General features: G+C 44.1%; 54 protein-coding genes, 2 tRNA genes and 2 other RNA genes (1 of these 58 cut by a window edge). 11 read left to right on the top strand and 47 right to left on the bottom strand.

Translation table 11 applies throughout. From position 1 onward, the window contains the following. The first annotated feature begins 150 nt into the window (after positions 1-150). Entirely contained in the window at positions 151-555 is a 405-nt protein-coding gene (locus BN3282_RS06710; protein ID WP_059067698.1) for a type II toxin-antitoxin system HicB family antitoxin, read from the top strand. A gap of 365 nt (positions 556-920) precedes the next feature. Here the strand turns inward: BN3282_RS06710 and BN3282_RS06705 are convergent. After that, positions 921-991, bottom strand: a tRNA-Gly gene (locus tag BN3282_RS06705). Between the two features lie 258 nt (positions 992-1,249). Between BN3282_RS06705 and deoC the strand changes: the two genes are divergently transcribed. Continuing rightward, entirely contained in the window at positions 1,250-1,885 is a 636-nt protein-coding gene (deoC, locus tag BN3282_RS06700; RefSeq protein ID WP_059067696.1) for a deoxyribose-phosphate aldolase, read from the top strand. Between the two features lie 108 nt (positions 1,886-1,993). On the opposite strand, the gene BN3282_RS06695 is transcribed toward deoC, so the two are convergent. From BN3282_RS06695 to ssrA, 12 genes are all read right to left on the bottom strand, one after another. Next, positions 1,994-2,665, bottom strand: coding sequence for a uracil-DNA glycosylase (locus BN3282_RS06695; protein WP_059067694.1), 672 nt, complete (start codon positions 2,663-2,665; stop codon positions 1,994-1,996). Positions 2,666-2,752: 87 nt separating this feature from the next. Next, the gene (hisF, locus tag BN3282_RS06690) at positions 2,753-3,514 is read right to left on the bottom strand and encodes an imidazole glycerol phosphate synthase subunit HisF (protein WP_059067692.1); all 762 of its coding nucleotides are present in this window, start codon (positions 3,512-3,514) and stop codon (positions 2,753-2,755) included. Between the two features lie 13 nt (positions 3,515-3,527). Beyond that, the gene (gene hisH / locus BN3282_RS06685) at positions 3,528-4,133 is read right to left on the bottom strand and encodes an imidazole glycerol phosphate synthase subunit HisH (protein ID WP_059067690.1); all 606 of its coding nucleotides are present in this window, start codon (positions 4,131-4,133) and stop codon (positions 3,528-3,530) included. 155 nt (positions 4,134-4,288) lie between these two features. Then, on the bottom strand, positions 4,289-5,803 hold the full coding sequence (locus tag BN3282_RS06680) for a sensor histidine kinase (protein ID WP_059067689.1): 1,515 nt from the start codon (positions 5,801-5,803) through the stop codon (positions 4,289-4,291). After that, positions 5,800-6,480 carry a response regulator transcription factor gene (locus tag BN3282_RS06675; RefSeq protein ID WP_059070320.1) on the bottom strand — a complete coding sequence of 227 codons (681 nt, stop codon included), beginning with the start codon at positions 6,478-6,480 and terminating at the stop codon, positions 5,800-5,802. Before BN3282_RS06675 ends, BN3282_RS06680 begins: the two co-directional genes overlap by 4 nt. A gap of 20 nt (positions 6,481-6,500) precedes the next feature. Continuing rightward, a complete protein-coding gene (locus tag BN3282_RS06670; RefSeq protein ID WP_059067687.1) occupies positions 6,501-9,875 on the bottom strand; it encodes an ABC transporter permease in 3,375 nt (1,124 codons plus the stop codon). Positions 9,876-9,884: 9 nt separating this feature from the next. Beyond that, a complete protein-coding gene (locus tag BN3282_RS06665) occupies positions 9,885-10,589 on the bottom strand; it encodes an ABC transporter ATP-binding protein (RefSeq protein ID WP_059067685.1) in 705 nt (234 codons plus the stop codon). A 231-nt stretch (positions 10,590-10,820) separates the two neighbouring features. Next, entirely contained in the window at positions 10,821-11,648 is an 828-nt protein-coding gene (locus BN3282_RS06660; RefSeq protein WP_059067683.1) for a hypothetical protein, read from the bottom strand. A gap of 111 nt (positions 11,649-11,759) precedes the next feature. Then, positions 11,760-12,431, bottom strand: a complete 672-nt coding sequence (locus BN3282_RS06655) for a YjjG family noncanonical pyrimidine nucleotidase (RefSeq protein WP_059067681.1) — start codon at positions 12,429-12,431, stop codon at positions 11,760-11,762. A 188-nt stretch (positions 12,432-12,619) separates the two neighbouring features. Next, entirely contained in the window at positions 12,620-13,069 is a 450-nt protein-coding gene (locus BN3282_RS06650) for a GNAT family N-acetyltransferase (RefSeq protein ID WP_059067679.1), read from the bottom strand. A 111-nt stretch (positions 13,070-13,180) separates the two neighbouring features. Beyond that, positions 13,181-13,253 (bottom strand) — tRNA-Ala (locus tag BN3282_RS06645). A gap of 2 nt (positions 13,254-13,255) precedes the next feature. Then, positions 13,256-13,600: a transfer-messenger RNA gene (ssrA, locus tag BN3282_RS14640) on the bottom strand. Positions 13,601-13,797: 197 nt separating this feature from the next. On the opposite strand from ssrA, the gene BN3282_RS06640 reads away from it, so the two are divergent. From BN3282_RS06640 to BN3282_RS06630, 3 genes are read left to right on the top strand one after another with little or no spacing between them, the layout of a single operon-like run. Beyond that, the gene (locus BN3282_RS06640; protein ID WP_059067677.1) at positions 13,798-14,619 is read left to right on the top strand and encodes a zinc dependent phospholipase C family protein; all 822 of its coding nucleotides are present in this window, start codon (positions 13,798-13,800) and stop codon (positions 14,617-14,619) included. Positions 14,620-14,654: 35 nt separating this feature from the next. Continuing rightward, positions 14,655-15,893, top strand: coding sequence for an MFS transporter (locus BN3282_RS06635; RefSeq protein ID WP_059067676.1), 1,239 nt, complete (start codon positions 14,655-14,657; stop codon positions 15,891-15,893). Between the two features lie 23 nt (positions 15,894-15,916). Then, entirely contained in the window at positions 15,917-16,852 is a 936-nt protein-coding gene (locus BN3282_RS06630; protein ID WP_059067673.1) for a cation efflux transmembrane domain-containing protein, read from the top strand. A 102-nt stretch (positions 16,853-16,954) separates the two neighbouring features. Here BN3282_RS06630 and BN3282_RS06625 read toward each other — a convergent pair whose 3' ends face one another. The 15 genes from BN3282_RS06625 to BN3282_RS06555 form a co-directional block, all read right to left on the bottom strand. Then, positions 16,955-17,614 carry a V-type ATP synthase subunit D gene (locus tag BN3282_RS06625; protein WP_059067671.1) on the bottom strand — a complete coding sequence of 220 codons (660 nt, stop codon included), beginning with the start codon at positions 17,612-17,614 and terminating at the stop codon, positions 16,955-16,957. Between the two features lie 246 nt (positions 17,615-17,860). Then, positions 17,861-19,231 carry a V-type ATP synthase subunit B gene (locus tag BN3282_RS06620; RefSeq protein ID WP_059067669.1) on the bottom strand — a complete coding sequence of 457 codons (1,371 nt, stop codon included), beginning with the start codon at positions 19,229-19,231 and terminating at the stop codon, positions 17,861-17,863. Next, entirely contained in the window at positions 19,232-20,998 is a 1,767-nt protein-coding gene (locus BN3282_RS06615) for a V-type ATP synthase subunit A (protein WP_059067666.1), read from the bottom strand. Positions 20,999-21,033: 35 nt separating this feature from the next. Beyond that, positions 21,034-21,354 (bottom strand): V-type ATP synthase subunit F, encoded by a 321-nt coding sequence (locus tag BN3282_RS06610; protein ID WP_059067664.1) that lies wholly within the window; start codon positions 21,352-21,354, stop codon positions 21,034-21,036. Then, positions 21,347-22,318 (bottom strand): V0D/AC39 family V-type ATPase subunit, encoded by a 972-nt coding sequence (locus tag BN3282_RS06605; RefSeq protein WP_059067662.1) that lies wholly within the window; start codon positions 22,316-22,318, stop codon positions 21,347-21,349. Before BN3282_RS06605 ends, BN3282_RS06610 begins: the two co-directional genes overlap by 8 nt. Positions 22,319-22,378: 60 nt before the next feature. Next, positions 22,379-22,972 (bottom strand): V-type ATP synthase subunit E, encoded by a 594-nt coding sequence (locus BN3282_RS06600; protein WP_059067660.1) that lies wholly within the window; start codon positions 22,970-22,972, stop codon positions 22,379-22,381. 44 nt (positions 22,973-23,016) lie between these two features. Next, a complete protein-coding gene (locus BN3282_RS06595; RefSeq protein WP_059067658.1) occupies positions 23,017-23,505 on the bottom strand; it encodes a V-type ATP synthase subunit K in 489 nt (162 codons plus the stop codon). After that, complete coding sequence (locus tag BN3282_RS06590) at positions 23,502-25,523, bottom strand: V-type ATP synthase subunit I (RefSeq protein WP_059067656.1); 2,022 nt, start codon at positions 25,521-25,523, stop codon at positions 23,502-23,504. The genes BN3282_RS06595 and BN3282_RS06590 overlap by 4 nt, the downstream gene beginning before the upstream one ends. A gap of 27 nt (positions 25,524-25,550) precedes the next feature. After that, positions 25,551-25,859, bottom strand: coding sequence for a hypothetical protein (locus BN3282_RS06585; RefSeq protein WP_059067654.1), 309 nt, complete (start codon positions 25,857-25,859; stop codon positions 25,551-25,553). 742 nt (positions 25,860-26,601) lie between these two features. Next, on the bottom strand, positions 26,602-27,564 hold the full coding sequence (locus BN3282_RS06580; protein WP_059067652.1) for an ABC transporter permease: 963 nt from the start codon (positions 27,562-27,564) through the stop codon (positions 26,602-26,604). Further along, positions 27,548-28,570, bottom strand: coding sequence for an ABC transporter permease (locus BN3282_RS06575; RefSeq protein ID WP_059067650.1), 1,023 nt, complete (start codon positions 28,568-28,570; stop codon positions 27,548-27,550). Before BN3282_RS06575 ends, BN3282_RS06580 begins: the two co-directional genes overlap by 17 nt. Continuing rightward, on the bottom strand, positions 28,567-30,054 hold the full coding sequence (locus BN3282_RS06570) for a sugar ABC transporter ATP-binding protein (RefSeq protein WP_059067648.1): 1,488 nt from the start codon (positions 30,052-30,054) through the stop codon (positions 28,567-28,569). The genes BN3282_RS06575 and BN3282_RS06570 overlap by 4 nt, the downstream gene beginning before the upstream one ends. A 95-nt stretch (positions 30,055-30,149) precedes the next feature. Further along, complete coding sequence (locus BN3282_RS06565) at positions 30,150-31,193, bottom strand: autoinducer 2 ABC transporter substrate-binding protein (protein WP_242866611.1); 1,044 nt, start codon at positions 31,191-31,193, stop codon at positions 30,150-30,152. Between the two features lie 80 nt (positions 31,194-31,273). After that, complete coding sequence (locus BN3282_RS06560) at positions 31,274-32,257, bottom strand: VOC family protein (protein WP_059067647.1); 984 nt, start codon at positions 32,255-32,257, stop codon at positions 31,274-31,276. A gap of 12 nt (positions 32,258-32,269) precedes the next feature. Next, the gene (locus BN3282_RS06555) at positions 32,270-33,427 is read right to left on the bottom strand and encodes a Gfo/Idh/MocA family protein (RefSeq protein WP_059067645.1); all 1,158 of its coding nucleotides are present in this window, start codon (positions 33,425-33,427) and stop codon (positions 32,270-32,272) included. A gap of 228 nt (positions 33,428-33,655) precedes the next feature. On the opposite strand from BN3282_RS06555, the gene BN3282_RS06550 reads away from it, so the two are divergent. Then, positions 33,656-34,633, top strand: a complete 978-nt coding sequence (locus BN3282_RS06550; RefSeq protein WP_059067643.1) for a LacI family DNA-binding transcriptional regulator — start codon at positions 33,656-33,658, stop codon at positions 34,631-34,633. Positions 34,634-34,757: 124 nt separating this feature from the next. Here the strand turns inward: BN3282_RS06550 and BN3282_RS06545 are convergent, their stop codons facing one another. The 7 genes from BN3282_RS06545 to BN3282_RS06515 form a co-directional block, all read right to left on the bottom strand. After that, positions 34,758-35,252, bottom strand: coding sequence for a tRNA (cytidine(34)-2'-O)-methyltransferase (locus BN3282_RS06545; RefSeq protein ID WP_059067641.1), 495 nt, complete (start codon positions 35,250-35,252; stop codon positions 34,758-34,760). Positions 35,253-35,267: 15 nt separating this feature from the next. Next, positions 35,268-36,437 carry an aminotransferase class I/II-fold pyridoxal phosphate-dependent enzyme gene (locus tag BN3282_RS06540; protein ID WP_059067639.1) on the bottom strand — a complete coding sequence of 390 codons (1,170 nt, stop codon included), beginning with the start codon at positions 36,435-36,437 and terminating at the stop codon, positions 35,268-35,270. After that, a complete protein-coding gene (locus tag BN3282_RS06535) occupies positions 36,437-36,934 on the bottom strand; it encodes an Lrp/AsnC family transcriptional regulator (RefSeq protein ID WP_059067637.1) in 498 nt (165 codons plus the stop codon). Before BN3282_RS06535 ends, BN3282_RS06540 begins: the two co-directional genes overlap by 1 nt. 18 nt (positions 36,935-36,952) lie before the next feature. Then, positions 36,953-37,963, bottom strand: coding sequence for an AIR synthase-related protein (locus BN3282_RS06530; protein ID WP_059067635.1), 1,011 nt, complete (start codon positions 37,961-37,963; stop codon positions 36,953-36,955). A gap of 38 nt (positions 37,964-38,001) precedes the next feature. Next, positions 38,002-39,519, bottom strand: a complete 1,518-nt coding sequence (locus tag BN3282_RS06525; protein WP_059067633.1) for a VanW family protein — start codon at positions 39,517-39,519, stop codon at positions 38,002-38,004. A gap of 164 nt (positions 39,520-39,683) precedes the next feature. Beyond that, on the bottom strand, positions 39,684-40,310 hold the full coding sequence (nth, locus tag BN3282_RS06520) for an endonuclease III (protein WP_059067630.1): 627 nt from the start codon (positions 40,308-40,310) through the stop codon (positions 39,684-39,686). Between the two features lie 15 nt (positions 40,311-40,325). Continuing rightward, positions 40,326-42,041, bottom strand: coding sequence for a B12-binding domain-containing radical SAM protein (locus BN3282_RS06515; RefSeq protein WP_059067629.1), 1,716 nt, complete (start codon positions 42,039-42,041; stop codon positions 40,326-40,328). A 46-nt stretch (positions 42,042-42,087) separates the two neighbouring features. Here BN3282_RS06515 and ffs point away from each other — a divergent pair. Then, an RNA gene (ffs, locus tag BN3282_RS14635) (signal recognition particle sRNA large type) lies at positions 42,088-42,349 on the top strand. A gap of 25 nt (positions 42,350-42,374) precedes the next feature. Here the strand turns inward: ffs and tadA are convergent. Next, positions 42,375-42,872 (bottom strand): tRNA adenosine(34) deaminase TadA, encoded by a 498-nt coding sequence (gene tadA / locus BN3282_RS06510; RefSeq protein WP_059067627.1) that lies wholly within the window; start codon positions 42,870-42,872, stop codon positions 42,375-42,377. 100 nt (positions 42,873-42,972) lie between these two features. On the opposite strand from tadA, the gene BN3282_RS06505 reads away from it, so the two are divergent. Next, positions 42,973-44,010 (top strand): DUF6128 domain-containing protein, encoded by a 1,038-nt coding sequence (locus tag BN3282_RS06505; protein WP_059067626.1) that lies wholly within the window; start codon positions 42,973-42,975, stop codon positions 44,008-44,010. Here BN3282_RS06505 and BN3282_RS06500 read toward each other — a convergent pair. Beyond that, a complete protein-coding gene (locus tag BN3282_RS06500; RefSeq protein ID WP_059067624.1) occupies positions 44,003-45,415 on the bottom strand; it encodes a deoxyguanosinetriphosphate triphosphohydrolase in 1,413 nt (470 codons plus the stop codon). The genes BN3282_RS06505 and BN3282_RS06500 overlap by 8 nt on opposite strands. A 23-nt stretch (positions 45,416-45,438) precedes the next feature. After that, the gene (locus BN3282_RS06495) at positions 45,439-46,293 is read right to left on the bottom strand and encodes a hypothetical protein (RefSeq protein WP_059067622.1); all 855 of its coding nucleotides are present in this window, start codon (positions 46,291-46,293) and stop codon (positions 45,439-45,441) included. Between the two features lie 173 nt (positions 46,294-46,466). Here BN3282_RS06495 and BN3282_RS06490 point away from each other — a divergent pair, with 173 nt between their 5' ends. Next, positions 46,467-47,402, top strand: a complete 936-nt coding sequence (locus tag BN3282_RS06490; protein WP_330382166.1) for a MoxR family ATPase — start codon at positions 46,467-46,469, stop codon at positions 47,400-47,402. 2 nt (positions 47,403-47,404) lie between these two features. Next, a complete protein-coding gene (locus BN3282_RS06485; protein ID WP_059067620.1) occupies positions 47,405-49,129 on the top strand; it encodes a vWA domain-containing protein in 1,725 nt (574 codons plus the stop codon). Positions 49,130-49,164: 35 nt separating this feature from the next. Here the strand turns inward: BN3282_RS06485 and BN3282_RS06480 are convergent, their stop codons facing one another. The 7 genes from BN3282_RS06480 to BN3282_RS06450 form a co-directional block, all read right to left on the bottom strand. Continuing rightward, entirely contained in the window at positions 49,165-49,953 is a 789-nt protein-coding gene (locus BN3282_RS06480) for a M15 family metallopeptidase (protein WP_059067618.1), read from the bottom strand. Next, a complete protein-coding gene (locus BN3282_RS06475) occupies positions 49,953-50,582 on the bottom strand; it encodes a 4'-phosphopantetheinyl transferase family protein (RefSeq protein ID WP_059067616.1) in 630 nt (209 codons plus the stop codon). The genes BN3282_RS06480 and BN3282_RS06475 overlap by 1 nt, the downstream gene beginning before the upstream one ends. A 25-nt stretch (positions 50,583-50,607) precedes the next feature. Next, the gene (locus tag BN3282_RS06470) at positions 50,608-52,230 is read right to left on the bottom strand and encodes a bifunctional diguanylate cyclase/phosphodiesterase (RefSeq protein WP_059067614.1); all 1,623 of its coding nucleotides are present in this window, start codon (positions 52,228-52,230) and stop codon (positions 50,608-50,610) included. A gap of 232 nt (positions 52,231-52,462) precedes the next feature. After that, positions 52,463-52,876, bottom strand: coding sequence for a DUF2871 domain-containing protein (locus tag BN3282_RS06465; RefSeq protein ID WP_059067612.1), 414 nt, complete (start codon positions 52,874-52,876; stop codon positions 52,463-52,465). Between the two features lie 26 nt (positions 52,877-52,902). Further along, a complete protein-coding gene (locus tag BN3282_RS06460; RefSeq protein WP_059067611.1) occupies positions 52,903-53,568 on the bottom strand; it encodes a hypothetical protein in 666 nt (221 codons plus the stop codon). 3 nt (positions 53,569-53,571) lie between these two features. Continuing rightward, positions 53,572-54,024 (bottom strand): hypothetical protein, encoded by a 453-nt coding sequence (locus BN3282_RS06455; RefSeq protein ID WP_059067609.1) that lies wholly within the window; start codon positions 54,022-54,024, stop codon positions 53,572-53,574. 68 nt (positions 54,025-54,092) lie between these two features. Further along, on the bottom strand, positions 54,093-54,650 hold the full coding sequence (locus BN3282_RS06450; protein ID WP_059067608.1) for a TetR/AcrR family transcriptional regulator: 558 nt from the start codon (positions 54,648-54,650) through the stop codon (positions 54,093-54,095). Positions 54,651-54,819: 169 nt separating this feature from the next. Here BN3282_RS06450 and BN3282_RS15645 point away from each other — a divergent pair, with 169 nt between their 5' ends. Beyond that, positions 54,820-55,464 (top strand): TMEM164 family acyltransferase, encoded by a 645-nt coding sequence (locus tag BN3282_RS15645; protein WP_059067606.1) that lies wholly within the window; start codon positions 54,820-54,822, stop codon positions 55,462-55,464. Between the two features lie 9 nt (positions 55,465-55,473). Here BN3282_RS15645 and BN3282_RS06440 read toward each other — a convergent pair whose 3' ends face one another. Beyond that, positions 55,474-56,304 (bottom strand): DUF2238 domain-containing protein, encoded by an 831-nt coding sequence (locus tag BN3282_RS06440; protein ID WP_205408556.1) that lies wholly within the window; start codon positions 56,302-56,304, stop codon positions 55,474-55,476. A 229-nt stretch (positions 56,305-56,533) separates the two neighbouring features. Further along, positions 56,534-57,671, bottom strand: partial view of an ABC transporter permease gene (locus tag BN3282_RS06435; protein ID WP_059067602.1) — the 3' portion only. The gene runs 1,316 nt beyond the window's last position; only the last 1,138 of its 2,454 coding nucleotides appear in the window; its start codon lies off the right edge, out of view — the gene reads right to left on this strand; it ends in the stop codon at positions 56,534-56,536.

Below are 57,671 nucleotides of genomic sequence, written 5' to 3'. Positions count from 1 at the left end.
ATTGGCAAATATAATTATATGTGTTATTATAATATCGTCAAGAGAGAATGATACATGAAAAGTTATTCTTCAAGGGAAGTATTAAGAAAGACAGTCGGGGCTACAGTTTAGGTAGCCCCGACTATTAAAATTATAGATTGGAGAAATACCATGAAAAAAATAGAACGTTATTTTTATCCTGCTGTTTTTACTTATGAGGAAGGAAAGGAAATTGCTGTTGTATTTCCCGATTTAGATGTCGCTACAAGCGGTGTCAATGATAATGATGCGCTTTTATCCGCTCGTGAATTGCTTGGATGTGTGATGTTTGGAATTGAGAAAGATGGTGAAGATCTTCCTACTCCTACTCGGTTATCTGACATTACAGTAGAAAAGAACGAGCGCGTTGTTTTAATTGATGTATATATGCCGTCTATACGTATGGCTAATGTCAATAAATCTGTAAATCGCACTGTTACACTTCCAGCGTGGTTAAATGCAGCTGCATTAGAACTAAATGTAAATTTTTCTCAAATTTTACAAGAAGCGTTATTACAAAAAATTCGTAAAAATTAAAAACCGCTCCTGCACCAACAGGAGCGGGCCATACATCTGAAGATGTACTAGATGTGCTATACACATTTCTCTGCAAAAATATTGTATCATCTTTAGACAGTCATCACAAACAGAACAGTCGTAATCCTTAAGGGGTTTATCCTCCTGCTACGGAAGAATACGACAATGGACACTCTGCTATGTTGATAACTGGATGATAGATTTTGCAATTCTGACTGCATATAAAACCGGAACATACGCCCCAGGAATGGATCAAGGGCTTTTTCTACCTCACTTGTTTATGTTTGCCGGAATCTAAATTTTCCTTGTATGAGTATCAAAAAAAGCCGTAAACGCTGTATTTTCAACGCTTACGGCTTCTATTAAGCAGATGACGGGAATCGAACCCGCCTCCCCAGCTTGGGAAGCTGGTATTCTACCGATGAACTACATCTGCATGGGAAATATTATAATACTTCCGTGTTAAAATTGCAAGTATTTTTCTACATCTGCGGCATAGATCTTGTATACGGCTGTCCTGTTGAGAAAAGAAAACTATTTCTTACTTCTCTGTGCTATAATAAACATACAGTGAGTATCTGTTTATGCAGATTCCGAAAAACACCATCCCCATCTGGACTTCCGTAATATATCCCTTTCAGGAGGGCTTTGTCCGGCAAGGAAAATAGTTTACTATAAAAGGTAGGAGAAAAAAATGGATATTGCAAAGAAGATCGATCATACTATGTTGAAAGCAGATGCTACCAAAGAAAGTATCATCCGCTATTGCAAAGAAGCCAAGGAGCACGGTTTTGCTTCTGTCTGCGTGAATACCTGTCACGCCGCGCTCGTAGCTTCAGAATTAAAAGGCACAAAAATCAAGACATGCTGTGTAGTCGGCTTTCCCTTGGGAGCCATGATGACTACAGCAAAGGCTTTTGAAGCCTCCGAAGCAGTCAAGGCAGGAGCCGCTGAAATCGATATGGTCATCAACATTGGAGCTATAAAAGATAAAGATTGGGATTGTGTAAGAGATGACATCAAGGCCGTCGTGGACGCTTCCAAACCAGCCATTGTCAAAGTAATCATTGAGACTTGTCTTCTCACAGAAGAAGAAAAAGTGAAAGCATGTCAGCTTTCTGAAGAAGCAGGCGCCGCCTTTGTCAAGACTTCTACCGGTTTTTCCACCGGAGGAGCTACAGTAGAAGATATAAAACTGATGAAAAAAACCGTAGGCGATCGACTGCAGATAAAAGCAAGCGGAGGTATCCGCACCCGTACATTCGCAGAAGATTTGATCGACGCCGGAGCGGATCGGATCGGAGCCGGCAACGGCATCATTCTTTTATAGACCTCACAATCTGTGTCCATAAGTGAAATTTCTGCTTCTTACATATACATTTTTACTATATTCCTTTAGGAAGAATATTTGTCTTTCGCCTCTTCCTAAAGGAGTATTTTATTCTTCAATCTGCCAGTCTACAGGCTCTATGCCGTGTTCTTCCAGGAAACGATTCGTCTGGCTAAAAGGTCGGCTTCCAAAGAAGCCGCGGTATGCCGAAAGAGGACTCGGGTGCGGTGCTTCTAGGATTAGATGTTTCGGATTATTCAACATCCGCTTCTTTCGCTGCGCCGGAGCGCCCCAAAGAATAAATACCATCGGTCTGTCCTGGCTATTCAGCGCAAGGATAGCCGCGTCTGTAAATTCTTCCCACCCTAATCCCCGATGAGAATTCGCCTGATGTGCACGTACCGTCAGTACTGTATTGAGCATAAGCACTCCCTGTTTTGCCCACTTCGTCAGACATCCATGCTGTGGGATCGTGCATCCCATATCGTCATGCAGTTCCTGATAAATATTGACCAGTGAAGGGGGAACTGCCACACCTTTTTGCACTGAAAAACACAGCCCATGTGCCTGTCCATAATTGTGATAAGGGTCTTGTCCCAAGATCACGACCTTCACATCATGCAGAGGCGTAAGGTGAAACGCATTGAATATATCTTGCGCAGGCGGAAAGATCCTTTTCGTCTTATATTCCTCATTGATTGTCTGAAACAGTTTTTTATAATAAGGCTTTCCAAACTCCCCTTTCAGAGCGTCATACCAGTCCCCAGTTAATCCTGCCATCGTATTGTTCCTCCTTACCATTCTTTCAGACAGCCGGCGCTTGTCTCCGGCTGGAGCAATGAAAACGCTTGTCCGCACAGGCATGTATCACAAACGAACAGAGACGCCTTCTTTTCTTAGGTATTCTTTTACTTCTTTTATCTCCAATTCTTTATAATGGAATAACGATGCCGCCAGAGCCGCATCTGCCATTCCTTCTGTCAACGCTTCTTTGAAATGGCACAACTCTCCCGCACCGCCGGAAGCGATCACCGGAATATCCACTTGTTCTGCAATCGCGCGGGTCAGTTCCAGGTCATACCCTGCTTTTGTCCCATCGCAGTCCATACTGGTCAAAAGGATTTCTCCAGCGCCCAGGCTTTCCACCTTTTTCGCCCATTCTACGGCATCTATGCCTACATCGACACGGCCACCGTTTTTGTATATATTCCATCCTCTTTGATCGGGTCTTTTCTTTGCGTCAATAGCGACCACAACACACTGGCTCCCAAATTTCTCTGCCGCATCATGTATCAATTCCGGCGTATTAATGGCAGAAGAATTAATAGAAATCTTATCTGCCCCTTCTCTTAATAGGGCGCGGAAATCCTCCACCGTCCGTATTCCTCCTCCTACTGTAAAAGGGATAAACACACACTGCGCTACCTTTCTCACCATGTCCACTACAGTCTCGCGGGCATCAGAAGAAGCCGTGATATCCAAAAAAACAAGTTCATCTGCTCCTGCCTTGTCATAAGCCCTAGCAATCTCCACCGGATCCCCGGCATCTTTTAAATCCACAAAATTCACGCCTTTTACAACTCTCCCCGCATGCACATCCAGACAGGGAATGATTCTTTTTGTAAACATTTTTGCCTCCTGTTTAAAGTTCCACAAAATTTTTCAGTATCTTCAGTCCCATTTCACTGCTCTTTTCCGGATGAAACTGGCATGCAAACACATTTCCCTGTTCTACAGATGCATCGATCGATACACCATACTTTGCAGATGCTTTCACGATCTTTTCATCCGCTGCTTTCAGATAATAGGAATGTACAAAATATACATACGGATCCGCCTCTATCCCTCGAAATAATCTGCCTTCGTTTTTTAAACACAAGGAATTCCAGCCCATATGCGGAATCTTCAAACCTTCTTCTTTAGGTATACGCAAAATATTTCCCTTTAAAATTCCTAATCCCGGTACTCCAGGCGCCTCCTCGCTGCTCTCAAACAAGACCTGCAGCCCCAGGCAAATACCCAAAAAGAAGATTCCCTTGTCCACCACTTCCCGAATCACTGTATCCAGTCCGGTCTGCCTTAAATTTCTCATTGCGTCCCCAAAGGCGCCTACGCCTGGAAGGATCACCTTATCCGCCTTTTGGATCACTTCTTTTTCTCTTGTGACAAGCACATCTTGTCCCAGATGCACAAGAGCCTTTTCCACACTCTTTATATTCCCCGCATCATAATCGATTATCGCAATCATGCTTTCTGTCCTCCCATCACATACTATTAGAATGATACCATACTCATTCTGATAAGAAAAGACAGCAAATCTGTTTATTTTCCATGCCGCTGTTTACTCTTATCCAACTTATCAAAACGTACACAACCAGGCACATCATTAAAAAACGGACGTCTCTATTCAGACATCCGCTTTCTGCATTCCTCCTCATCCGCCGCACATTTCGTATCTAGTTCGAACCAGAATTCTACTCCATTGTCAAAATTTCGCACTCCATAATCCTGATGGAAAGATTCCATGATTGCCTTGACGATCGACAAGCCGATTCCATTTCCTCCATATTCTCTCGTATGCGCCTTATCCACCTTATAAAACTTATCCCACAGCTTTGACAGGTCTTCTTCGGGAATCGGTTTTCCACTGTTGAACACCGTGATCCTGACCGTATCTTTTCCCGGGATCACACGGATCTCTATACGTTTTTCGTTCTCTGCATGGTGGATCGCATTGGTCAGATAGTTTCGCACTACCTGCTCTGTCTTAAACTCGTCCGCCCAGACACAGACCGGCGACTCTGCCACAAAGGACACTTGGGCTTGTGCCTGCTGTATCAAAATCTCACAGCTCGCGACAACACCCCGTATCAATCCTACAATATCAAAACGCTCAAATTCCAAATCGTCATCGCCAAACTCTAACTGGTTCAACGTCAGCAGATTTTTCACCATCTGGTTCATCTTGCCTGCCTCATCCATGATGACATCACAGTAAAATTCACGGCTTTCCGGGTCATCATTTACGCCTTCTTTCAATCCTTCCGCGTAGCCTTGTATTAAAGCGATCGGTGTTTTTAACTCATGTGAGACATTTCCCAAAAATTCTTTTCTCATATCTTCGATTTTTTCTTTTTGTTCAATATCTTTTAAGAGCTTATTATTTGCTCTTTTTAACTCTGATACCGTTTTTTCCAGCCGCTTGGACATGCTGTTAAAGCTCTCGCCCAGGATCCTGATCTCATTACTGCCTCCGCTCGTATATTTTGCATCGAAATCTAATTTTGCCATCCTCCTCGACAATTCTGCAAGCTCCAGGATCGGTTTTGTAATCTTCTTTGAGAAAAACCAGACTAAAATGCCTCCAAGCAAGATTCCCATCATACCGATATAGATCAGAAATGTATTAGCCAGATCAGCACTCTCCCGTATACTTTCCAACGGGCTTCGCATCGTAAAGAAGGAACCATCCGAAAAATATCCCCACATTTCCAGATAATCTGTCTTATTCTTTGAATCGGTGGCTTTCAGTATCTGATAGTCTTCTGTACTCTCCAACACCATCCCTTCATCCTGGTTTTTATCAAAAAAGTACCCTAACATCCTGGCAAAAAGAAGTCCTCTTTCATCCTTGATCGTAGAAAATATAATATTTCCTCCTGCCGTGTCCATGATCGATATATCAATATTCGTCTTCTCGGACTGATTCAGCACCTTATCCTGTACATTTGCCGATGTAAATTTTCCATCAGACAGAGCACCATCTATCACCTCGTATGTCTCGATCAGGTCTTTTTCCTTATGCACCACATAGTACCGTCCCAGAAAGCCAGAATTGATCACAAACATCCCTGCCAAAATACATACAATTACCCCTATAAAGATCGCCGTGATCTGACTTCTGATGGAACCTTTCATTCTTCCACCTCAAATTTATATCCCATCCCCCAGATCGTTCGGATGTAATCTCCCTTATCCTTCAGCTTACTGCGCAGTTTCTTCACATGTGTATCGATCGTTCTCGCATCTCCGAAATAATCATAATTCCAGACATTATTCAGGATCTTCTCCCGAGACAGCGCAACGCCCTGGTTCTCCACAAAATACGCAAGCAGTTCAAACTCTTTAAAACTTAAATCTATCACCTGTCCATCGATCTTCACGATATGTGCCGTCTTATCAATCACGATCCCACCTGCCTCAAGCATTTCCCCTGCTTCTGCTCCACGGGTCCTCCTCAAGATCGCCCCTACTCTTGCCACTAAGATCTTGGGACTGAAGGGTTTGGATATATATTCATCAACCCCCAGTTCAAATCCTTGTAATTCATCCCGTTCCTCTGCCCGTGCAGTCAGCATGATGATCGGCACTTTTGATTCTTCACGTATTTCCCTGCACACTTGCCATCCATCCATTTTAGGCATCATAACATCTAGAATAACAAGCGCAATATCCCGCTGGGCATAGAAGATATCCATCGCCTCCATACCATCCCCTGCTTCTAAGACAACATATCCTTCCCTTGCCAAGAAGTCTTTTACCAACTTTCTCATCCTGCTTTCATCATCCACAACCAAAATTTTTGCTTTTTCCATACTGCACCGTCTTTCTTTTATCATTCTACACTTTTTAGTGATTCTACCATATCAATCTGCCTTAGCTTAAAATACATTACGCCATTCACAAAGAATGAAAACGCCAGTGTGATCAAAAAACTATAAATAAAACTGCTGATATCAATATTTCTCCCAAACATCACAGACTCTATCTCCACTGTAACAATAATAAACTGATGTAAAATCTTCCCAAGCAGCATCCCAAATATACCGCCTATCACCGTCAGGATCATGTTTTCTCGATATACATATGCACTCACCTCATTATCATAGAAGCCCAGCACCTTCAACGTCGCCAATTCTCTCTTGCGCTCTGTGATATTGATATTATTCAGATTATACAGCACGACAAAGGACAGCATTCCTGCGGAAACCACAAGCACTATGATCACAATATCAAGACTGCTGAGCATATCATCCAGCCGGCTCTCTATGTCCGTTGTATAACTGACACTTAACGCGCCCGGATACTCCAACATTTCTTCCCCTATTTTCTGCGCCTGCTCTGTCGTACCATCCTGTGTCTGATAATATATAGCATTATAATCCGGCTCTTTTCCATATACCGTTTCATACAATGCCTCTGTCATATACAGATAATGGTTCATATAATTCTCACAAACACTTTTTACTTTAACCGGGATCTCTCCTTTTATATCATCCTGTATCCAGATTGTATCGCCAGGAACCACATCCAACGTCTTAGCCATCTTTTCTGTCAATATCACACTTTCGTCGTCCAGACTGTATCTTTCTTTTGTTACTCTGTCTTCAAAAATGACTAATTGGGAAAATGTATCTGTATCTTCCGGAACATTGAGATATACGTCCCCTTGTTTCTTGCCATTATGTACTTTTACCTGGGTCAAAAGATTCTCGACCGTCTTTTTTGTTCTGTCATCCTTCTTAAGCGCCTCGTATATATCCTGCTTTTCCTGCTCTGCCGCATCTTCATTCAAGATCACATTTCCATCATATAATTGTATCTTATCATATTGCAGTATACCAATATTAAATATCGAGTCCTGCAGTCCAAATCCAACCAATAGAAGTGCCATAGACCCACCAATACCAAATATCGTCATAAAGAATCGTTTCTTATATCGCATCAGATTGCGCACGGTCGCTTTCCATATAAAACTAAAACGTTTCCAGATAAACGGTACTCTCTCCAATACTACTCTCTTTCCTTGTTTAGGCGCAGGCGGACGCATCAATTCTGCCGCCTGCTCTCTCAATTCCCGGAAGCAGGAAAAGAAAGTCGCTCCGATCGTACAGACAAGGGCCGCCAATGAAGCCGCCGCCGCATAAGAAAAATGATAAGGGACAATGACCGTATCCATATGCGTATACATGATCCCATATGCCGTAATGATAATATACGGAAGTATCTTTTCCCCGATCAGCACACCCACTATACAGCCGCCGACCGTGGCAAAAAATGCATATCCCAGGTATTTTTCCGCGATCGCATGTCTTTCATATCCAAGCGCCTTAAGTGTACCGATAAGAGTCCTCTGTTCTTCTACCATACGGGTCATCGTCGTCAGGCTGACTAACGCGGCCACCAGGAAAAATAAAACCGGAAATACCTCGCCAATGGCTCTCATTCTGTCTGCATTGTCCCCATAACCGGTATAATCCGTAACTGCGCTGTCTCTATCATTGATATACCACTCGGCGTGTTCTATCTTCTCAACCTCATCCTCCGCATCCTGTATCTTCTCCTCACCATCTGCAAGCTTTTCTTCTGCCTCGGTCTTCCCTTCCTCGTATTCACTCCATCCGCCGGCAAGCTCTTGTTCTTTTTCTGCCAATTCTGTCTGTGCGTCCTGCAGCTGTGTCTTTGCCTGGCTGATCTGGACCCAGCCTGCATCTATCTGTGCCTGACCAGATACCAGCTGCGTTTTCGCTTCGTCCATTTGTGTCTGTCCTGCACTTAACTGCGAAAGATATTCATTCACTTGAGACAACGCCTGCTGTCGGTACTGTTCATCAAACTGTCCCGGAAAAACTACATCCAGTTCTGCTTTTGCCTGCGCTTTTATCGTATCACGGAATGTTTCACTGTTTATCTGTGCGAGAGACGCCTCCTGCACGGCAAGTTCTGCCTTCAATCCCGCTAACTGTCCGCCGGGGTCTCCACTTTCCTCCAGCCTTTTTATCGTTTCTTCAAGCTGTGCAATGGCACTTTCTATCTGTGCTGCCTGTCCGTCCAGTTTTCCTTCCGCCGTCAGGTAAGCCTGTGATAAAGCTTCCTCATATCCCTGTTGATATGCCTCCTGGTATGTCTCATCCTTTGTAATACTGCCTGCTTCTAACGCTGCCTTTTGCTGCTCCAGCTCTGTTTTCGCCGCATCCGTCTCTTCTTGTTTTGCCGTAAGGGAAGCCCAAGCACTATCCATTTCCGCCTGCTTTGCCGTCAGTTCGCTTTCTGAAATCGCAAGTTGGCTCGCAGAACTTTCTATCTCTGCCTTTGCGCTGTCTATCTGATTCTGTCCATCCTCCAACTGCTGTTTCGCTTCTGACAGCTTTTCCTCTGCCTCTGTCTGAGCTTGTGCAAATTCCGCCTTTGCATCTGCCAGCTGTGTATTTGCCTCGTCAATGATCTCCTGATAACGTGCGTCCTCCCGTTCTTCTTTGATCCCCTCTATGTGTTCTGTCACAGCCTCTACACAGTCGTCATATGCAGCGGTAAACGCCGTCAATGCCTTTGCGCCCTCTGCCGCTACATATAGTTCTGTGTATACTTCCATGTCAAAACTCTCTGCGGGCACACTGACAAAACCGTCTACATTTCCCGTACCGATCGTCGTACTGCCTCTCTGAAAGGAAATATAACATGGACTGCTGATAGCGCCAACGATCGTAAAGGTGTCCTCTTTTAGTGTATCTGTGATCTTTGTATCTGTCCCTGAACGCAGTGTGATCGTATCCCCGATCTGAAAGCCTTCTTCAACGAGAAAATCTACGTCCACAGCACACTCCTGCGCCGTCTTGGGAAGCCGTCCCTTCTCCACTGTCACCTGGTTCATCGTCGGCAGGATAGAAGAAATATGTACCACGCTCTCTGTTTCATTTCCTGTACATAAGGCATCCACAGAATAACCGCCTTCTACCTTTTCTATGCCCTCCGTCTCTCTTAACGCTTCCACATCATCCTCTGTCAGCCCTAACGTACTGACCACTTGGATATCCATCAAATTCTTCTCATCAAAATAGGTATCTCCGGATATGCGCATATCCGGTTCAGCCGCACGAATTCCGGAAAAGAAAGCAACACCGATCGCCACAATAAAGAAGATGGACAAAAATCGTCCCAAACTGCGTCTGATCTCCATATAAAAATCTTTTCTCAGTGCTTTTCTGTTCATGTAAATGACCTACCATTCGATCTCGTCTATTGATACTGGGTTTTTATTAATCTCCATTTTAGAAACTTTGCCGTTTTTTATCTTGATCAGACGATCTGCCATCGGCGCCAGCGCAGAATTATGCGTGATAACGATCACTGTCATGCCGCGCTCCCGGCACATATCCTGCAAGAGTTTTAAAATCGCTTTTCCGGTATTGTAATCCAGAGCTCCTGTAGGCTCGTCGCACAGAAGCAGTTTCGGATTCTTAGCCAACGCTCTGGCTATGGAAACCCTTTGCTGCTCTCCGCCTGAAAGCTGTGCAGGAAAATTGTCCATTCTATCTGCAAGTCCTACTTCCCTTAGCACTTCCCGCGCATCCAAAGGCTCTCTGCATATCTGCAATGCCAGTTCAACATTTTCCAGTGCCGTCAGATTTGGCACCAGATTATAAAACTGAAATACAAAGCCAATATCCTCACGGCGGTACCCCGTCAATTGCCTCGCCGAGTACTTAGTAATCTCTTCTCCGTCCACAAGCAGACTGCCCGATGTCGCTGTATCCATTCCTCCCAGGATATTGAGCACTGTCGTTTTCCCTGCGCCGCTGGGCCCCACAATAACAACAAATTCACCTTTATGAATGGTAAAATCGATTCCGTCTACGGCACGGATCTCGATTTCTCCCATTTTATAAATCTTTGTAATATCTTGAAGTTGTACGAAATTTTCCATCCCTTCATCTCCCGGACATGATATACGTTTTCTATGTTATTATACCATGCTTACATGAGAATTTAATCAAATTCAATGTAATTTCACACTTTTTTAATGTCTGCCTTGTATTACATACCTTATCGTGCGAAGCACGCCCGCCTGTAAGGCATGTGTTACGGTATGCCCTAATGGGTATACCTTATCGTGCGAAGCACACCCGCCTGTAAGGCATGTGTTAGGATATACACTTTATTCTTTTATTGTTTTTGTATCAAATTTGTAGGTTACGGATCCATTTTCCCATTTCCCCCGAATTTCATAAGTATGTTCGGCTTCTAATGTTACAGCATACTTCGAACCGGACTGTATAAGTTCTACTTCTTGTACTCCATCGGTAGTATAAAGGAAAAGCTCTGCTTTTGCAGGATTGGGAAAAAATGAGATTACTCCCTCCGTACTGCTGCCTTCCATCTCAAATACGGTATTCACAGAATCTTCCGTTTCATTTACGACATCATGTTGTACAGCACCGTTTTCTGTTTCAAAAGACCAATCATAAGATGTCTCGTAAATAGCAGCTGCTACGTCGCCAAAGGACTGAGAGCTTTCAATAGTACAAGTTGGAATCCTAGATGGATCTACTTCGATGCCCATTGTCTCTTCGATCAGCGGGTAATACTTTTCTGCCAAATCGACCGTTCCTTCTTCTAAACGAACGACATCTGAAATTCCAGAATACATTGGCGGAATACTTGCTGTCATCATAAGATTTCCGTTAAACTGAAGTTGATCTCCGTCTTTTAGATCTTCAAACTTTAGTACATTTCCTTCTTTGTCTTTCATATGATCCAATGGAAGTTCCGCAGTAAAAACAGAGTTTGTCTCCACATCTACGAAGGCATAAGCACCATCTTCTCCATACGTAATAAAAACTCCGACAGGTGCTTCTGTGATTGGTTTTTCTGAAGTTTCCGTTTCTGCTTTTGTTGCTCCGGTTTTCTGGTTATTTCCACAAGCGGTAAATGCGAATGCAGATAAAACTGCTAATGATATCGCAATCCATTTTCTTATTTTCATATTCAATTCCTCCTAATTCAAAGTAGTTTTTAATAATAAGAGTCAATGATAAAGCATTTTGTTGCAGGAAAGTGAAAATTCATCACTTTGTATTACTGGGATTTAATATATTTAAAGAAACGCTTTTATTTCCAACAAATGATCTACCGTATAATCTGCTGGATTCTCTGTACCTTTTGATTCTTTATCAAACCAACATGTTTTTATACCGTAATTGTTAGCCCCTTTTATATCTGCGGATAAGGAATCCCCTATCATGATGATCTCACTTAAGTCCGCTGCACATATTTCTTTACAGCACACAGCAAAAAATTCTTTCGTCGGCTTTGAATGTCCTATTTTTTCTGACACAAAATAACCGCTTAAGTAGTTATCCATTCCAGCTAATTTCATTCTTTGTACTTGCTGTTCAAACGGGCCGTTGCTTGCTGCATATATTTTATATTTTCCACTTAAATACTCTAATAACTCTAAAGCTCCCTCTACTTGAATAGCACTTTTAGAAAGATACGCAAGGAAATGCTTCTCAAACTCTTTACCATCAAGTGATACTCCCACCGCTAGAGAAACCTTTTCCCATCTCACACAATAAATCTCATCCGAAGTTATTTCTTTTTTCTCCATCTGCTTCCAAAGTGAGGCATTGATTTTTTTGAAATGGTCATATGTATTTTGAGGCAGTATTAATTTCATTTTCTTTGCAGCTTCATCCATTGCCCATTTTGCACATAAATCAAAATCCAAAAGTGTATCATCTATATCCATTAAAATAGTTGAAATCATTCTTTCCATCCTCCGCAATCCAAATCTTCTATTGACTCTGCGCTCTACAAAATTGGGTTTTACTTTTTTCTTAATGGCAATGCTATTAAATTGCCAAATAACGCAATACCTGTATATACTACTACATAACTCCATGCACTTAAGTTATAAAACATAAATACAGATGGGATAAACATAATCACTTTAAGTCAGTCTTTCTTTATCATGATATAATTTGTAAGAAAAACTCCTTGTCGTTCTACTTGTTGTTCTTTGATAACTCTATATCCTCTCTTTTCGAAAAAAGGTCTTGCCGTTATAGAAGAATGCACAGTAATATTTCCCCGCATCTCCTGCTCTAATCGATCACAGATCGCTGTAGCGATCCCTTTCCCCTGACAATCCGCACGAACGAATAAACGGTCAAGGTAACCTGTCCGATCTATATCGCCAAAGCCGACGATCACCCCTTCATCAACTGCCACTACACTATAATGTTCTCGAAGTGACTGGTTCCATTTTTCCAGATCCACCTTTCCGTCTGCCCATACGGCAAGCTGCTCTTTTGTATAGTCTTTTGCATTAACGGTATGGACCGTATGATAAAATAATTCTGCCAAAATCTCGCAGTCTGACTGCTCATATCTTCTGATTTCCACTTCTTTCCCCTCCGATATATGAAATGAAACTGAGATTTCTGCAAAAACATAGGAAGAAAAAAGCGATACCTGGTTGTGAAAACCAAGTATCGCTAACAAAACTTTTTATAATGGAGTATACGGGATTCGAACCCGTGGCCTCAACAATGCGAATGTTGCGCGCTCCCAACTGCGCTAATACCCCCTATATGGACCTGGCGGGAATCGAACCCGCGTCCAAAAACCTATCCCATGTACTTCTACTATCATAGTCAGTTCTTTCAGATTCCCCCCGCTGTACGGAAACTAACATCCTTACAGTTTCGGTAGCTTCATGATACGCCTGCCGGCTCAAAGCTTTGCCGGTATCGTTTCTCACATAGTCGGTGCCAGATCCTTAAAGTGTGAGTGCTCTAAGGCTGACATGCAGCAATTAGGCTGCAGCTAATTCGTAATTATCGTTAGCGTTTAATTTTAAATTTGTGATTTGACGCATCAACCTGCGGATAGCTTCTCCATCTTCAAGATCCCTGTCGAAACCAGTACAAGCCCTTGTCCAATGAAATACAGCCTCTTTTTTCAGTATGCGCAACTGAAAAATACTAAGACCATATATTATACTATAAAACGAAAAACAAAAATGTCAAGGTTTTACTTTCATTTTTCGCAAACATAATACTCTCTTTACTCTGATTATGTGATAATATATACCTATGATGTGAAAAAGAACTTACAAAAGGAGAGATTTTATGCCGACAACATACACACATTATAGATTTGGAAAAGAAGTAATCAGCGCTCTGCCCAGACCTCTGCAAGGCGCTATCGAAAATCACAGGGAGCTTTTCGATATCGGACTGCACGGACCAGATATACTATTTTACCACAAAGCGCTTATCAAGACCCCTGTGAATGCACAAGGCTATGCGATGCATGAAAAAATGGCCGATGAATTTTTCAAAAAAGGCATACAGAGAATCAACGCGTCTGCAGATCCTGCCGCTGCCAGAGCCTACATCTATGGCTTTATCTGCCATTTTGCCCTGGACAGCGAATGTCATCCTTATATCGAAAAAATGATACAGGCAAGCGGGATCAGCCATGCCGAGATCGAGATGGAGTTTGACAGACTGCTTCTGTGCGAGGACTATATTAATCCTATAAAATATCTCACCACCCGGCACATTCATCCTACAGCGCAAAATGCCGAGATCATTGCACCTTTTTTTGAAGAACTTTCTGCAGATACAGTAAAAAAGGCGCTAAAATCTATGATTTTTTATCATAAAGTACTGCTGTCTCCCAATCCAAAGAAACGGCAGCTTCTCTTTGGAGCAATGAAACTTGCCAAAATATACGACGCTATGCACGGCATGGTCATGAGTGAAACGCCCAATCCTGCCTGCGAGGACTACTGTCAGCTTCTTAGGCGTCTGTACTCCGGAGCAGTTCCTTTGGCGGCAGGACTGATCATCGACTATCAAAAAACACTGTTCCAAAATGAAGAACTTCCCAAACGTTTTCACAGGACATTCGGGGCAGGAGAAAACTGGGAAACACTTCCCCTGTAGAAATCAAAACTATTGCACATACGAGAGGAATGAGTATGAAATTTAAACTTACCAAACTAGAAAAAAACTGGGTTCTTTATGATGTGGGGAACTCTGCATTTACAATGATGGTATCCACCATCTTCCCAATTTACTTCAATACCCTTGCCGGAAACGCCGGTATTTCAGATGTCGACTATCTGGCTTACTGGGGATATGCCGTGTCGATAAGCACCCTGCTGGTCGCACTGATCGGCCTTACGTTGGGCGCTGTCGCAGATATACAAAATTATAAGAAAAAGATCTTTGGAATTGTTATGGGACTTGGAATCGCCGGGTGTATTCTTCTGGGATTCCTTTCGTCCTGGTTCTGGTTCCTCGTGATCTTCATTCTGGCAAAGACTGGCTATTCTTCAAGTCTTGTATTTTATGACGCAATGCTGCCCGATATAGCGGAACCTGATCGAATGGATCGTGTCTCCTCCCACGGTTATGCCTGGGGATATATCGGCAGCTGTATTCCTTTTGCTGTCTGTCTGCTTCTCATCCTATTCGGAGGCAACATAGGACTGAGCGCACAGCAGTCCATGATCATCGCCTTTTTGATCACAGCGCTCTGGTGGGGAGGTTCTTCCCTTCCTTTATTAAAATGCTATCGGCAGAAATACTATGTCCAGACCGGAGGTCATGTGATCAAAGACAGCTTTTTGCGCCTGGGTCATACCTTTAAGGAACTGGTAAAAGAAAAACGTGTTTTTCTTTTTCTGCTTGCATTTTTCTTTTATATCGACGGAGTTTATACGGTCATCGATATGGCGACCGCATATGGACAAGCCCTGGGACTGGACAGCAATGGTCTTCTTTTGGCGCTCCTTGTGACACAGATTGTTGCATTCCCTTCTGTCTTACTTTTTAGCAGACTCGTGAAAAAAGTCTCGCCTGCTAAGATCATCGCCGTCTGTATCAGCGCATACTTCGGCATCGCCGTGTATGCTTACTGGCTTGACACACAGTTAGATTTCTGGATCCTGGCTGTTTTAGTAGGATTGTTCCAGGGAACGATACAAGCTCTGTCCCGTTCCTATTTTGCTAAGATTATCCCTGCGGAAAAGTCCGGAGAATATTTCGGAATCTATGATATCTGCGGAAAAGGCGCCTCTATTATCGGTACTGCTTTTGTCTCCTTTTTAAGTCAGATCACAGGGAGTATCAATATCGGCGTCAGCGCATTATCTGTCATGTTTTTAATCGGCCTGCTTTTATTTTTAAAAGCCGCAAGATTAAACGAATACTAAATAAATAGAAAGGAAACTGCTTCATGAAGCATCATACACCGAAAAGTTCAGAAGAAATATTAGAAAAAAGGATCCTGCTCCTCTCTTTTTTGTCCGGAGTCGGTTTTGTTATCGTTGAGCTGATTTATGCGGTCTACAGCCATTCCCAATCCACACTGATGGATGCATTGTATGATGCTTCTGAACTTGTCTTTATTATTTTGCTTTTATTTTTGACCCCTTTATTTCATCGCCCTATTTCCGAAAAGCATCCATATGGCTTTTTTCAGCTGGAATCTTTTTTTATTTTGATCAAAAATATCATGCTGATTTCTGTAACTGTCAGTGTGCTGACAAGTGTCATTGAAAAATTATTTTCCGGCGGCAGTCATATCAACAAAGGGCAAGTCTCTTTATTCCAGCTGATTCTGGGAATGGTCAGTTTTCTGATTTTATGCATAATGAAATTCATGAGCCGCAAAGTTTCTTCCCCTACGGTAAAAGCAGAAATACTAGGTTGGAAACTTGATGTGGCTTACAGTCTTGGCATGTCTTTCGCCTTTTTTATTGCCATGGAACTGCAGCAGACGTCTTTTGCCTTTCTCTCTCCTTATTTTGACCAGCTCATTGCTATATTGATCATGCTGTTTATGATTCCTGAGACGATCAAAATGCTGATTGAAACTTTCCGGGAATTGTTTCTTTTTTCACCGGATCAGCAGACGGTCGACACGATCAAAAAAATATCCGGCAAAATTTTAGAAGACTATGCTTTTATTCCCGTTTTCTATGATATTGCCCGTACCGGCCGTCAGCTATGGATCTCCATCTATTTTCGCGTTGACGCGGATGCCGTATCCGTAAAAAATATCCAGGCAGCCAATGAGCGCTTAAGTTCCTGTCTGGCAGAGGAATTTCCCAATGCTGCCTGTGAGATCATACTGGATAATCATAAAACCCCTCTCCCAGAAACTGAGTAGTATTGTTATAAAATAAATAATTTTCATATTAAAAACCCAGTCTCAGAAAAGGCTGCGCCGCATACCGGCAAAAAGCTCCTTCTAAGGCTGGGTTCTCTCTTTTTATTCTTTCTCGTTATAATGATGTGCTTCTTCCAGCATCATATCTTTTACTTTCATCAGACGAATCTGGGTACTTCGCTCATTTTCATCCAGCTTCATGGTGATATATTTGATATTTTTCTCCGTTTCCGGGATAATGACATGTTCCAACGCGTTTACACGTCTTCTTGTCTTTTCTATCTCGGCTGCCATGAGCTGGCACGCCTTTTCACATTCTGCCAGCCGTATCATATCCGGCACAATATCTGCCAGTGATTTAACCGCTCCATCCAGATCGCTGGATGTAAATGCAAAACCGTAAGAATAAATATCATTTTCATCCGCTGTTCTTGTCTGATACTGAAACGTCGGGATATTTACACTCATAACATTCTTCTCGCCGGGCGACAGATTGATCTCCTGTTTCGGCGCCATTAAAGCTGTATGCAGTGCCGCCTCCGACATGCCTGCTTTAGCGATCACAAAATTCTTATTTGCAGACAGGATGCCTGCCTCCACCTTTTTGCGGACTTCCATGTTTTCCCGGACTAAGTCCAGATACTGGCGCATGAGTTCATCCCGCTTATCTTTTAAAAGCTTATGTCCGCGTATCGCTGTGATCCGCTTCTTCTTAAGCCTGGTCAGTTCCATACGGGTAGGATTTACCTGTGTTGCTGCCAACTTGCGCTCACCTCCTTGTATGCTTTCCTTCCGCCCTATATATCCCTCTAAACACCTGCCAGTGCAAGACAGGCTTGCACTTTCCTCTGTTTAGAGGATATGCTTACTTTTTCTGCTCAGCCGTGCAGCTCGTTTCCGCTTTCGCTTCATCTCACTGGCGGGCATCCGCCCTATATATCCCTCTAAACACCTGCCAGTGCAAGACAAGCTTGCACTTTCCTCTGTTTAGAGGATATGCACGGCTGATTATTGGGCATAATATTTATCTAGGAATTTGTCGTCGATACGCTTTAGTTCTGTTCTTGGGAGCATGCGCAGCAGTTCCCAGCCAATCTCCAGGGTTTCTTCAATGCTGCGGTCTGTCATATATCCCTGGGAGACATATTTTTCTTCAAACGCATCTGCAAACTTCGCATACATAAGGTCGATCTCAGTCAGCGCCGCCTCCCCTAAGATGACCATCAATTCTTTGGCATCTTTTCCACGCGCATATGCGGCGAAAAGCTGGTTCATCGTATTGGAATGATCGGCACGTGTCTTTCCTTCTCCGATTCCCTTATCTTTCAGACGGGACAGTGACGGCAGAACATCAATCGGCGGCGCAATCCCTTTTCTGTAAAGATCACGGCTTAAGATAATCTGTCCTTCTGTAATGTAACCTGTCAGGTCAGGAATCGGATGGGTCTTGTCATCTTCCGGCATAGTAAGGATCGGGATCATCGTGATACTTCCCGTCTTTCCTCTCTGCCGTCCGGCTCTCTCGTATATGGAAGCCAGGTCTGTATACATATATCCCGGATACCCTCGGCGTCCCGGCACTTCTTTGCGGGCCGCAGATACTTCACGCAGGGCATCTGCATAGTTTGTGATATCTGTCAGGATAACAAGTACGTGCATATCTTTTTCAAAAGCAAGATACTCTGCCGCTGTCAGCGCCATTTTCGGTGTTGCGATACGTTCGATCGCCGGATCGTTTGCCAGATTGACAAACAGCACGGTACGGTCGATCGCTCCGGTTTCTTTAAAGCTCTCGATAAAATAATTAGATTCCTCGAATGTGATACCCATTGCGGCAAATACAACGGCAAAGTTCTCATCATTTCCCAGTACCTTTGCCTGTCTTGCGATCTGCGCCGCCAGCTGTGCATGGGGCAGACCGGACGCAGAGAAAATAGGCAGTTTCTGTCCACGGACAAGTGTATTCAAGCCGTCGATCGCGGATACCCCTGTCTGGATAAATTCCTCCGGATAACTTCTGGCCGCCGGGTTCATCGGCAAGCCGTTAATATCCATACGAGCGTCCGGCAGAATCTCCGGGCCGTCATCGATCGGACGTCCCAATCCGTCAAATACCCGTCCCAGCATATCTTCTGATACGCCTAACTCCATACTGCGCCCCAAAAAACGGACTTTACTGTTTGATAAATTGATTCCCGTAGAGCTCTCAAACAGCTGTACCAGGGCGTCGCTTCCGTTGATCTCCAACACTTTACAGCGCCGTGTTTCTCCGCTGGCCAGCTCGATCTCTCCCAGTTCATCATAGGTAACATTTTCCACGCCGCGCACCAGCATAAGCGGGCCGGCTACTTCCTGTATCGTTCTATACTCTTTTGGCATTTAGCGGTCCTCCTTTACCAGTGCGTTTGCAATTTCCACACTTAATGCGTCGTCTACTTTCTTATATTCTGTATCCAGAGCATCCTCCGTCACATATTTAAAACGACCGATCTGTTCCCGCACCGGCATACGGATCAGTTTCTCAAGAGAAGCTCCTTCTGCCAATGCGTCCACCGCTCTGTCATAAAATGCGGTTACCAGATTCATCATCATATACTGTTTCTTCAGAGAAGTATAGGTATCGATCTCGTGGAAGGAATTCTGATGAAGGAAATCCTCACGGATCGATCGGGCTGCTTCCATTTTCAGTCTGTCTCCGGGAGAAAGCGCATCCATACCAACCATCTTCACGATTTCTTCCAGCTCTGCTTCTTCCTGCAGAAGGGTCATCATCTTCTGTCTGTTCTTCATCCAGCCTTCCGCTACATTTGCATTGAACCATTTCTCCATATCATCCAGATACAAAGAATAACTGTTCAGCCAGTTGATGGCTGGGAAATGTCTCTTATATGCCAGGTTGGAATCCAATCCCCAGAATACCTTTACAATACGCAGTGTCGCCTGGGAAACAGGCTCGGAAATATCTCCTCCCGGAGGGGATACGGCTCCTATTACGGAAAGCGCTCCCTCTCTGCCTTCTTTGCCAAGGGAGATCACATGTCCGGCTCTCTCATAGAACTGCGCCAAACGGCTTCCCAGATAAGCCGGATATCCTTCCTCACCGGGCATTTCTTCCAGACGTCCCGACATCTCACGAAGGGCCTCTGCCCATCTGGAAGTAGAATCTGCCATCAGCGCAACAGAATATCCCATATCACGGAAATACTCCGCGATCGTGATTCCGGTATAAATAGACGCCTCACGTGCCGCAACGGGCATATCCGATGTATTGGCGATCAGAACGGTCCTCTGCATAAGAGACTGTCCTGTTTTTGGATCCTTTAGTTCCGGGAATTCATTCAGAACATCCGTCATCTCATTTCCACGCTCTCCACAGCCGATATAAACAACTATATCTGCTTCTGCCCATTTAGCAAGCTGGTGCTGGATCACCGTTTTTCCACTTCCGAACGGCCCTGGAACTGCCGCCACACCGCCTTTCGCGATCGGGAAGAAGGTATCCACTACACGCTGCCCTGTAATAAGGGGCATTTCCGGCGGAAGTTTTTTCTTATACGGACGTCCACGGCGAACCGGCCATCTCTGCATAAGAGTCAATTCTTTATCTCCGTCTTTTGTCTCCACGACAGCAACCGTTTCTTCTACCGTAAACTCTCCTGCTTTAATTTCCTTGATGGTTCCTTCTATCCCATAAGGGACCATGATTTTTTGCTGCACAACGATCGTTTCCTGCACAGTACCGATCACATCTCCGGCTTCTACTGTATCCCCTGCCTGTACTGTAGGGACAAAATTCCATTTCAGATCCCGTTTCAGGGAAGGAACTTCCACACCTCTCTTCAAGCTGTTTCCCGAAATCTTCATAATGTCGTCCAGCGGTCGTTGGATCCCATCGTAGATACTAGTGATCAATCCCGGTCCCAGCTCTACGGACATAGGTACCTCCATAGACTCTACCGGCTCTCCCGGTCCCAGACCAGAAGTTTCCTCGTATACCTGAATGGAAGCCTCGTCGCCATGGATCTCAATGATTTCGCCGATCAGTCTCTGCTTACTGACACGAACCACGTCAAACATATTTGCGTCGCGCATCCCCTCTGCGATAACAAGGGGCCCTGCGACTTTTTTAATTGTGCCTGTACTCATTGGGCTTTTGCCTCCTTAATTCAATTCTTCCTAATTTACTCATTACCGAACAAAATATCTGAACCGACCGCCTGCTCCACGGTCTTTTTCACGCCTTCTATCCCGGCGCCTGTATTTCCCGATACCCCAGGTATCTGGATAATAGCAGGCAGGACCTGTTCCTGATATTTTTCGATTTCTTCTTTCAGTTCGGCCGCAACCGCCTCGGTAATATAGATAATGCCATATTTCCCTGCGGCAAGCTGATCTAACTTCTTCTTTGCTTCCTCCCGGGTCTTTACAGGACATATGCTAAGACCCAGCGTAGCAAAGCCATATATGCTGTCATAATCGCCGATCACTGCAATCTTATACATACATCTGCCTTATCCTTTCCCGGATTGCCTCTTCTGGGAAATCATTCTGTTTTCCCGTCAAGATGATCCGAACTGTCTTTATCTCGTTTTCTCTGGCAATTAAATAGGCTGCCAGAGGTCCCACAGAAAACGCCTCATATTTCTGCGTTTTCATTGTTTCTATCATACGGTTGTCACACCAGCGCTCAAATGCTGACGGAGATTCTTCCAAGGCCTGCGCGCCCTCTGCATATGCCGTGCCTGTAAGATACTCCCGTATTGCATCCATCCCGCTTAGCGCGGCCTTTATAAGCTGCTCTACATTGATACTGTCACACGGGGCTAGGGCACGCCGCATAAATTCTGCGCTTTTCCCTGTTTTCTGCGCCCGTACGGCAACCTTGATGTCCGCGATCGCTACGGTAGCATCCGCATACTGCCGGATGATATCATCCGAGGCATTCTTCCCCGCCTCATAGATTGCATCCAGCGCCGCCTTATCTACAATGACATCACACAGCTGTCCATCTCTTGTATGAAGCAGTGTATCATACGCTTCACGCGCTGTCTGTGCCATCTGTCCCGGCAGTTTTTCAAACTCCTTGTTCTCTATGATACGAAGCATTTCTTTGCCGGGGATCTTGCAGTCCTCATAAAAGATATTCTCGTTTCTTGCTTCTGTGCACACCTCTTTGATCGCTGCTTTTAAATTGTGATACAGCTTCGGATATGAAAACACATCAAACACACGCATATCCGGCGCCACATCGGCGATCACTTCCCATGTTTTTTCTTCTTCTCTTTTCAGCATAGAAACCATATCTGCTGCTCCGCCTGCGTCCCCCCAGCCTTTTTCGCTCAAAAACTGCAGACATTGTTCATAAGTGCCGCAAGATAACAGCTGTTCAATAGCAGCTGCGTTAAGCAGCGAGACTTCCAAAGCACGTATGCGCGCAACCGCGTAAGTATATTCCAAATCTTTCAAGACTAATCCTCCTTATCCGCTCTGCGCCGTGTATAAAAACACTGCGCTGCCGGTTACGCTTTATGCAAATAACAGACTGTGCACCTTATCAGACAATTCATCTCTTTTTGCGTCAAATAATGCCTTGATCGTGCAGTTTTCTTCAATTCCGCCATATACCAGGATAAACCCGCCGTCTATCTGTCTTGTCTCTTGGGAAACAGTAAGTGCGCCGCCTTTTTGCGCCGCGATCTGTGAAATCTTCTGTTCAAATCCTTCCGGCATTCTTTCCAGATCTTTCTTAGAAAAATACACCTCGCCTTCCTGCGCCAGCACATATTTTGCCAATAGTTTTTCTGCCATTTCAAAATACTCCTGTGCATCCAGCTCCTGTATCTTCTCATATGCCTTTTCCAGCACTTCCCTGATCACTTCTTGTTTTGCTTTTAGCATTGCCTTTTTTCTGTACATATCACAGGAAGAAGCCGAACGTTCCATTAAGATCTCTATATCTGCTTCGGACTGTTCCAGAATTTTCTCTGCAGCGGCGTCCGCTTCTGCTTTCGCTGCTTCTAACAGCTCTTCTGCTTTCGCCTTCGCCTTTTCTATTTCTGCTTCCGCTGAGTGGTCTGCCTCCTCTAGTATCTGGCGTTTCATTTTTTCCAATCCACTCATATCCATGCTCTCCTTTTATGAAAAAGTCTTTTTATATCTGCTTTTTACTGAATCTTGATTCCGCTTACCGCAAGGAATGAAATCAGAAGAGCAAGAATCGCATACGTCTCAACCATTGCAGGGAACAGCATCGCTTTACCAAACTGATCGGGTTTCTTTGCTACAATACCGATAGAAGCTGCCGCTGTTTTTCCCTGTGCGATCCCGGATAACAAACCTACGATTCCGATCGGCAGACATGCCGCCAGGATCATGAGTCCTGTTTTAACATCGATCTGTGCGATATCTCCGCCCAGGATACCGATATTGGACAATGTGATAAAGCCTACCAGAAGTCCGTAAAGTCCCTGTGTACCAGGAAGAAGCTGAATGATCAGCACCTTGGCAAATTTACTTGGGTCTTCTGTAACAACACCTGCCGCCGCCTGTCCGGCAATCCCTACTCCGATCGCAGAGCCTGCCCCTGCTAAGAGCACTGCAACTGCCGCGCCAAGCAATGCGTATACGATTCCTAATTCACTCATAATACTCATGATAAAGTTTCCTCCTTCAAATCTGTATATTTTGTATTTGTTCTAAATGGATGGAACGGTTTTCCTCCGCCCTCATAGAATTTTCCGAAGAATTCCACAAACTGCAGACGATTCGTATGCACATACGCGCCCAGCAGATTGATGGCAAGGTTCAGTAAATGTCCGATGATAAAGATCACCACAAAACCAATGATCCCGAAAATATTGTTCGGCATCATGCTGCCCATCTGGTTAATAACAGACGCAATAACACCTGTTGCCAGCCCTAACGCCAACAAACGTGAATAAGACAACGCGTCGCTTAACCAGCCGGTCACATTATACAGGTCATACGCTCCAAGCGCGATACGGATCCCCGGATTCTTACTGGAGCGCCCTGACATCAAAATGATCCCCACAGCTCCGGCGATTGCCAGTACTTTTGCAATTGTATTCACCGGTCCCGGAAATACGATCTGTGTCTGTGCGATCGAGGCAAAAATATCGCTTGGCAGAAGCATTAAAATAAGCCCTGTAAGCAACATAAACCAGAGAACAACATCACAGAAAAAGTCCATGACCTTACCGTCGCGCAGGCACATATATCCTTTGATCCCTAATCCTACGAACAGGTGGATCACACCGAATAACATGGAATACACCAAAAGTTTCATCGGATCATTTAAAGGTACAAACCACAATGCCGGGACTGTCACAGCATGCCCAAAGAATTTTTCCGATACAATATCCACAATATTTCCAAAATATCCCCCGAAAAGTATTCCCCAGACAAGGGTAGAAATACCGCAGTACATGAACAGTTTTAAAGATTTCTTCATGCTCTCCCCCATACGTGGGAACTTCTTGAGCACTATAAAACACGCGGCCGCCACAATCGCTCCATATGCCGCGTCGGAGAGCATCATTCCAAAGAAAAATACATAGAAAAACGACATGATCGTCGTCGGATCGATCTCTCCTTTATGGGGAAGTCCGTAGGATTCTACAATTCCTTCCACGCTTGCCGAAAATGGATTATTCTTTAAGAGTACCGGCATTTCCTCGTCTTCTTTTAATTCTTCTACATCCACTGCGCAGTCATATTTTGCCTGTAAGAAATCTTCCACATCTTTTACCTTCTGCCTGGGTATATAGCCGCTTATGACAAAGGTTCTTTCAGACTGCGGGAGCTGCCCTAATACTTCATACTTATCTGCACGCACTCTGTAGTAATCGGCAAGAATTTTCAACTCTTCTCTGATCGAAGCAGATTCTTTTACTTCCTTCTCGATTTCGCCAATCCTAATCTTGATAGATTTTATTTTATTTTCCAGTTCTTCCTTCTCCCGTGCCGGTATATCTGCACATATCTGGGATGGCTTTGCAAATCCTGCACTGCGCAGGGCTTCCTCTGCTTCTGCCTCCTCTTTCTTTAAACAGAGTACAGCCATATATACGGTATCCGGTTCAGAAGAGATGATCTGTACTTCCACGCCTTCCACCTCCGGCGCTTTATCCGCAAGGATAGAGAGTACATCTTCTACCCTTGTCTGCCCCGGCATGGTTCCCAGCAGCATAGCCGTTTTTTCCGTCCCTGCGAAATCCATTGGAACATCCAACGCCAGCCACGGTTTCAGACTTTCGATCTGATTCTCCAGCTTTAGGATATTCGCCGTTTGCTCTGCTTTTTCCTTATCAAGTAAATGGATTTCTTTTACTTTTTTTAACAGGTCTTCTTTTCGGTCCAGCACTTGCCTGTAAGCAGCTTTTTCCACAAGATCTTTTCCTTCCAGAGAAGACAGCATAGATTTCTTCACAGGCGCGTATGCATCCAGGATCTCCAACGCGCCGTCTGTGCTGACAGCTGCTTTTTCAAAACTCATCCTGGCATTGATCGTATCCAGTTTATGGAAATCTTGATCTTCCTCTATAAGCTGGCTTAATTCTATGACACCCATACTCTGCAATTTTTCCAGAATCGGCTTACGGTCTTTTTTCAGTGCGCAGATACTGATTCGCTGCATCTGCAATACCGCCATAATCTTATCCCTCCTTTTCTTCTATGATCAAACTAACTGTGAAATTACGAGACGCATTGCTTCTTCCTGCTTTTCAGACGCCGCCTGTTTTAATTTCAGCACTTCTTCATCAGCCTTTTGCTTTGCCAGATCTCTTGTTTCCTTTTCTTTGTCTCGTGCCTGTTCAAGCTTAGCAGAAGCCTTTATCTTCGCCTGCTTTTCCTGTTCAGCCCGCAGATTTTCAGCCTGTTTTTGTGCTTCTTCCAGTATGTCTCGGCTCTTCTGCTGCGCCTGTCTTACGATTTCGTCTGCCCGCTTTTCTGTCTCGCGGATTGCCTGAATGGTCTCTTCCACCATACTTGCTTCACCACCTTCCTGTGTTTTTATATTTCATTCGTCAAATAATCTGTAAAAATATCCTCCCTGGAGCATATACGGCCTATGAGCGCCGGCTCCATATTTTCCGCATTTTGCGGCAATGTACGATGAATCATACTCTGTACACCTACACTATTATAAGCGAATAGAATCGTTTCTCTTCCGAAACGATATAGGCATTATACAATAACTAAGCGCAATATGCAAAACTTATTTATTAATATAGCTGTTTTCTTTTATAAGTTTCTCATTATTCACTCAAATTTCTCATTATTCTAACAAGTATCTCACTTTTTTCTTTTTTCATTCTATTGTATACAATTCCATCCATTTTCTATCTTCAGTGTAATATCTTCTACTGTACCTGGTGGGACTCCGTTTTGTTTTTATTTGAAAAGCTCTAATATTCGTGATGAACTTAAAAAATGAACCTGTGAAAAAGATATATTGGAAAATAACCTAAGGGAAATGTGAAATTAAAAATTTTTTTAGATAGAGATGACGTTAAATCTAGAATGCCTGCTGCCTGGCATATAAGAAGAATCCCACTATTACAATATAGAACAGGCGGATTGACGGCGTTTTTATTTAGTAGAGAAAAAATTTCCTATTAAATAAAAACGCTCCGCAGGATACCTTCTTATGCAAAAAGAACTTAATTACTAGGACAAGCGAACTCAAGCCGAGAATTTGCAAATGGAACTCTTTGCGCTATAGCTTTCTATACAGTTTCCTCTTTCTGGTGAATCAGATATCCTAAAACCATTACAACGATCAATATCATACCCCATACAAAGGTTTTTATATAAGAATTAACTCTTAGAATATTAAAAGAACTGGACACAATCTGAAGTAACAGGGTTGCCATAACCACCCCTGACACCTTTCCTTTCCCCCCATTCGGGGAAGTCCCCCCTAGAACTGCAATTAATAGGGTGAGCAATGTATATGTATTCCCATAATCAGATTTTGCAGAATTATAATGTGATATCATGATAATTCCACAGATACTTCCTAGAATACCCGAGAGTATATATGTCTTGAAGATTACTTTGAGATTATCAATTCCGGAGTAACGTGAAGCTTTATTGTTACATCCGTAAAAACACAGTTCCTGTCCGTATATGGTCTGGGTTAAAAAATAGGACATAACTACTACCACTACAATATAGATAATTAATATAATTGGAATACCCGCTATCGTACCGTTTGTGATTAGGCTAATTTCTGTTGGAAGTCCTGTAAGCGCAGGTCCTTTTGTAATAGCAAGTCCAATGCCCGTATAAAGCTGTAATCCGCATAATGTAATAAGCATAGGAGGGATTTTCAAAATTCCGATAAAGACGCTATTTATCATACCACAGGCACCCCCGGCTGCCAGCGCAGTAATAAGACCTATAGCGATTCCAGTTGCTCCTGGCAAGCTAGTCATGCATACAGTTGCCAAAATACTGGTCAGATTGGCAATGCCCACAAGGGAAAGATCTATACCCCCAGCCATCATACAAATCATCATACCAATGGACATAATGCCGTATTCTGGGAATTGCACACACATCCCCTGTAGATTTGTAATCCCCAAGAACTGTTTCGGCGAGAGAATTCCCATTATAATGAAAATAGCAAGAGCCAGCAGAAAAAGCGACAGTGTGTTTTTATCTCTTGTTTTAATCCAAGTCTTCATGATTTTTTTGCCTCCTTACTGCCTTTGAGCCGTATTTTTCACGCAACGCTGTGATAGAGGTTCCAAGAACGATAATCAGTCCCACCATGAATGTCTGAAAGTGAGAAGGGACACCAAGCATAATCAGGTTATTCTCTACCAATGCAATTAGCCCTACACCTAATATAGTGCCAATTACCGTTCCGTATCCTCCAGTGATTTTTGTTCCTCCAATCACCACTGCGGCAATCACCATCATTTCCTCCCCCATCAAAACCTGTGGATTAGCCTGGCGCATGAGAATGACATAAATAAAACCTCCAATTCCCGCGAATAATCCAGAAAAACCATACACACAGTACTTAATCCAGCTGACATTGAAGCCAGCAATTCTCGCTGCGTTTTCATCACCTCCAACTGCATAAATACCGCGCCCTAGCACAGTATAACGCAGGATAAGGAATACGAGGATACTCAAAATGATGGGAACAAGAATAAAAATGGTCATAGAGTAACTAATTCCTTGTTTGTTTACATATGTAAATAAAAAGGTTCGCGACAGTTTATCCATTCCTGCCGGCAGAGAGGAAAGCTCTCTAGTACCGATAAACGCTAGTGTTCCGCCATTGATCACGCTACTCATACCAAGCGTGGCAATCAACGGATAGATCTTGCATTTTACAATAAGAAGCCCATTTATGATTCCGCATGCAAGTCCAATGGTGCCTGCAACTAAAAACAAAAGGAACACATTATTAATCTCCAGTGTAACAGCCAGCATTGATGTGGCATAAAGAGCCAAGGAAGCTACTGCAGGAAAAGATACGTCAATTCCTCCAGATACAATCGTCACCATTTCACATAACGCAAAAATCAATGTAACCAGCATGGCACGTGAAAGTGATATGCCTGTTGAAGCATCCAGGAAGGCGGGATTTTTTAAACTAATTAGTATACAAAGCACAAGTATGATATATGTAACAATCGCCTCATTGCGCGTTACAGTCTTTAATATTTTTTGTTTCATTTTGAGCCTCCCAACATTTTCTGCAGTTCCTGCTCGTCCAGAGAAGAGGAGCTTACTACTCCTGCGGTGTGCCCTTTACGGATTACAAGTATTTTGTTACAGTTTTGAAGTATTTCCTGTAGGTCATCTGATATTATGATAATCCCCACACCGTCATTTGCAAGGTTATGTAATATTTCATGTATATCAGATTTTGCACCAACATCGACACCTACAGTTGGTCCGTTTAAAATCAGCAAATCTGGATTTGTATTCAACCATTTGGCTATTACAATTTTCTGAGCATTGCCTCCGGAAAGAGTTCTGATTGCAGCATTTGGGGAATTGGCAACACACCCTAGCTTTTTAATCCATTCTATGGTGGCAGAAATCATTTTTCTTCGATCCATTCGATGCTTTATTTTATACTTTTTCAAAGAGGCCACCACTGTATTATCTCGAATGGAACTATCGAGAAAGAGTCCCTCTGTAAGTCTGTCCTCTGGAACATATGCAATTTTATTTCTGACTGCATCCTGAACAGAATGAATTTGTAAAGGACGTCCCTTAAGATATATTTCTCCAGAATCAATTTTCTTTAATCCGAAGAGTGCTTCACCGATTTCACTTCGTCCTGATCCTAGAAGACCAGTTATTCCCAAAATATCACCTTTATATAATTCGAAACTGATATCATCAAATACGCCAATGCTTGCCAATTTACTTACTTTAAAAATTTCTTTGCCGCCTGGCTCCGGCTTCCAAACTGTCTGTTTGAGCTCTCGCCCAGTCATACATTTTATAAACCGTTCGTTTGTAAATTCAACAATCATTCCAGTTGCAACATTTTCACCATTCCTTAATATTGTAAGACGATCGGCAATTTCATATATTTCATTGAGCTTATGATTCACAAGTATTATTGCCATATTTTTTTCGCGAAGTCTGCGCAGGATCTTATACAACATCGTAATTTCTTTCGTAGTCAATGCGGTTGTGGGTTCATCTAGGATGAGTATTTTGGCATCATTAATGATAGCGCGGCATATTGCCACCATCTGTTTATCAGCTACGGGCAGATTACCTACAACAGCATCCGGATCCATTCTGGCCCCAATCTGTTTTATTCCATCAATAGCAGTCTTTTTTGCTTCTTTCCAATTGATAATCTTTTGCTTCTCCATGAGTATCTTATTCATCGAAATGTTTTCGGCAACAGTTAGATTAGGGAAAACAGCAAAATCTTGATAAATGACCTGAATTCCTTTTTCGATGGATTTCATAGGAGTAAGCCTTTCAGTTTTCTTACCTTCTATATAAATCTCACCGGATGTCTTTTCATATGCACCGGATATAATCTTAATCAATGTTGACTTTCCACATCCGTTTTCACCGGCAAGACAATGTATCTCTCCGGGATAGATTGTAAGATTTACATTTTTCAGAGCCTTTACTCCATCGAACGATTTCTGGATATTTTTCAATTCTAGTATAGGTTCTTTCATAACATCCTCTCATTTCAGATTCAATAGTAAAAAGAAGCAGAGCAGACGGGAATATCCTTTTTCCACTCTGCCTCTTTTAGTGCCGTATGATTTGCTTAAAAGTCATAAGCAGGATCGTCAACGTTGTCTTCGGTTACTTCAATCCACGCCTGTCCCTGAAGTACATTTCCTTCCAACGTCATCTTGGTATATCCATCTACACCAAGATCAGCGCCCTCAGCGAGTTGCTCACCATTTAAAGTCATAACTGCCATTTCTATCAGTGCCTCACCTGCAAGAGCCGGATCCCAGAAAGTTGCCATATCGATCGTTCCGTTTCTTACATAGTCCCCTGCATTGGAAACAAGTCCAGTGCCTACAATTTTAACCTGCCCTGTCAGTCCTAGCTCCTCAACAGCTAAGGCAGCACCAGAAGCATCTGTCATAGAGCATCCCATAATAGCATTGATATTTGGATTTGCAGTGAGTGCTTCTACAACCTTTTCATACGCTGTGGACTGATCATCGTTAGATTCAATTAGATCACCATACATTGTAAGATTCGGATAGTTTTCAGCTGCGTATTCCTGGGCTGCCGCCGTCCATTCGATATGGGATGCGGAAGTCAGACCAGATACAATCTGAATATATTCACCTTCTCCTCCAACAGCCTCACCCAGAACTTCCATGAGTCGTTCCCCATACTCCACATTACTAAAAGCTTCCAAGTCATAGTCTATATTTTCCATTCCGGCTCCTTCATGTGTAATGACAACAATTCCAGCCTCACGTGCCTTTTTGAGTACTGGTTCGAGAGATTCCGTAGAAAGAGGAACTACGCAGATGGCATCTACTCCTTGAGAAATGAGATCCTCAATATATTGAGCCTGCAATGCACCATCTGCCTCAGACGGACCGGTGAAAAATGCGTCAACATTATTTTCTTTCGCATATTCCTGCACGCCTTCTTCCATACGCTCATACCAAGAAAGGGATGTGGTTTTCGGTACAACGGCAATGGTATAGGAACTACTGTCAGATCCTCCTGAACTTTTCTCTGATGAACTGGTATCTGCAGTCTGATTATCTATGGTGCCGCATGCAACCAATGAAAATGCCATAACAGATACAAGAAATAAAGATAATAATTTCTTTTTCATAATAACCTCCTATAAACAATTTGCAACATATCCTCTAATCTATACTGGCAGCTGTCCTGCGATTCAAAATGTAAAATAAATCAATCTTCAGGATAACAATAATCAGGCGGTCCAATTTTCCCACCGTTTCCAAATTCAATAATCATCTTCAAATCATCATATGTACTCATATAGTAATGACTATCACCATCAATCCATCCCGTTTGCATGATATGAATACCATAGGGTTTTAAGCGGCTGATTTCTTTTGCAATTTCTTCATCAGGATATACATCTTTAATATGGTGAAAGCCCTCACCTCTTGTTTCAAGAAATTTCCAGTAGATGTTCTTCCCTTTGATAGGCTGTATCACCTCAATTTCTATATTTTCAAGCCAGACCACTGCACATATAAATTCAAACCCCTCTATCTGCAGTTCGCCTTCTACATGCAGACTTTTCATATTTTCGGGTCTAAAATGCCGTACATCAAAAGAATTAACACCTAGCAGACGCCGATAACTTTTCATATACGGTTTTGCATCTCTGACAACAATTGCGAACTGCCGAATATTCATCTTGTGAGTACTAATCGGTGTACTGTACTCCGCAGGATAGTATTCCCCTCTATCCTCTTGGGACAGCGTCGTATCTGCGACTTCAAGAACTACACCAAGTTCTTTCCATGTATCAAGACTGATGACTCTTCCGCCATCCCAGATGTATTCTTGAAGCTGTCGTACTCCTTTTACCTTCATCGAAGACAGAAAAGTCTCTGTTTCAGCTGGGGTATCCGTTTTCACTCGAATGTGATGAAGCCCTTCGCCTTTTTCATTGAGGAAGCGCTTGTATATAGAATTCTCAGTACCTGGTTCAATTATTTCAATCTCAATCTCATCGATTTGAATCGATGCAATCGTCATGTCAAGTTCTTCTGATTTACCATCCGCTTCTGTGATAAGAACTGCTCCATTTTGTGAAGATATTCTTTTTATACTCCATGGGCCTATATTTTCTAAGGTGATATATTTGTCTATCGCCTTTTTAGCATCGGATACAACAAGACCAATCTGACTGATTTGCATAACCTGTACCTCCTATTCCTCTACTTTGACCCACTGGCCACTCTCTGCACTCTGGCAGATTGATTCGCACAGTATAACTTCCCTGTACCCATCAAGAAATGTAGGGAAGGACGGCTTCTCTGTATAATCACCAGCAAGAATATAATCATATACCTCTTTGAACAAATGTTTAGATGTATCAGCAAAACCTTCGTTATGTCCCCCTGGATAGGAAATCAGTTCCCGCGCCTCAGGATACACAAGAGCTGGATCTTTCATAATAATCTCATTTCCCTTTTCTCTATGTCCGACCATCATTTCATTCGGACGTTCCGAGTCCCAAATTAAGGAAGCACCCGTTCCATTAATTTCATAATATACACGGTTCTTATGGCCAGCCGCCATCTGGTTGACAGTAAAGACTCCCTGAGCGCCGTTATTGTAGTGTACAAGTACAGAAGCATAATCTTCCGTATCCACTGGCACTTCCTGATAGTCATCATTTGTCAAAATTTTACTTGACCAAGTTTCCATAGGGTTTTTCGGTTTTTTTCTCGTTTTATGGAAGGTTGCAAAGTCCGCAAATACTTCAGTAATTTTAAGACCGCTTACGTATTCCGTAAGATCCATCCAATGAGAACCTATGTCCCCAATGGCACGTGTCTTTCCACTGACCGACGATTCAAGGCGCCAACTATAATCTGTTTCAAGAAGCAGCCAGTCCTGCAGATAAGATCCTGTCACAGATAAAAGTTTTCCAACATCCCCTTGCTTCACCATCTCTCTCGCATGTCTTACCAGCGGATAATATCGGACATTAAAGTGTACAGCCGTAACAAGATTTTTTTCCCTGGCAAGTTCTGTCAGTTCTTTTGCCTCTGCAGGCGTCAGTGTGAGTGGCTTCTCACAGACACAGTGTTTATTTGCCATGAGAACCTTTTTTGCCATCTCATAATGTAAATAATTGGGACTACATATATGTACCACATCAATACTGTCATCCTCAAGCATTTTATCAATATCGTCATAATAATACGGTACACTATACTGTTCCGCCTTTTCTTTTGCCTCTTCTATCGTGTAGCCGACAAGTGAAGTTACATTAGCTTCAAAAGTCCTCCTAACATTTTCCAAATGGATTGGTCCGATAAAACCGGCACCGACAATTGCGGTATTCAGTTTCTGCTTCATTACAGCACCTCCATAAAATTTTTAATTAAGCGCTCAATTGATATCTACACTATAGGGACAGTTTTACTATTTGTCAATACGTTTTTTGTGTATTTAGTACAAATAAATATATGTAAACGCTTTCAGAATGTATATATTGCACAATAAATTAAAATGTGTCATTCTTTGGATATTTTTGATATAATAAAAAACATAAGCATATAGTTTTTGTGGTGGAGGATGGGATCTATGTCAACAATCAACGATGTTGCGAAACTCGCAGAAGTCAGTATTGCAACAGTATCAAGGGCGATTAACAATAGTGGATATGTATCTGAGGAGGCGAGGAAAAAAATCGATCAGGCAATCAATGAATTAGATTATATAGTAAATGAACGGGCAAGAAATCTTTCAAAACAACGTTCCGGGATTATTGGCGTTATCATACCAGATTTGGAAAATCCCTTCTATGGGAAATTAATCAAGAATATTGAAATCGAGCTCTATTCCTATGGGTATAAAACTATGGTATGCAATACAATTGGTACTAGCAATCGAGAAAAAGAGTACATTGATATGCTCGATCGAAATATTGTAGATGGGATTATTACCTGTGCTCTGGTTCTTGAAGATTATGTATACACAAGGATAAAGAAACCAATTGTCAGTACGGATCATGATTTTGGTCCTTCAATTCCTCTGATCCATTCAGATCATCGAAGAGGAGGGTATCTAGCAGCTAAAAAGATGTTAGAAGCAGGATGTAAAAATGTGGTAATGGTCGGGGCAAGATGGGATGTAAAAACTCCATCTAGTGAGCGATATACAGAATTCGAAAAGATTTTGAAGGAAAACAAAATCCCCATACAGACTATATATGCGGACTGGAATAGAATGAGTTACCCTTATTACACTCAACTCATGAGTGAATACTATGATGTGCTTATGAATGTAGATGGAATATTTACATCGGATATCGGAGCAATTGCACTCTATCACTTAGTTGCAGATCAGGGAAGACAAATTCCAAAAGATCTGAAAATTCTCGGATATGACGGGATGAGCATTACAAAAATATCAAAGCCTGTCATATCCTGTATCAGACAGGATGCAGAGGAATTGGCAAAACGTTGTGTAAATACAATAATGAAACTAATTTGTGGAGATGAAAACATAGAATATCATCAAATTATTGATGTTACTTTCCAACAAGGAGATACCCTCTAATTAAAATAAGCTCCTGCTCATTCATAAAACCAGAAAAATATCCAGAAGAAAGTGGATACTTTTTTGTAATAAGAATCTAAAAACAAAACGCCCCACAATTTTGCGGGGCGCTACACTATACCTATTATTCCCACTGCAGCCTATGCAGATGTCCTTCCAGTTCCATCCCCGCAAAGTCCTGCTGTCTGAGTGCCTCATACAGAAGGATCGCGACAGAATTTCCCAGATTTAAAGAGCGTATCTCCCCCACCATGGGGATCCGCACACAGTTTTCCCTATATTCTACAAGGATCTCTTCCGGGATCCCTGCGCTTTCTTTCCCGAACATAATATAACAGTCCGGTTCGTATGAAACCTCCGTATATACCTTCGGCGCTTTCGTGGTCGCCATATAAATCTTCGCGCCCGGATTCTGCTGCCTAAAATCTTCAAAATCTATATAAGTCCTAACATCCAGATCTTTCCAGTAATCCATTCCGGCACGTTTCAATGCCTTCTCATTTAATTTAAAGCCAAGCGGCTCTATCAAGTGCAGGCGCGTATTTGTCGCCACACAGGTGCGTCCGATATTTCCGGTATTTGCCGGTATCTCCGGTTCATGCAGTACAATATTGAGCATACGATATTTCCTCTCCTACTTTTCATTGCGCAGACGCTGGATAAACTGTCCCAGCCTGCCCAGCGCTTCCTTGAGATCTTCCAGTGAATATGCGTAAGAGATCCTTAAGAAGCCTTCTCCACATTCGCCAAATGCCGTGCCCGGCACAACAGCCACCTTTTCTTCCTGTAGAAGCCGGGTCGCAAATTCCTCCGAAGTCATACCGAATTCCTGGATACTCGGAAATACATAAAAGGCGCCGAACGGTTCAAAACATTCCAGACCCATTCTGGCAAATTCATGCATGAGAAAGCGCCTTCTCTGGTTATATGCCTTGCGCATTTTCTCTACTTCATCCTCACAATTTCTAAGTCCTTCTACCGCCGCATACTGACTTGTTGTGGGAGCGCACATGATCGCGAATTGATGCAGTTTTATCATCTGTTCGATGAGGATCTGCGGACCGCAGCAAAATCCCAGCCTCCAGCCGGTCATGGCAAAGCCTTTAGAAAAACCGTTGATCACAAGAGTCCTCTCCCGCATCCCCGGCAGGCTGGCAATAGAAACATGCTCCCCTTTATAACTAAGTTCCGAATAAATCTCATCCGACATCACATACAGATCGTGCTCTTTGACAAACTGTGCGATCGGTTCCAGATCTTCCCATGTCATGATCGAACCGGTAGGATTATTCGGGAACGGCATGATCAGTACTTTTGTCTTCTCTGTCGTATACTTCTCCAGATCTTCTACGGTCAGTTTAAATTCATTTTCATATTGGAGCGGGATGATCACAGGTACCCCGTCTGCCATGATCGTGCAGGGCAGATAGGATACGTAGCTTGGCTGCGGGATCAATACCTCGTCCCCGGGATCGAGCATACAGCGGAGTCCCACATCGATTGCTTCACTTCCTCCGACAGTCACCAGTGTCTCTGTATTCGGATGATAGGAGACATGGATCTTTCGCTCCATATAACGGCAGATCTCCTCTCTTAATTCCTTCAGCCCTGCGTTGGAAGTATAAAACGTCCTCCCTCGTTCCAGAGAGAAGATGCCTTCTTCCCGTATACGCCACGGAGTATCGAAATCCGGCTCGCCCACGCCGAGCGAGATCGCATCTTCCATTTCATTTGCCACATCGAAAAATTTTCGGATCCCGGAAGGCTGTATATCAATGATCTTTTTAGATAACGGTGTACGCATTATGGTGTCACCTTCATTCTTTCGGATTCTTTCTTTGGTCCCATGATCGTCCCATAATCCTTATATTTTTTCAGGATGAAGTATGTGGCAGTACTGATGACTTCATCGATCGTAGAAAGTTTTTCCGAGACAAACCGAGACACTTCTTTGAGCGTTTTGCCTTCTATCGTAACAAGCAGATCATAGCCGCCGGATATCAGATACACAGAAAACACTTCCGGATATCTGTAGATCCGTTCTGCAATCCTGTCAAAGCCTCTGTCCCTCTGCGGGGTGACACGGACCTCGATCAGTGCCGTCACCTTTTCCACGCCCGCTTTATCCCAGTCTACCAACGTATGGTATCCACATATGATCTTTTCCTGTTCCATATTGGACATGGCGTTTGCTATATCTACTTCCGATACACCGAGCAATACCGCCAGTTCTTTTAAGTCCACACGACTGTTTTTTTCTAGATATTTCAGTATTTCCAGTCTCAAATCATTCTGATTCATGTTGCTGCCTCCTGCTTTTTATTTTTTCTGATTCATTCTTTCACTTTGCCAGCGCAGCCATTCGTCCGGCGCCGGCCTGTCCAGATACCTTTTTTCTGTGCCGCTTGTGATTACCCGGTCTTTTCCGTCCGTGGCAACCCCAAGCCTTCCGGCTCGTGTCCCCGCCCGTTTAAAAAACGCCAGCAGCTGCGCACTTTTGTCTGTCACGATCAGGGCGCTCCCAGCAGAGGTCATCTGATACGGATTCAATTGATAATACTCACAGATCTCCACTGTCTCCTGGCGGATCAGGATATGAGACCGTTCGATTTCCATCCCGATTCCCAAGCTTTCCGACAAATCCCAGAGTCCTGCCAATATCCCGCCGCTTCCAATCTGCCGCACCGCCGACGCGCCATGCGCATAAGCCTCCAGCAGTACAGAAGGCGTACACAGCATTTCCTCCAAGCTCTCCGTCTGCCGTAAAAAGGAGGGCGTAAATCTTTCGCCCAGTTCTTCTTTTGCCTCTGCCTCGATCAAAAGCGTTCCCTCCAGACCTGCATATCCGCACAAAAGAATTTCTCTGTCCCCTTTTATCTTTTCTTTGCCCACATCTTCTCTGCATATGCCTGCTGCTGTCACATGGACGACCGTCTGACAGACGGACGGACTTCCTTCCGCTCTTATGCAGGTGATCTGCATATCCAGTTTTTCACACAATTTTTCCATGGCTGCTGCCATGCGCACGATGTTTTCTTCCTGCTCTTTTAGCGGACTTAAGATCTGCGCCGACACTGCGACCGGCTCCGCTCCTTTTGCCGCCAGATCACCTGCCGCGCGAAGGATCGCATATACCCCCGTCTTTGTATGTTCTCCGCCGACAGCCGCCTGCGCCCATGCGAAGATCGGTGCCTCTTTTGGAGAAACCTCTTTCAGCATAGACACATTTTCCTCTGCTGAAAGCGGAAAAAGTATTTCTTTTCGTCTCGCTTGTATCTTCTTTTTTATATCCCGTCTCCATACGGTCTGTGATAGATTTCCAACCTTCATGGATTCCTCTTTTCCTATCTGTTTTTCTGTCTGTTTTCTTATGAACTTCCGCCTGTGATCTCTTGTATGGCTTTCTGTATCTTTGCCTCATCCTGCGACTCGACCGCTGCGGATATTTTCGCCGTATATTCTGCATTATCCGACGCTGTGCCGACTCCGACTGTTTCCTGGGAAGGCAGATACTGACTGTAATTAATGATTTCTTTGCTGACTTCCTGTCCATCCACATACACGATTTTCCACAACTGCGCCGTCTTGCCTGTATGTGCCTCACTCTGAGTTGCTATGTATCCGATCGGATCTTCCGTAGCGACAAAGTACTTTCCTTCTGCTTCTTCTGTCTCCAGTGTCTCGCTTACATACTCCACCGTCCGGTTTTCTGCTCTTGTTTCTTTCCCATAGATATGGAAAGTCAAAGCGCCATCTGCATAATAGGCTTCAATATAGACAGGAGTTTTATAGCTGTTCTTGAATTTCAGATCCAGTATATCCTCTGCGATTGCCGCATCCATAGATGGTTCTACATAGGAAACCAGCATAGAATGAGGATGCCGCTCTGTCACTTCCAACTCTGCTCTTAGCACTGCATTATACAGCGTCGTTGACACCTGGCAGATGCCGCCGCCCATAGATTCTACGACTCTGTCTCCTTCATAGGAAGCCGCAGGATAATAACCATTTTCCTCTGTATATGGCTCCATCACCCCATTGACAGAGATCTCTTCTTCCGGTTTGAGAAGTGTGCCGTTTAGATGGTCTGCTCCGGATTCCACATTCAAAGCCCGCCCGGAGCCATCGTTTCCATAGTAAGTCGTAAAACTCCCAAGAAGATCTGTGATCTCCGACAGATCTTCTTTTGTCATCTCTGGTTCGATATGGCTGACTTCTGCCTGCACTTCCCCGCCTTTTCTGTTCCATTTTTTTCCCAGAAACTGCTCGATATTCTTCACTGTCTTTTTTATATCCAGTATCTCTCCCGGCTGTTCTTCTACGATGACAACGCCGCTTTCATCCTGTGTCACATATGCATTGACCGGAAGATTTAAAAGCGGAGCCAAACATTCTTCTAATACAGGCGCCGCCGTTTTTTCTGTCACCTTATACTGAACAGGAAAATTTTTCTTAACTTTCCCTTTTTCTGCATTTCTTAGAATTTTATAGCAATTCACCGCATTTCCGACTTTTCCATAGTCTGCTGCCTGTTTAAGCACATTGTCCAGGCTTTTTACCGTAAGCCCCAATTCTGTCAAAGTTGTCTCTGCCTGATCGCCATTTTCCAAAACCAGCGTCATCTTCTCCTGTCCAATACTCTCTGTATCCGCTAGAACAGCTGCTTTCGCCTCTTCTTTCGTCATACCTGATACATCTGTTATCCCTACAGAAATACCTTGTATCATAATGTTCTTATCATATTGATCGATTGTCCTGTGCAGGAAAAACTGTACGGCTGCGATCACACAGACTGCGCAGACCAAAAGAAGGACCAATCCCGCCATTGTCCTTTTGCCTGATGTATATCTTCTGCCTTTCCTGCGCTTCCTCTTCTGTTTGTCCATATACGCCCCGCCTCACTCTTTTCCCTCAATATCATATGATATAAGGCAATACCATCGTCAAGACCATCGCCCCAATGATCACGAGTATACCGATGGACACGATCTTCTTGAACTTCTTATCATAAAAATTCATACATCTATCTCTCCTAACCTGTCTGAATACACTACATTTTATACTCTTTACAGTATTTTTGCAAGCGGCACTGTCCGCATTTGGGGCTTCTCGCCGTGCAGACAGATCGGCCGAATGTGATGATCTGTATGTTATACAAGATCCAGTGATCCTCCGGCAGCTCTTTCATCAGATCTTGCTCGATCTTCTCCGGGTCTTCACTGCAAGTCAGTCCCAGTCTCTTAGAGATTCTCTTTACATGTGTATCCACTACTACGCTGGCATCATGATAAATATTCCCCCGTATGACATTTGCTGTTTTCCGCCCCACGCCTGCCAGGGAAGTCAGATCTTCCAGACTCCGAGGTACTTCTCCGTGGAAACGTTCCACCAAGGCTTTCGTACACGCTATGATATTCTTTGCTTTATTATGATAGAATCCTGTTGGTTTTATATCTTGTTCCAATTCTTTTATATCTGCGTTCGCAAATTTTTCCAGCGTATCGTATTTTTGGAACAAATCTGCCGTCACAATATTCACCCGCGCATCCGTGCACTGTGCACTTAGCATTGTTGCGATCAAAAGCTGCCACGGCGTCTCATAATGCAGATAACAGATATACTCTGTCCCAAACTGTTCGTCCAGTATTTTCAGGATTTCCCCTGTACGTTTCTTCATCTCTTTCTTTTCCTTTTATACTTTTTTCTCTATGTTATCCGTGACTTCATATACTGCTGCCTGATGTGTGAGTCTGTCCCGATTCTGGTAGTCAAACAGAAGCAGCTTTCCTCCGATCCATTCTAAATGCGTCATCTTGCGTATCTTCATCCTGTCATACTGTTCATATCCTTTCAGATACCGGAATTCCTGCGCCTCTTTTTCATAGAACTTTCTTGTCTCTTCCTTGGTGATCTGCAGTTCCTGCGCAAAGCAGGGACGCCGCTTCGCATTTTCCCGCATGTACAGATCTAACAGCAAGGACTGTCTGTAACTCTCCTTATCTCTCACCTCTGTCTGGCTGATAAAAGCAAACAAAATCTCAAATCTGGACAATCTTGTGAGATTGACCATCTCCAGCTTCTCTTTCTCATAATATACCGCCAGCGCCTCATACATGGCAAACGCATCGGTATATTCCTTCTCCAGCAGTTCCATCGTATAGACAAACTGCCTGCTGTTATAATAGACCTCCACCATTTCCTCTATCTTTTTCAGCTGTCTGATCTCCCCATAGGACATCCATCTGGTGGAAAGGACCTCATAAGGCGGTCTGTCCTGATACAAAAGCCCATATTCTCCCGCTTTTTCGTGCATACGGGAACCTTTTAAGACTTTTAAGAATCCTAACTGCAGCTGCTCCGGTTTCAGCGCATACACATCGCAGAAAGATTTTCTGAAGCTTTGCATATCCTCATAGGGGAGTCCGGCGATCAGATCCAGGTGCTGATGTATATTTTTCTTCTCCTGCACCTGCCGCACGGCTTTTGCCACACAGGAAAACTGCATCGTCCGCAGGATTTCTGCCAGTGTCTTCTCATTGGTAGATTGTATGCCGATCTCCAGCTGGATCAGTCCCGGACGCATCTTTCCGATCAATTCTAATTCTTCTTCACGCAACAGATCTGCCGCAATCTCAAAGTGGAAATTGGTAATACCGTTATCGTGTTCCAGCAGATATTTCCAGATTGCGACTGCATGGTCATGTCTTACATTAAAAGTCCGGTCTACAAATTTTACCTGGGGTACTTTCTTATCTATAAAAAACTGCAGTTCCTGCTTGACTCTTTCTATATCTCGAAAACGCAGACATTTATCGATGGAGGACAGACAGTAACTGCAGGAAAAAGGACAGCCCCGGCTCGATTCATAGTAAATGATCTTATTCGCAAACTCCTTCATATCCTCATACACGAAAGGAACCTGATTCAGATCCATGACCGGACGTGCCGGTGTCTCTATGATCTTCCCGTCTGCTTTTCTGCGAAAGACGATCCCCTGTATCCTCTCCATCCCAGAATCATCTTTTTCTAAACACACCAGCAGATCCCGGAAAGTTTCTTCCCCCTCCCCGCACATGATCCCTTCCAGCTGCGGATACCTATCCAGCAGTTCCCTCGCGTTGAAGGATACTTCCGGACCTCCCAGCCATAAGCGTACACCGGGCAGGATCTTAGGGATCTCTGCAAGCAGGGCCTCTACATAGGAAATATTCCACAGATAGCAGGAAAAACAGATCACATCCGGTTTCTGTCCAAACAGATCTCCCAATACGTCCTGAAACGGCTGATTGATCGTATACTCTACTATTTCTGCTTTATATCCATACTGTCCCGCATACGCTTGCAGGCTGTATACTGCCAGATTAGAATGGATATATTTCGCATTTATTGCTGTCAGTAAAACTTTCATAGTTTCCTCCATTGACTTTTTCTACAAAACAAGGTAAAATTAAAACCTGTGCAGCCGGGGTGTTAGCGGTACCTTGTACCTGCAATCCGCTATAGCAGGGGTGATGCCGCGCAGAGGGCGAAAGTTTGTAAAGCTGCCCCCGGTAAGTGATGTTGATGCCTGGGTCTTACGCGACGGGAATCTGCGAACCGTGTCAGGTCGGGAACGAAGCAGCACTAAGCAGAATCTCCCGGGTGCCGTGAGGGTGCCTGGACTGAGTTAACTGCCGGGGTAACGTTTATGAACCTAGTTCGAAGCGTGGCGCACATAAAAAAAATCTGTACACTGTGTTTCTCATTCCATTTCTCTGGACTGCTGACGGCACAGTGCTTTTTTTTGTCTTAATTCTTTAAAAAACTGTTTCATCATTTCACTGCATTCCTCGCCTAACACACCTGTTGTCAGTTCTGCCTGATGATTGAACGATTCCATCTGCAAAAGATTTAAAACCGATCCGGCACAGCCTGCTTTCGGATTCATACAGCCCACGACAACTCGTTTGATACGCGCCTGTACAATCGCGCCTGCGCACATCTGACATGGTTCCAGCGTGACATATAAGGTACAGTCCTCCAGCCGCCAGTCCCCGGTCTTTTTACTCGCCTTTTTTATAGCCGCGATCTCAGCATGCGCAAGAGGACTTTTCTCTGTATTGCGCCTGTTATACCCTCTGGCGATAATTCTGTTCTCCCGCACGATCACACAGCCGATAGGCGTCTCTTCCAATGCATATGCCTTGCGCGCCTGTTTCAAAGCTTCCTTCATATATATTTCATCCGTCTGCTTCTGCATATCTGTATCCTGTTCCTTTTCAATTTCTTTTTGTACCTGGTTCTTTTTCCTTCCGGTCCTGAATAGATTTAGAAGAAAGACAAGACCAGAGGTATATGGTATGAATCCCGGTAATTGTTATTTATATGAATATGAAAATACTCACAAAGTACGTAATGTCGGTTTTTTTAAGATTACCCGGCATTATCACACCTGTATCCTGCAGATACAGGCGCGGGGCATTAAAGTCCACGCGCAGGGCAAGGTAGACTTGTATGTTTTCTACCAAGACAGCGAACGCAGCATTGCTAAAAAACTCACCACACTGACTTGTATGGAACATTCTTTGTCCGCACGTATTTCCGTATCAGAGTCCATCTTCCCACAGGGTCGGACACTGGAAAACATAGACGGCTTCTTTCTGAAAGCGCCACCCGAAACGCTGCAGACAGCGCCGGAGAAATTATGGGTCGTCTCCCATATCGTCCCCAAAAATATCGTGCCTTACGACGAGCCCCCGACTAAAGCGGAACCTGCCGCAAAGCCCACAGGATCTACGCAGACAGAAGTTCCTGTCATCGAATCACCGACAGAGGAACCTGACACGGTGGAATCTGAGGCGGAAACTCCCGTCACAGAACCCTCACAGGCAGAGGAGCCTCCCACGGAAGAAGGATCCGCCGCAGAAAAACTTGTCACAGAACCCTCACAGGCAGAGGAGCCTCCCACAGAAGAAAGATCCGCCGCGGAAAAACTTGTCACAGAACCCTCACAGGCAGAGGAATCTGCCACAGAAGAGCTTGCCGTGGAAGAACCGGCTGGAGAAAACAAACAGACCGAAAATGAGACAAAAAAGACGGTTTCCGCACGCAAGATCCAGCGCAGCGAATTGTGCCTTCTTCCGAAAAAATTCTGGTTTCTCGCCAATAATAGCTTTTTACTGCATGGATATCATAATTATAACCACCTCCTTCTAGTAGAAGAAGATGGTCACTATTGGCTTGGCGTCCCCGGTATTTACGATACCCACGAAGCACGAGCCGCCAGCCTGTTTGGTTTTCCGCAGTTTACACGCTCCTATACAGAGATCCTGGATCTGGAGGATGAGGAACGAAACGACGAAGCCGATTTCGGACACTGGTGCCGCTATATCAAATGATCCCATTCATCTCCTGATACAAGCGTTTTGCATAGCTGTCTGTCATACCGCAGACATAATCTGTCACAAGCAGCAGGCGGAGATACAGTTTTTCTTCCTCTGTCTTTCCTTCTGCCTGCAGCTTGTATGCATTTTTATAATTATCTGATATAAAAGAAATCACACGGCTGTCTATGGAATCCGGTTTTTCCTCTGTATCGTAATATAAAACGGCATGCACCAGCTTATCCATAAGGAAATCCAGGATCACTGCCTCAGAAACCTCCATCTTGTAGATCGCCTTGGAGGAAAATACATATCGAAACGCAATATCCCCCAACAACTCCATCAATTCTTCTCCCCAAGTTCCGTAAAACAGATCCTGGCAAAACGACCCTTCCATGATTTCCTCATAATGTGAAGTAAAGCCATAAGTCGCGCAGCTGATCAAAAACCCCTGTACTCTCACGATCCAATTTTTCACCGCATAGGATTCCGGATTCTGGGGCTGCTTTTTTCTTCCCCGCTCATACAATTCGTGTAATTTACCTGCGGCATCAAATCTGCCGTCTGCACCGCGTCCTTGTAAAACACTTAATTCCTTTTCCAGTGCGTGATACGAGACAAAGCCTTTCACAAAGGCATCTTCTATATCCGCTGTTTTATATGCCAGATCGTCTGCCGCTTCCAGGATATACGTCAGCGGATGGCGCCGGTTTCCCGTTCCCGTTGCCTTGGAGATTTCCTCAAACACCTCTCTGTCCGCATAGTAATATCCCATTTTTTTATCTTTTATATTGCCGCTTTGTCTATTTATTTTATCAGAAGGGATTGGGTATTTCACGATGGTGTTCAGCAAAGCGTAGGTCAGGTTCATTCCGTATTCATCTACCAGATAATGCAGTTTTGTCACCAGCCTGAGTGCCTGCGCGTTGCCTTCAAAATGATAAAAATCTTCTCTCATCTGGGGCGTCAGTTTTTCTTCCACCCGCTCCCCACGAAACAACAGCTGCGGAAGATTGCGCTCAAACCACTCTCTGATCGCCGTCTCCCCGAAATGTCCAAAGGGGGGATTACCTATATCATGTATCAGCCCCGCACATTCTAATATGTGACAGATATCCTCTTTCATCTGCACAGTAAATCCGCTGTCTTTGCGGCAGCTCAAAATATTTTCCCCGATATTTTGTCCCAGGGATTTCCCAAGCGACGCCACCTCCAGCGAATGGGTCAGCCTCGTTCTGATAAAGTCACTCTTGTCCAGAGGAAATACCTGTGTCTTATCCTGAAGTCTGCGAAACGACGCACTGCCGATAATACGGTGATAATCTTTCTCAAATTCACTGCGCAGATCTGTCGATTTGAAATTCTTTTTGCTTTTGCCTTCCCGCATTCTCTGTGTGGAAAGCAATGTGTCCCACTCCATGAGCCTTCTGTCCTTTCTGCCCTTTAATCCAGATAAATCGGCGGTTCATATGACTTTCCAAGCAGCGCTTTCATCCTCTCCTGATATCCTAAAAACGCCCACTCTGTCATATCTGTCCATTTATGCGTCTTTCTATCATATACCTGTACATAGCCGATCCTCGTCGGATGCATGCGCACACTGTTTGACTGGTACTCTCTTCCTGTATATGGATTGACTTCTCCTAATTCTCTGTCTTCCGCTTCATCATTATGCCGCAGGACCGGTTCGAAGTCTTCTGCCTTCTCATAGGTCTTTCCGACAGATACCTTTTCTTCCCGATCTGCCGCATTTCTATGGTTTTGATCTGCATGCTGTCTTTCTTTTTCCAAACTGGCTTTCTCTTTTTTACGGAAGAAAATCCCCCCTGTCGGGAATTTCTCCTTCTTTCCTGTATTTTCTAGTTCTTCTCTGAGCGTCTCCGCCGGCTCTCCTGCTTTTGCCTCTTTCTCCAGTTCATCCAATTCTTGATGTATCTCATACAGTTCCCCGATCGTCATGTCACGTTCTTCTCTGTCAGCTGTACTTTCCTCTGCCGGCAAGATCGCCAAAGGCTCTGTATTGTCCTGCACAGCCGTCTCTTTCTTCGCTGTTTCTTCCTGCGGATGCTGTGCCGTCTCTTTCGCCAGGATACTCAACTGAAACGAGCAGCCCAATATCCCTGCGATCATCCTCATATCCTGCTCCTGAAAGTTATCTCTCCCCAGGCGCTGCGTCAGATTTTGCCTCGACATTTTCTTTCCAGTCTGTTCTTCAATCTGTTCCGCCAGCTCCTTAATGGTCATTCCCTTTCTTCCAAGAATGATTTTGACTTGTTCTCCAAATGTCAGGTCTTCCATGACTTTCCTCCTTATGTGCCCTTATACTCCAATTATTCTTTAGAAGCAACAATATTGTTGCTTCATAAACCTATCGTTTTCCCTTTACCCATTCTATCAAACCTAAGTTTCTTCGTCAACAACATAGCCGTTGTAAATAGAGACGTATTTCTTTATAATATGGGGTGTACATCATGATGAAAAGAGGAATTTTTGTGTTAGAGTATGTAAAAGAAGAACATCTTAACCCCAACCTTACAGAAGCTGTCGAACAGTTCAAAAAACAGTATCCTGTTTTGGACAAATTTGAAGATCGTATCCCTTCCCCCTCTCAGTTTTATTATGGAAAAGAGGTATGGGAAGAAGCAATCTGCGCTATTTTAAGTGGGAAGAATATCCTTCTGGCAGGACACAAGGCAACCGGGAAAAATATATTTGCCGAAAATCTAGCCGCCGTGTTCTCCCGTCCCAGATGGGATATTTCTTTCCATGTAAACACAGACGCCTCCACCTTGATCGGCTGTGATACTTTTGCAGATGGAAAAGTCACTTTCCGTCCCGGTCCGGTCTTCCTCTGCGCAAAATACGGAGGTTTCGCCATATTGGATGAAATCAACATGGCAAGAAATGAAGCAATGGCAGTCCTGCATTCTGCTCTCGATTTCCGCCGTGTCATCGACGTTCCCGGATATGAACGCATACCGCTGCACCCTGCCGCTCGTTTTATCGCCACTATGAATTACGGTTACGCCGGCACGAAAGAACTAAACGAGGCACTCACTTCTCGTTTTGTTGTCATTCAAATGCCAATGATCACAGAGAAACAGCTGCAAAAGCTTCTTCGGGGAGAATTTCCCGCCATGAAGCAAAAATATATCGAGCAATTCGCAGCACTCTTTTTAGATCTGCAGAAAAAATGCGAGAACGCTGAAATTTCCTCCAAGTCTTTAGATCTGCGTGGACTTTTAGACGCCCTCTCTCTTATGGCAAAGGGACTAGAAGCGCACACAGCTCTTGACTTGGGGATTACAAATAAATCTTTTGACACCTATGAACAGACTTTGATCCGGGATACCATCCGTGCGCGCCTTCCCCGCCATCTGGACCATAACATATTATTTGAGGTATAACTATGGAGCACCATCTACAGGAAGAAAAACGGGCAAAAAATATCGTCTGGTCCGCCGCCGGAGACTACGGTTTCGACCCGCTTTATCTCGCTTTTGACAGAACAGGAACAGCGGACGTATATCTGAACATCATCATCGGTCTGGTATATAAATGGTATGAACCTGCGGAAATAGAACGTCTTTTTATTTCTCTTGGCTCCGGAAAAAAGGCACTTTATGAAGGAATCTTCTGGCTTGGACTGGAAAATGCCGTCTACGAAAAAGAAGTAGCAAAACGGCCCGCTTTGCAAGAACTTCGAAAAGAGTATGCCGCTTTAAATCTAAAACAACTGCGAAAAGAAGGCACTTCCTCCCTCCTTTTGCTTCTTCAAAAGGGACGCTGCTGCGAAATACTCGGACAGGACCTCTCTCTGCCCGCATGGGAAAAAGACCTGCTGCAGGCTCTGTCCTACAGCGCCTCTCTTTCTTCTCTGGAGATCATAAAAAAAACAAAAGAAATCTATCGGATCTATTTTCAGTATATCCCTCATTCCGCCCCGCAAAAAACAGGGGTGTATTTTCTCCAGAAAGTGCTTCCCGCCTTTTATTCCCTTGGCAGAGTCCATTCCGGTTTTGTACGGATCCAGACTTCCGCAGAAAAAAAGACCTCTCCCGGTCCTGTCGGCTCTCTCACACGCCGATTCGGTATTCTGCTGCAATTTACCCACCCGGAAAATACAGAACTTTCTGGACAATATATAAGAGCCTGTTTCGGCGAAAGCATACATTCCGAACACATGCTCTTAAAATTAGAACAAGTACTATGCACAGGAAACCACACCGGACTGCATCTGTATTTTACCCGGGGTGTTCTTCCTCCTATCGCAGAATGTCCTGCCAGGGTACAAAAAGAAGTGCAGACATTCCGCCAGGAGACTCTCCGGCAGAAAGAGCAAAATATAGCCTATTATAAACGTTCTCTGCCGCTTCACCGCAGCAGTATCCTGCGCCTGACCGAAAGGCTTTCTTCCGTGCTGCATTCCCTTTCCCCGGAAGATATGAGCCGTTCCCGCTCCGGTCTTCTGGATCCTTCACAGATATGGCGTACTCTTCATCTGCATGACGACCGTATCTTTATCAAACAAGAAGAAACGATTTGTGCTGATTTTTCCATCGATCTGCTTCTGGATGCCTCTTCCTCCAGAAAAAGCTGCCAGGAAAGTATCGCCGCGCAGGCATATATTCTTGCGGAGAGTCTCACCCGCCTGCACATCCCGGTACAGATCTATGCCTATTGCAGCATCAGAGGCTGCACCGTCATGCGCCTGTATCGTACTTATGAAGAAAAGGACCAAAACCAGGAAATCTTTTCCTACACTGCCGCCGGAAACAATCGTGACGGACTTGCCCTTAGAGGCGCCGCTCATCTGATGAAGTCCTCTCCCTGCGAACGCAGACTATTGATCATGCTCTCGGATGCAAGTCCCTGTGATGACCACGCAGCAAAAGAAGGTCCTTTTTACCGCAACAAAGAGTACACAGACCAGATCGGTATACAGGATACCGCAAAAGAAATCCGTGCCTTAAGGAAACAGGGGATCCAGGTACTCGGCGTATTTATGGGTATAGAAAAAGATATCCCTGCCGCAAAAGAAATCTTCGGCAGGGACTTTGTCAAGATCCGAGATATCAGTCATTTTGCCGACTCTGTCGGAAACATGATCGTCCGTTCTCTTCTATCCTCTTAAACTATTTATTTGTATATCTCCTTTACGCAAAGCGGCTACTGCTCCAGATATTCTTCCAGAGTCAGCCCCTTCTCTGTGATCTCTTTGGCCGCTTCTTTTCCTACATACCGGTAGTGCCATGGTTCATAAATGATCCCTGTCACATCTGCCTTTTCCGGTGGATAGCGGAGTATAAAACCATATTCCGCACAGTGTTCCATGAGCCATTTCTGCTCCGGAGTATCTCCCTGCGCTTCATCTAATTCTTCATAGTCAGACGCAATGATATCCACTGCTAATCCTGTCGCATGCTCACTCGTTCCCGGCACCGCAACCGACTTCTTCGTCTCGTCATATGCGTCCATCGGACCATACCCCTGCACGATCCAGTCCTGCATCGTAGTGTTAAATACTTCCCTTTGCTGCTCATAAGAACGATAGGCCGATGCCACATACATACTCAGTCCTTCGTCCTGCGCATCCTGCATCATCTTTTCCAGATCTTCCGCAATCCTCTTATCTACAGACCGTTCTGTGTCGATCTCCGTCAATTCCGGTACATAATCCGTTGCCAAAGGATGGCTGTCATTCACAAGTGCCAAAGCCCAGCCTTCTTTATCTCCGGCAAGAATCTCTGCGCTTGCTTCAACCGCCGTTTCTTTCTGCAGTTTGCTTTTTAATTCCTTATTCTCTGTTTCCAGCTTTTGATTCTGTGCAGTCAGTTTCTCTTCATGGGAATCCACGACATGTTTTGCCGCGGCGATCGTGAGCAGAATCCCGAATAAAACACCTGCTGCCAGTCCCATAATTAAAATTCTTTTTATTTTTTTACTCATTTTTTTCATCACAGTCTAAACTCCATATGTATTTTAGAATCTATCTCTTCCTGCGTGGAACAAACAGCCATTCTATAGGCTTCCCCCTCTGTCTCATATTCCCGATAATAGTATGGCTTATGAAACGCCTCCGGCTTTTTGACCAGTCTGGGCGGATCGTCCAAAACAATCTCAAATGCGTTAAGCGCAAGTCCCATACCTCTTCCGGTCGCTTTCATAAAACTTTCTTTCAACACCCAATATCGGCAGAATACAGTGTCCTCCTCTTTTTCACAGACAGCTTCTAAGATCCGTTTATACTCAGAAGGGCAAAAAAACCGGCTTGCCATTTGCAGATCTGCTTTTCTTATCTGTTCGATATCACAGCCAACCTGCACATTTGCATTCCCTTCCATTTCTGCGGCACACATCACCCAGAAACCAGAATGAGAAAAATTAAAGGCACTGTTTTGTGAGAGCCCGTATTCTGTCTTTATCTTCTCCCACAAAGCCCATACGCCCACGCTCTGGGCTTTGTTTAATTTTCTTTTCATCCTGTCAGCCTTTTCCTGTCTAAAAGCCGGAAGTTCCTCATAATACTTTCTGTAGCGTTCTTCTTCCAGCAGAGAACGAATATCTGCAGCCCAGGCTCTTACCATATCATTTTTCCTTTTTCCCTCTTGCTCATCTGTCTTTTAAGTAGCGCACTTCAAACGTGTCTATTGTGATCGGCTTATTAAAAAGACTTCCTTGTGCATAATGGCATCCTAATTCGTTTAATACATTCAGCTGATCCTGCGTCTCTACCCCGGATGCCAAAACATAGGCGCCAAGCTGTCTGCATATATCGATCACAGCCTTTGCCACGATCCTGCTGCGGCCGCTACTTACAATATTCGATACAATTCCTTTATCCAGCTTCAGTCCGTCAAATTCCATAACAGACAGTATAGAAAGGCTGGAATCCTTCGCACCAAAATGATCCAGAATCACCCGTACGTTTTCTTTTCGTATCTTATTACTTGTCTCTGTGAGCATTTCCTGATTCATATTTGCGTACGATTCCGAAACTTCCACTTCCAGATATTCACAGGACACATGATACTTTTCGATCAAAGCCATCATCCGATCCGCAATATCCACCTGGCACAATGTTGCCCCCGCGAAATTCACCGATATAGGAAGCATGGGGATGTCTTCTCTTTCCCATCTGCGCAGTGTTTTACATACTTCTTCAAACACATAGAGATCCAGGTAATGCGACAAACGTGTTTCCTGCAGAAGCGTGATATATCTCTCTGGATTTAAAATACCCAGATCTTTGTGGTGGTAGCGTACAACCGCCTCGGCTCCCACGATCTCCTCTGTCGCGACATCCATCTTAGGTACCAGACATACTATAAAGCTGCCCTGTTCGATATCCTGCAGAAGGTCTTGTTTGATGATCGGCTCTTGATGTCCCTTTTTCAGGTTCCTATAATACTTCTGCTTTTCTTCCCGCATCATATTTTCCGCATGGGCTACCAGATTATCCACATTGATGTCTATTTTCTCCCATGCATATCCCATAGTGACCAGTCCAAGGCTTATATTATCCAGTTTGTCATGCGCCGCATGCACATTCTTCATAAAATCTTCATAGGACGCGTCCTCTGCGATCGCCAGATACTCATCTCCCGTGAGTCGAAATACCATACCGCTTTTGAAGAACTCTTCCAGAACCTCTCCCACACGGATCACGACTTCATCTCCATAGTCACGGCCAAACTCCTTATTAAAGTTCTTCAGTCCATTAATATCTACAGATAAAGCCCCGAGAGTCTTCCACTTTTTCTCTTCCGCTTCTGTCAGATATTGCACAAAGCTATTTCTGTTCAGCAGTCCTGTCAGATCATCATGGTAACTTAAATACTCCTGCTGTTTTTGCTGCTTTTGCAAAACGATCGCCTGCGTGATAAAGGGAAGTACCGCCCGCATCAAGGATAATTCACAGCCGCCTTTGTGTACACCGATGACAGCCAGGATCGCCGTCGTATCTTCTCTGATCTGCTCGAAGATACTGTAATTATCTTCTGTCGTATCTGTGATTTCCTGTTTCATCCATTTGGGCTGCTGCTCTGCCCCCATCATTTTGATCTTATCTCTCTGCCACGGTACATTCTCCGCGCACCATTCATAAATCATCTCTACGTCGTCATATTCTTTTTCTATATAATACACATACTCTGCATCATAATAATCCCTAACTGTACTTAATACATCATTCATGATCTCTACAAGAGATCGTTGTCTCTCTTTCTCGCCCATATGGGATACCTCTTTTTTCAAAATTCAAACTATTTTACGGATAAAAGGGCGCAAAATGCCCTTCCAGCCGATCGAATAAAATTATTGTAGTATAATCCCTGTCAAAATGCAAGTATACATACCTATATCCTGTAACATTTAAAGAAGGGAATACTCATGCCCCAGCATTGAACATTCCCTTCTCCTAGTGGTTTTTCCGTATTCTGCCCACCCTTTATCCAGAAAGTATATTTTATTCTTTTAAAACGACTCGCTTGATCTGCAGCAGAAGCAGTACTAAACTAACTCCCAACAGGATATGCCCGATCCCGGCAGTACCGGAAATCGCCGCATCCATGCCGGAAGACAGCGCAAGCTTTCGCACCTGTGTCACACCTCGCACCACAAACATCACAGCAGTCAGATTCAGACCAATATGATAGACCGCCAGTATCCGTCCTGTCTTTGCCCCTGTAAAGGAAAAATTCTTTTCCAACAGAAGCAACAGCAAGAAAAATACCATCCCCAGCAGAAAATAATGCGTATGTACCACACCCAGTGTAGTTCTGCCTGTAAAACCATTAAATTTGGTGAACTCGCGATAAAACACACCGCCTGCCATAGCGAAGATTGCATACAACAAAGCCGTATTCATATATTTTTTCATAGTGATTTCTCCTCCTGTAATATTTTTTATCTACCTTCCTTTTTCATAGCAAAGTATCCGATAAGAACCGTCCACACATAGGCGCAGGTCTTAGGAATCATCAACATCCCGATCATGGGGATAGCATCCGCCCACAACACCACCGGGATATAAAAACCAAAACTCAGCACGATCGTCAGCCACATCCAGCGAAATGCTTGGTCTCCACGCTCTTTTGCGCTGCGATAGAACAGAACGATTACCAGAAGCCCCAGCAGCGCAAAAGGAATGTTGCGGCAGATTCCCCAGGAAAGCGGTGCTTCGGCATTGAGCCATTGGTTCTGCGGCATCATGCATAAAGCGATCCTCACACCGGCCAAAACATATACAGCAACAGTCAAGCCTCTCTTTCCCTTGACCTGGTATCGATACCGCCAGACGTAGTACAGCAGCACATAAAAAACGGTCATAGTGATCGAGGTTATCCATTTGCCCAGGCCAAGAGGCACCGTGTAATTCTCCAGCCCGGCAGTACACAATGCGACAGCCCGCGGAATCAAATGAAAGGAATCTCCCGCTCCCAGCACCACAGCCATCCAGCCAAACAAACGGAATTGACGTTCTCCTTTGCTTTCCTTAATCATCAGGATACCGATCGTGATCACAGAGATCAGATAGACTGTATCGAACAGTGTTTCTACAATTGCCTGCATACTTTATTCTCCTTTATATACATTTTTATTTTGCATGGCAGCCACATTAAATACTGCTCTGCAGAAGTTCCTGCCAAACAATACCCCTGCCAGCAGAAGCGAAGCGCCCAGGCCAGTATAAAACACTGCGATAAACCTCTCCGGCGCTATCCCACTTACACGCAGCCCAATACCGCCGGTCATCATCACAGCCATAATGGCAAAAGCTTTTTTATCAAAAAATTTGAGAAAAAAATGTCGTTCTTCCAAATAAGCATTGATTCTGGCAGTATGCTTTTTTACCAATTTCCCAAAAATATATTTCTGAAACACTCCGAAGACTAAGATAGACAATAAAAAATTCAGCACAGACAGATACGGCGGATATGCGATCAATCCGATGCGGAGTATATTGAATCCCGCCGCGCTCCACACAAGACAAGCGAGAAGCAGCAGCGTATTACGTTTTACTTTCATAGTTCGCCTCCTTTTTTGAACATCGTTCAGTTTAAGGGATAAAAAATCCCCGCGGCGCAGCGGAAATTTTAGTAAAGCGTTCTGCGGATGATCTCCAGCACAGCGCCCGGATCGTAATCCTGCCGCAGCAGTGCGGATAACATCAGAGAAAAGAGAACATCCGAAAATTTCTCAGCTGTAAAGCTATCCGTAAAAGCATCTAAACGGACTTTGGCATCACTTTTTAAGACAAAGCACAGGCCCTCTAAAATATGCTTCCAAGTTTGCTGCATCCGGCGTTTTCCATCTGCTTTATCCTCCTGCATGAACCCCAGAGAATGAAGGGTAAAGAACCCCGGATACTGTTTGTGACCGTATTCCATCCGCTCATACATCCAAGTAATACAGGCCTGTGTATCTCGGAACACAACTTCTTCCTCCGGGCGGTGAAAAATCTCACACCAAATGCTTTCTACCGCAGCTCCCACCAGCGCCGCTTTGGAATCAAAATAATTATAGATAGATCCCACAGACACACCACAAGCGGCCGCAACGGAACGAATATTGACCGCAGACCACCCCTTCTGTCGGATCAGCTCTCGGCTGGTTTTCAAAATTTCCTCTTTTGATGTCACTACTGTATTCATTCTATCACCTCAATATGAACATCGTTCAGTATAGCAGTTTCATTTCTTTTCGTCAAGTAGTTGGCGAATTGCTTCCTACTTTCTCACCCCTGTATTTTTTTCATTTTTGTTCTATAATAAAAATGAAATCTGACATCTCATCTGCATATATATTCCTAGGAGGTTCTACATGGCACTTGTACACAAAAACAGACTCCGCAATTTCTTTTTCTGCGGAATCTGTCTATTCATAAGCGAATTCTTAAAACAACTGCTGCTTACTTTCGCCGTAAACGGCGGAAATTATTACTGGTGGTATTTTCCTTTCCAGCTTTGCAGTATCCCTATGTATCTTATGCTCCTGCTTCCCTTTGTCGGTCCAAAAACGCAGGAAATATTTCTGCTTTTTCTCTCTACCTTCGGTCTATTGGGCGGAATAGCCGCCTTTGCCGATACGAGCGGGCTGAAGTATACCCTGCCTCTGCTCACTGTCCACTCGTATATCTGGCATTTTCTCCTCATCTTGTCCGGCATATATGCAGGCTGTACTCTATCGAAACACATACGATTCCACTTTTCTCTCTCCGCTTTCAGACTGAACGTGCTTGTATATCTTTCCTGCTGCTTTCTTGCAGAATGTATCAATCTGTCCTTTGATTCCTTAGGCACTATCAATATGTTCTACATCAATCCGGATTATCCCATGCAGCAGATCGTGTTCCGTGATATTGCAAATACTCTCTCTAATCCCATCGCTATCCTGCTTTATATTTCCGCAACGATATGTGGCGCTTCTCTTCTATTTCTTCTATGGAGGTACGTCCAAAAGCAGTAGGATATCCGATCACTCCTTCTGCTCTTCTATCTGTTCTTCCTCTTCCCGCCCTACGTTTTCCGATACGATCTTTAAAAAATCTCGGTCACTTTTCTTTCTGCGAGGTATAAACCGACGTGCGACTTTCCCCTTCCCCCTGTTCTTTACGTAGAAAAATCCAAGCACAGAGAAGACAGCCGCTCCGATGAAATTGACGATCAGATCATACATCGTATCGATCAGTCCGATATCCAGATATCCGCCAAGTCCCAGTTCCGTTCCATTTACAGCTGTACTGGAAATGTGATCGATCACTGCGGGCACGTTCCGTCCTGCCGGATCCAGCGTTACAGAACGGATTACATGGATCACCGTATCTTTCTGCATGTCATATCCCATGATCTGATCCATGCCAAATTCAAAAAATTCCCACACCACGCCAATCGTCATAGAAAAACAAAAAGCTACAATCGCCATGAAGACCGGAGATAAGGTAAAAGAAGTTCGTTCATTGCGGTTTAACAAGTCCACCAGGGAAAATCCGATTGCTGCCGCAAGAAAGCCATTGAGCGTATGCAGCACCGTATCCCAGAACGGAAACATCAGATAAAATTCGCTGATCTCCCCTAATATCTCCGCGGCAAATATAAAAATAAGGATAATGATCTCTAAAGTCGTAGGCAGCTCTATCTTAAAAGTCACTTGGACAAAACTCGGTATGACCAGCAAAAGTAATGTCAAAGCACACAGAAATACATTTTCATAGTTGTGATTTAAAATCTGTAAAACCATCATGACGATCACAAGGAACCGGAGCACAAAGTAGACGATAAAAGAACTTTTGTGCTCCCTCAGTTCCATACCCAAGGCTTTCTGCAAGTTTCTCAGACGTCCTCCTGCCTGTCTTTCTTCTCTATTCTGTTTTTCTCCTCTAATGTTTTTTTCCTTTTTATTCTTCATCCGACAACATACTTCTCCGTTTTTCTTTTTATTCTATCACACTCCCTTTCAAAAGTCACACAAAGACACAAACCGATCCTTTTCCATTACCGGCAGACAGTAAAATCTGCTGCCCCTCTCCATATCCTTGTTATCTTAATCTCTCTACCAACGGTTGTTTTTGAAATTTTCTGACCATGTATTCTGTCACCAGGATCGGAACCAGCAGTATAAATGCCGCATATCCCAGAAAATACCAAACAGGGAAGACAAAATGCATATAATCCGCCCCAAAATACCGAAGGATCTGTATCATTGCATATCCTGCCGCAGTACCGAATATAAGAGATATGACAAGGTTGCCTGCCGCCAGTATGAATCCTTCTATACGCAGCATTTTGCAAAGCTGCCTTTTCGTCATTCCGACAGACTGGAGCATTGCGAATTCATGGCTTCTCGTCAGTATATTCGTGATCAGTGTATTCAAAAGATTGATCAGCGCAAAACCGATGATAAAGATACTTAGTCCTAACATCACCGAGAATAGGATTGTAAACTGGGATTTTGCCATCTGCCGCTGTTCTTCCAACGTTCCCAATGATAAATGAGGATATTGCCCGATCAGGCTTTTTAGTTCCTTCCCGACCTGCGCCTCTTTTTCTGTATCGGTCTGGACTACCAGCTTATCCGTCAAATGGATTCCGTTTGCCATAGCAGCCAATGTCTGTTCCGGGATCAGAAATGTGGTGAATGTATCTCCCAGTTCTTTATCAAAATCATTAGCGTCTATGATCCCCATGACGGTAAATGTCTTCTCCTGTTCCTTCGCCCCATCATACCAGCGCAGCTTCACCGGATCCCCGACCTGGAATTCCCAGCCGTATGCCTCCTCCCAGGCGCCGCCCCGGGTAAATAAAACTCCGTCCTCCTGAACCATTTCTTCATAAGAGAACTCCCCTATATGTCTTTGCTCTTTTAATTTTTCTGTCCGTTCTTTATCCAGAGGTCTTGCGGTGTCGTCCCGGCTTTCCTCATCTCCGTGTGCTTCCCAGGATATTTCCATTGACTGTACCGTATGAACTTTCTCCACACCGTCTATTCCCTCTATTTTCTGCATGATCGTTTCATCCAAAGGATGCTCCTTTTGCAGCTGCATCTCTCCATATTCTGTGGTTTCCGCCACATTATACGAATACCCTATCAGGAATTCTCCATATTTATATTCCCCTTGTCTAGCATATCCCTCCAAATTAGTAGACGTTACGTAAAATGCCGCCAGCATATACAAT

Origin of the sequence: Mediterraneibacter massiliensis, from assembly GCF_001487105.1 — a bacterium.
GTDB classification, from domain to species: domain Bacteria; phylum Bacillota; class Clostridia; order Lachnospirales; family Lachnospiraceae; genus Mediterraneibacter; species Mediterraneibacter massiliensis.
Note: the sequence above shows the minus strand (reverse complement) of the source record. Positions and strands in the feature narration are given on the sequence as shown.

Excerpts from the sequence above, each read along its gene's own strand:
- BN3282_RS06710 (WP_059067698.1), top strand. The coding sequence starts at position 151 with ATGAAAAAAATAGAACGTTATTTTTATCCTGCTGTTTTTACTTATGAG.
- deoC (WP_059067696.1), top strand. The coding sequence starts at position 1,250 with ATGGATATTGCAAAGAAGATCGATCATACTATGTTGAAAGCAGATGCT.
- BN3282_RS06695 (WP_059067694.1), bottom strand. The coding sequence starts at position 2,665 with ATGGCAGGATTAACTGGGGACTGGTATGACGCTCTGAAAGGGGAGTTT.
- hisF (WP_059067692.1), bottom strand. The coding sequence starts at position 3,514 with ATGTTTACAAAAAGAATCATTCCCTGTCTGGATGTGCATGCGGGGAGA.
- hisH (WP_059067690.1), bottom strand. The coding sequence starts at position 4,133 with ATGATTGCGATAATCGATTATGATGCGGGGAATATAAAGAGTGTGGAA.
- BN3282_RS06680 (WP_059067689.1), bottom strand. The coding sequence starts at position 5,803 with ATGAAAGGTTCCATCAGAAGTCAGATCACGGCGATCTTTATAGGGGTA.
- BN3282_RS06675 (WP_059070320.1), bottom strand. The coding sequence starts at position 6,480 with ATGGAAAAAGCAAAAATTTTGGTTGTGGATGATGAAAGCAGGATGAGA.
- BN3282_RS06670 (WP_059067687.1), bottom strand. The coding sequence starts at position 9,875 with ATGAACAGAAAAGCACTGAGAAAAGATTTTTATATGGAGATCAGACGC.
- BN3282_RS06665 (WP_059067685.1), bottom strand. The coding sequence starts at position 10,589 with ATGGAAAATTTCGTACAACTTCAAGATATTACAAAGATTTATAAAATG.
- BN3282_RS06660 (WP_059067683.1), bottom strand. The coding sequence starts at position 11,648 with ATGAAAATAAGAAAATGGATTGCGATATCATTAGCAGTTTTATCTGCA.
- BN3282_RS06655 (WP_059067681.1), bottom strand. The coding sequence starts at position 12,431 with ATGATTTCAACTATTTTAATGGATATAGATGATACACTTTTGGATTTT.
- BN3282_RS06640 (WP_059067677.1), top strand. The coding sequence starts at position 13,798 with ATGCCGACAACATACACACATTATAGATTTGGAAAAGAAGTAATCAGC.
- BN3282_RS06635 (WP_059067676.1), top strand. The coding sequence starts at position 14,655 with ATGAAATTTAAACTTACCAAACTAGAAAAAAACTGGGTTCTTTATGAT.
- BN3282_RS06630 (WP_059067673.1), top strand. The coding sequence starts at position 15,917 with ATGAAGCATCATACACCGAAAAGTTCAGAAGAAATATTAGAAAAAAGG.
- BN3282_RS06620 (WP_059067669.1), bottom strand. The coding sequence starts at position 19,231 with ATGCCAAAAGAGTATAGAACGATACAGGAAGTAGCCGGCCCGCTTATG.
- BN3282_RS06615 (WP_059067666.1), bottom strand. The coding sequence starts at position 20,998 with ATGAGTACAGGCACAATTAAAAAAGTCGCAGGGCCCCTTGTTATCGCA.
- BN3282_RS06610 (WP_059067664.1), bottom strand. The coding sequence starts at position 21,354 with ATGTATAAGATTGCAGTGATCGGCGATTATGACAGCATATATGGCTTT.
- BN3282_RS06600 (WP_059067660.1), bottom strand. The coding sequence starts at position 22,972 with ATGAGTGGATTGGAAAAAATGAAACGCCAGATACTAGAGGAGGCAGAC.
- BN3282_RS06595 (WP_059067658.1), bottom strand. The coding sequence starts at position 23,505 with ATGAGTATTATGAGTGAATTAGGAATCGTATACGCATTGCTTGGCGCG.
- BN3282_RS06590 (WP_059067656.1), bottom strand. The coding sequence starts at position 25,523 with ATGGCGGTATTGCAGATGCAGCGAATCAGTATCTGCGCACTGAAAAAA.
- BN3282_RS06585 (WP_059067654.1), bottom strand. The coding sequence starts at position 25,859 with ATGGTGGAAGAGACCATTCAGGCAATCCGCGAGACAGAAAAGCGGGCA.
- BN3282_RS06580 (WP_059067652.1), bottom strand. The coding sequence starts at position 27,564 with ATGAAGACTTGGATTAAAACAAGAGATAAAAACACACTGTCGCTTTTT.
- BN3282_RS06575 (WP_059067650.1), bottom strand. The coding sequence starts at position 28,570 with ATGAAACAAAAAATATTAAAGACTGTAACGCGCAATGAGGCGATTGTT.
- BN3282_RS06570 (WP_059067648.1), bottom strand. The coding sequence starts at position 30,054 with ATGAAAGAACCTATACTAGAATTGAAAAATATCCAGAAATCGTTCGAT.
- BN3282_RS06565 (WP_242866611.1), bottom strand. The coding sequence starts at position 31,193 with ATGAAAAAGAAATTATTATCTTTATTTCTTGTATCTGTTATGGCATTT.
- BN3282_RS06560 (WP_059067647.1), bottom strand. The coding sequence starts at position 32,257 with ATGCAAATCAGTCAGATTGGTCTTGTTGTATCCGATGCTAAAAAGGCG.
- BN3282_RS06555 (WP_059067645.1), bottom strand. The coding sequence starts at position 33,427 with ATGAAGCAGAAACTGAATACCGCAATTGTCGGTGCCGGTTTTATCGGA.
- BN3282_RS06550 (WP_059067643.1), top strand. The coding sequence starts at position 33,656 with ATGTCAACAATCAACGATGTTGCGAAACTCGCAGAAGTCAGTATTGCA.
- BN3282_RS06545 (WP_059067641.1), bottom strand. The coding sequence starts at position 35,252 with ATGCTCAATATTGTACTGCATGAACCGGAGATACCGGCAAATACCGGA.
- BN3282_RS06540 (WP_059067639.1), bottom strand. The coding sequence starts at position 36,437 with ATGCGTACACCGTTATCTAAAAAGATCATTGATATACAGCCTTCCGGG.
- BN3282_RS06535 (WP_059067637.1), bottom strand. The coding sequence starts at position 36,934 with ATGAATCAGAATGATTTGAGACTGGAAATACTGAAATATCTAGAAAAA.
- BN3282_RS06530 (WP_059067635.1), bottom strand. The coding sequence starts at position 37,963 with ATGAAGGTTGGAAATCTATCACAGACCGTATGGAGACGGGATATAAAA.
- BN3282_RS06525 (WP_059067633.1), bottom strand. The coding sequence starts at position 39,519 with ATGGACAAACAGAAGAGGAAGCGCAGGAAAGGCAGAAGATATACATCA.
- nth (WP_059067630.1), bottom strand. The coding sequence starts at position 40,310 with ATGAAGAAACGTACAGGGGAAATCCTGAAAATACTGGACGAACAGTTT.
- BN3282_RS06515 (WP_059067629.1), bottom strand. The coding sequence starts at position 42,041 with ATGAAAGTTTTACTGACAGCAATAAATGCGAAATATATCCATTCTAAT.
- tadA (WP_059067627.1), bottom strand. The coding sequence starts at position 42,872 with ATGCAGAAGCAGACGGATGAAATATATATGAAGGAAGCTTTGAAACAG.
- BN3282_RS06505 (WP_059067626.1), top strand. The coding sequence starts at position 42,973 with ATGAATCCCGGTAATTGTTATTTATATGAATATGAAAATACTCACAAA.
- BN3282_RS06500 (WP_059067624.1), bottom strand. The coding sequence starts at position 45,415 with ATGGAGTGGGACACATTGCTTTCCACACAGAGAATGCGGGAAGGCAAA.
- BN3282_RS06495 (WP_059067622.1), bottom strand. The coding sequence starts at position 46,293 with ATGGAAGACCTGACATTTGGAGAACAAGTCAAAATCATTCTTGGAAGA.
- BN3282_RS06490 (WP_330382166.1), top strand. The coding sequence starts at position 46,467 with ATGATGAAAAGAGGAATTTTTGTGTTAGAGTATGTAAAAGAAGAACAT.
- BN3282_RS06485 (WP_059067620.1), top strand. The coding sequence starts at position 47,405 with ATGGAGCACCATCTACAGGAAGAAAAACGGGCAAAAAATATCGTCTGG.
- BN3282_RS06480 (WP_059067618.1), bottom strand. The coding sequence starts at position 49,953 with ATGAAAAAAATGAGTAAAAAAATAAAAAGAATTTTAATTATGGGACTG.
- BN3282_RS06475 (WP_059067616.1), bottom strand. The coding sequence starts at position 50,582 with ATGGTAAGAGCCTGGGCTGCAGATATTCGTTCTCTGCTGGAAGAAGAA.
- BN3282_RS06470 (WP_059067614.1), bottom strand. The coding sequence starts at position 52,230 with ATGGGCGAGAAAGAGAGACAACGATCTCTTGTAGAGATCATGAATGAT.
- BN3282_RS06465 (WP_059067612.1), bottom strand. The coding sequence starts at position 52,876 with ATGAAAAAATATATGAATACGGCTTTGTTGTATGCAATCTTCGCTATG.
- BN3282_RS06460 (WP_059067611.1), bottom strand. The coding sequence starts at position 53,568 with ATGCAGGCAATTGTAGAAACACTGTTCGATACAGTCTATCTGATCTCT.
- BN3282_RS06455 (WP_059067609.1), bottom strand. The coding sequence starts at position 54,024 with ATGAAAGTAAAACGTAATACGCTGCTGCTTCTCGCTTGTCTTGTGTGG.
- BN3282_RS06450 (WP_059067608.1), bottom strand. The coding sequence starts at position 54,650 with ATGAATACAGTAGTGACATCAAAAGAGGAAATTTTGAAAACCAGCCGA.
- BN3282_RS15645 (WP_059067606.1), top strand. The coding sequence starts at position 54,820 with ATGGCACTTGTACACAAAAACAGACTCCGCAATTTCTTTTTCTGCGGA.
- BN3282_RS06440 (WP_205408556.1), bottom strand. The coding sequence starts at position 56,304 with ATGGAACTGAGGGAGCACAAAAGTTCTTTTATCGTCTACTTTGTGCTC.